Raw genomic sequence first — 57671 nt, 5'->3', positions numbered from 1 at the left:
GCGCGTGCGGCAGGCCCGCGGCCAGTCCGCCACCAACGACGCCGCGGCGATCCCCGAGGTGCTCGCCTCCCCGCTGATCCAGAAGCTGCGCGAAGCGGAGGCGATGCTGGAGCGCCGGCTGGCCGAACTCCAGCAGGTCTACGGCGACAAGCACCAGGACATCGTGAATCTCCGCCGCGGCATCGGCGAGCTGAAGACCCGCATCCGCGACGAGATGGGCAAGATCCAGAAGGGGCTGGACGCCGACCTGGAGGTCGCGCGCATCCGCGAAGCCAGCCTGCTGAAGAGCATCGCCGAGCTTCAGGAGCAGCAGAAGGGCATCGAGGCCACCGGCATCCAGCTCCGCGACCTGGAGCGCGCCGCCGACGCGCACCGCACGCTGTTCCGCAGCCTCGCCGAGCGTTACGAGCAGACGCTGGCGCTGAAGAACACCGGGGCGCTCGACGCGCATCTCAGCGCCCCGGCCCTGCCGCCGATCCGCCCGGCCTTCCCGCAGCTCCGCATGTCGCTGGGCGTCGGGATGGTCGGGTCCACGGCGCTGGCGGTGGCGCTGGTGCTGCTGCTGGAGCGCCTCAGCTCCGGCCTGCGCACGCCGGCACAGGTGGAGCGGGCGACCGGCGTGCCCTGCCTCGGCATGGTGCCGTCGCTTCCCCGCAACGAGCCGGTCCTGAGCCTGACGCCGAATCCCGACAGCCGCCGCGCGCGGGAGGTGGGGGCCTTCCGCGAGGCGATCCAGACCGTGCGGACCATGGCCTGCATGCCGCGCAAGCGGGGGACGCCGCCCAAGGTGCTGCTGGTCACCTCCTCAATCCCCAAGGAGGGCAAATCGGTGCTGGCGGCCAATCTGGCGCGGTCGCTGGCCGGGCTGGGGCTGAACACGCTGCTGATCGACGCGGATTTCCGGCGCCCCTCCATCGCCAAGCTGCTGGGCTACCAGCCGCAGGGCAGCGTCGCCGACCTGCTGGACGGGCGCGTCGGCATCGACGAGCTGATCCACCAGGAAACCGCGAACTTCAGCGTGCTGGGCAACACCACCGGGACCGCCGACGCCCACGACCGCATCAGTTCCCAGGCGATGAGCGACCTGATCGTCTGGGCGCGCCACAACTTCGACGTGGTGGTGATCGACTCCGCCCCCGTGATGCTGTTCTCCGACGCGCTGGCCCTGTCCTTCCTGGCCGACAGCGTGATCTACGTCGTCCGCTGGCAGCACACCCCGCTGGACACCGTGATGGCCGGCTTCAACAAGCTGAAGTCGGTCGACACCGCGGTCGGCGGCGTCGTGCTGTCGCGGGTCGTCGCCTCCAAGCACGTCAAGTACGGCCACAAGGACGACGCCTACTACTACGCCCTGCACGCGCCTGCGCGCCATTCCTAGCCTCTTATCGGCCCGCCCGGAGGGCCGGTGAGGGGGATGCGCTTTTGCCGGATGCCCAGCCACGCGCCCCCTCACCCTGACCCTCTCCCCAGGGGGGAGAGGGGATGTCAGCCAAAAGCGAGGATTCCATGATCAACGCCGAGTTTCCGCGGCTTGCCATCATCGGCTGCGGCAGCATCGTCAGCCATCACCTGTTGCCGGCGCTGCTCCGCCTGGGCTGGCGTCCGAGCGTGCTCGTCGATCCCTCGCCGGACCGGCTGGAGGCGGTGCAGGCCATGCTGGGCCGCAACCGCGCGCCGGTCGCCGTGGCGGATTGGCGGGAGGCCGCGGACCGCTTCGACGCCGCGCTGGTCGCCGCCCCACCGATGGCCCACGCGCCGGTCGGCCAGAGCCTGCTGGAGGCCGGGAAGCACGTCTTCATGGAGAAGCCGCTGGCCGTCACCCTGGCCGACGCCGAACGCATGGTGCAGACGGCGCAGGAGCGCCGGGCGGTGCTCGCGGTCGGGCTGATGCGCCGCTACGTGAACGGCGTGCGCTGGCTGAAGGCGCTGATCGACTCCGGCCAGCTCGGCCGCATCCTGCGCTTCGAGGCGCGGGAGGGCTTCGTCTACAATTGGGGCATCAGTTCGCCCGCGATGCTGCGCCGCGACGGGGCGGGCGGCGGCGTGCTGCTGGACACCGGGTCGCACACGCTGGACCTGCTGCTGTGGTGGTTCGGCGAGGCGGCGGAGGTCGAGTATCGCGACGACAGCCACGGCGGGCTGGAATCCGATTGCCACCTGTCCCTGACCATGGCGTCCGGCGCCACCGGCACGCTGGAGCTGAGCCGCACCCGCGCCCTGCGCAACACCATCCGCGTCTACGGCACCAAGGGCAGCGTGGAGGCCCATCTCTACGAGAACCAGATCGCGTCGGACGTGCCGCAGATCCTGGATTTCGTCCATGACGGCTTCTCGGCCAACCACATCCCGCCGCAAATCTTCGGGGACCTGTTCCAGGCGGAGCTGAAGGACTTTGCCGACGCCATCCGCGAAGGGCGGGAGGCCGCCGTCGCCGGGCGCGACGCCCTGCCCTCCACCGCGCTGATCGAGCGCTGCTACGCCAGCCGCGAACCGCTGGCCCTGCCCTGGGTGGACGGTCCCGCGACCGCCCCCCGGCCCACGGCGCCCCAACCCGCAACGGACGGCCCCACCGTGGTGGTGACGGGGGCCGCCGGCTTCATCGGCGGGCGGCTGGTCGAGCGGCTGTGCCTGGAGCACGGAGCCAAGGTCCGCTGCATCGTGCGCGACATCGCGCAGGCGGTGCGTCTGGCCCGCTTCCCGGTGGAGATCGTCCGCGCCGACCTGCTGGACCGCGAGGCCATCGGCAAGGCGGTGGCGGGCGCCGATTGGGTCTTCCACTGCGCCTACGATGTGCGGTCGCGCCGCCAGAACATGGACGGGATGAGCGCGCTGATCGACGCCAGCCTCGCCCACGGGGTGAAGAGCTTCGTCCATCTCAGCACCTTCTCCGTCTACGAACCGCTGCCCGACGGCCCGCTGTCGGAGGAGACGCGCGACGGCGACCGCGCCTGGAGCTACGTCCAGAACAAGCTGGACCTGGAGGCGATGGTGCTCGGCGCGGCGCGGGAGCGCGGCCTGCCGGGGGTGGTGCTCCAGCCCTCCATCGTCTACGGCCCCTTCTGCAAGCCCTGGACGAACGCCCCCGCCGAAATGCTGCTGAGCGGAACGGTGGTGCTGCCGCAGGAAGGCGGGCTGTGCAACGCCGTCTACATCGACGATCTGGTGGACGCCATGATCGCGGCGACCCGCAGCCCGCAGGCGGCCGGGGAGCGCTTCGTCATCTCCGGCCCCGACGCCCCGCCCTGGGCCGCCGTCTTCGGGCGCTTCCAGGAGGCGCTGGGCGTGGACAGCCTGCGCTTCCAGCCCGCCGAAGCCATCCGCAAGGAGATGAAGAGCCTGCGGCGCGACATCGCCATGGTGCTTCAGGACCCCAAGAAGATCATCCAGATCATCGTGCGCTGGCGCCCGGCACGCCGTCTGCTCCAGGGCGGGTTCGACAGCCTGCCGCCGCGGCTGCGCCACCTCGTGATGGTTCATTACTTCCTGAAGAAGAAGGCCAGCCGCAACCAGCTCTGGCTGCCCGACGCGCAGAAGCTGGCGCTCTATCAGGCCAAGGCCGTCATCGACCTGGGCAAGGCGCGCCACCTGCTCGGCTACGAGCCGCGCTTCGCCTTCGAGGACGGCATGGCGCTGACCGCGGACTATCTGCGCTGGGCCTACCGCGACGTGCCGCGCACCGCCCCGGCCTCCCGGCCCGCCGACGAGGAGGCCCAGCCCAACCCGTTGCCCACCGGGACGACGCGGGTCGGCAACGCATGAGCATGATCCCGGCCTCCCTACCAGCCTCCCTCGTCCGCAGCTTCTGGACCCTCGCCGACCAGGGCGTGGTCAGCCTTGGCATGTTCGCCATCAACATCCAGCTCGCCCGGACCTTCCCGTCGGAGGAATACGGAACCTTCGTCTTCTTCCTGTCGATCCTGCTGGCGCTCCAGGTCGTCAACGTCAGCCTGATCCAATACCCGCTGTCGGTGGAGGGCGCGGTGCTGGACCGCGGCGAACGCCGGGTTCTGGCGGGCCGCGCCGTCCTCATGACCGCCGGATCGATCCTGCCGCTGTCCGGCATCCTGGCGCTGGTCGGGTACGGGCTGGGCATGCCGGAGCTGGTCGGCCCCTCGGTGCTCTACTTCATCGTCTGGCAGGTGCAGGAGATCGGGCGGCGCGGGCTGATGTCCGGGCTGAAGCACGACAAGGCGCTGTGGGGCGACAGCGTCACCTATCTGGGCCAGATCGTGGTTCTGAACCTGATGGCGCTCGGCGGCCACCTGACGCTGGAGCGGGTCTTCGTCGCCATGACGGGGCCGGCGCTGGCCGGGGCGGTCGTTCATTTTGCGATCCTGCGGCCCAGCTTCGCCGGCCTGTCCGAACTGCCCGCGGTCTGCCGCCGCTTCTGGTCGGTCGGGCATTGGGCGCTCGCCAACAACCTGTTCCTGATGCTGCGGGTGCAGAGCCTCGTCTGGCTGATGGCGGCCATCGACGGCATGGCCTCCACCGCGGCGTTCCAGGCGGTGGTCAATCTGGTGAACATCGCCAACCCGATCATCATCGGCATGGGCAACCTCGTCCCCCAGATCGCCGCGCGGGGGCGCAGCACCGTGCCGGAGGGTGCCGGCGCGCTTCATCCGGACGAGCAGGCGTGGCTGGCGATCCGCGGCTACGTCGTCATCGGGGCCGCCCCCCTGCTGGTCTATTACAGCCTGGGCCTGCTGATCCCGCACCAGATGCTGAACATCGTCTACGGCGCCATGTCGCCCTACGCCGACCAGGACTGGCCGCTGCGCCTGCTCTCCATCGGGGCGCTCAGCGGCTATCTGGCGGAGATGGTCTGCTCCTACTTCTACGGCGTGCAGCGCAGCCAGTTCGCGCTGGTGGTGAACGTCACCGGGACGCTGGCCGTGTTCGCGGTGGTCGGCCCGCTGGCGGCGATGTACGGCGTCGCCGGGGTGTGCATGGCGCTGCTGTTCTCCAGCCTGCTGCGCGTCGGCGCCGCCCACTACTACCTCTCCAAGACGAGGACCGCCCATGTCGCCCGCTGACGGCAGCGCCGCATTCGCCGCGGAGGAGTCCCGGCTGCGCCCGCTCGACATCCGCCACGTCGTGATCCAGCCGGCCATCGCCCATCCCTCCTCCGCGAACGGGCTGCACAATGTGGTGCGCAGCCTGATCGCGGAGCAGCGCGCCATGGGCGACGACGCGCGGCTGTGCCTGTTCTCCGACGATCCCGGTGCCCTGACCGGCATCCCGGCGGACTGCCCGGCCCAGCGCTTCCCGCTCGGCGGGCCGCGGCTGTCGGGGCGGTCGCTGACCATCGCGGACTCGGCGCTGGACCGCCTGCTGGACGGCGCCGGGCCGGACACGGTGGTGCACATCCACGGTGCCGTGAAGCCGCTGTTCGCCGCACTCGCCCGCGGGCTCTACCGGCGCGGCGTTCCCTATGGCGTGACGCTGCACGGCCAGTGCTCCCACGTCTACAACATCGCGGGCCGGGTGCGCCGCCGCCTGCCCGCCGCCTGGATGCGCTTCGTCGACGGTCCGGCCCTGGCCCGCGCCCGCTTCGTCCACGCCATCACCGAGGAGGAGGCCGCCATCGTCCGCGCGGCCGCCCCATCCGCCACCGTCCGCCTGCTGCCCAACACCGCCTGGTCGGCCCGCCGCGACGGCCTTCCCGCACCCGTTCCGCGCGCCGCGCCGGACGACGACGGGCCGACCTTCGGCTATTGCGCGCGCTACGAGATCGACCACAAGGGGGTGGATCTTCTGATCGACGGCTTCGCCGCCTACCGCCGGGCCGGCGGGCGCGGGGTGCTGGAAATGGCCGGCTCCGGCCCGGTCCGCGCCGATCTCGAACGGCGCGCCCTGGCCCACGGCCTGGGCTCCGCCATCCGCGTGCACGGCCCGGTCTTCGGCGCGGAAAAGGCGGCGATGATGGCCGGCTGGCATTACTTCGCCCTGACCTCCCGCTACGACGTCATGCCGACCGGCTGCCTGGAGGCCGCCTTGTCCGGTCTGCCGCTGATCGTGACGCGGGAGACCGGGCTCGTCCCCTATGTGGAGGAATGCGGCGCCGGCTTCGGCGTGTCCGCCCTGACGGCGGAGGCGGTGGCCGACGCGCTGGCGCGGGCCGGACGGGCCGGCCCCGGCGACTGGCGGGAGATGGCGGGCAACGCGCACCGCATGGTGGTGGGGATCGGCGACTGGGGACGGATCGCCGCCCGCCTGCGCACCGCCGGCTACGGACGCCCGTCATGAGCGCGGTTCTCGCCACGCCGAGGCGCAGCCGGACCCGTGCGGCGGACCTCTACCTGTCCTTCCTGATGGTCGTCCTGCTGGGCTACGCCCTGGCCGGGCGCGGCTTCGCCTACATCGGGGCGCCGCCGCTGTTCATCGGGGAGGTGCTTCTGCTCTCCGGCCTGCTGGTCATGCTGCGCACCGGCGGGGTCTTCGCCACCCTGTCCAGCCTGCCGGGGACTCTGCTGGCGATCATGATCGTCTGGGTGCTGGCGCGCACGCTGCCCTTCTTCGGCGCCTACAGCTTCGACGCGCTGCGCGACAGCGTGATCGTGATGTACGGGCTGCTCGCCTTCGTCATCATCGCCATCCTGTACGACGAGCCGGAGCGGCTGCGCCGCCTCGTGCTGGCCTATGGAAGCTTCGCGGTGCTGTTCGTCACGGTCATGCCGGTGGTCTACCCGCTGTTCCAGCTTCTGAACGCGCAGATACCAACCTGGCCGCGCTACGGCGTCCCCTTCATCAGCCTGCGCCCCGGCGAGGTCGGCGTGCATTTCGCGGGCGTCGCCCTGTTCGTCCTGCTGGGATTCCGCCGCCTGAACCTGCTGCATCTGGCGATGCTGGTGTTCGGCATGGCGCTGGTCGCCGCGCACAGCCGCGGCGGGATGCTCGCCATCGTCGTGCCGCTGGCCGTCGCGCTGGCCCTGGTGCCGCGCAGCCGGCAGCTCGCCCCGCTGCTGGGCATCGCCGCCGTCACCGTCATCGTGGCGCTGCTGCTGAACCTGGAGATCGAGGTGTCCTCGCGGAAGCTGTCGGTCGATCAGATCGTCACCAACCTGATGAGCATCACGGGCACCGTCGAGACGGCCACCCTGGACGGCACCAAGCAATGGCGCATCATGTGGTGGGACAAGATCATCGGCTACACCGTGCACGGCGACCATTTCTGGGACGGCAAGGGCTTCGGCATCAATCTGGCCGACGACGACGGGTTCCAGGTGGTCGATGCCGAGGACGGGCAGGTGCTGCGCAGCCCGCACAACGCGCACATGACGATCCTCGCCCGCGCCGGGGTTCCCGGCTTCGCCCTGTGGGCGGCGCTGCTGGGAAGCTGGTCGGTCTTCATGATCCGCGCCTTCCTGCTGGCCCGCCGCAACGGCGACCGCGCCTGGGCGCGGCTGTTCGTCTTCCTGTTCTGCTACTGGCTGTCCATCGTCATCAACGCCTCCTTCGACGTGACGCTGGAGGGGCCGATGCTGGGCATCTGGTTCTGGGTCCTGTTCGGGACCGGCATCGCCGCCGGCCTGATCTACCGCTCCGAATGCGAAAACCGGTCCCCACAGCCATCTTGATGAAGGGAGGATTGCCGATGAGCGCACCGTTCACCGACCGGCCCGCCGACGCCGGCACATCCATTCTGCTGGTGGCCTTCGCCTTCGAGCCGGACAGCGGGTCGGAATCCGCCAACGGCTGGAACTGGGGCGAGGGGTTGAAGCGGTCGGGCTGCCGCGTGAAGGTCGTCACCCAGGGCCGCCTGCGCCCGAAGATCCTGCGCAAGATCGACCGCGGCGAAACGGCCTTCGAGCCGGACGACTTCGTGTTCATCGACCGCCCCGACACCATGGCCCACCACGACAGCAAGACGCTGTTCCAACTGTCCTACATCGCGTGGCAGTGGCGCTGCCGGGCGGTGGTGAAGGAGCTGGTGCGCCGGCAGCCCTTCGACGTCATCCACAACGTGACCATCGGCGGCATCCGCTTCCCCGCCTTCTGCGGCGGGCTGGCGCCGCTGTCGGTGATCGGCCCGGTCGGCGGCGGGGAGCGGGCCCCCTGGCCGCTGATCCGCCCGCTGGGCTGGAAGGCCATCGCGACGGAGCTGGTCCGCAACGCCGCCATCGGCATGACGCGCATCGACCCCTTCCTGCGCCTGACCTACCGCCGCTACAACCTGATCTATGTGAAGACCTTCGAGAGCCGCCACGTCCTGCCCGCCGGGGACCGGCACAAGGCGCGCCAGCATTTCGGCTGCTCCATCCTGCCCGACCGCTTCGCGCCCATGAAAGCGGAGAACCGTACAAGCACCGGTGCGCCGCTGAAGCTGCTCTTCTCGGGCCGGTTCCTCTACTGGAAAGGCGGCTACTACGCGCTGACGGCGCTCGCCAAGGCGCTGGAGAAGGGGGCGCGGGCGCGGCTCCAGATGATCGGCAGCGGCCCGCAGTCAGAGGAGTGGAGGAACCTTGCCGACCGGCTGGGCATCGCGGAGCATGTCGATTTCATCGAATGGCTGTCCCAGCCCGACTATCTGGAGACGCTGCGCAGTTCCGACGCCCTGCTGTTCCCCAGCCTGCACGATTCCGCCGCCAACGTCATCATGGAGGCGCTGGCCAACGCGCAGCCGGTGATCTGCCTGGATCTGGGCGGATCGGGGATCATGATCGACTCCTCCTGCGGCTTCGCCGTTCCCTGCCGCGGGCGCGCGGCGGAGGAGGTGATCGGCGGGCTGGCCGACGCCATCGTGACGCTGGACCAGGACCGCGCCCGCCTGCGCGCCATGAGCCGCGCCGCCCACGAGCGCGCCCAGGATTTCGCGAGCTGCCGCATCACGCCCGCCATCTACACGCCGGCCCCGGCATGAAGGAAAAGGGCGGGCTGACAGCGGTCCCAAAAGCGACCTTTCTTCCTTCTCCCTCCTGGGAAGAAGGTCGGGATGAGGGGGCGCCGAAGGCGACCCGCGTTGCGGACCGGGGCTTTTCCGCCCTGCCGGGCGCCCCCCCTCACCCAACCCTCTCCCCAGGGGGGAGAGGGCTTCTTCCAGCGACGCCGCGTTACGCCGCGTGGCTCAGCAACGACGGGTCGAGATGGTCGAACAGCGGATCATAGCCGGCGTCGGCCAGGGTAACGCTGCCCAGGCTGCCCGCCGCGGCCGCCGCATCGGCCGGAGCCGCCGGGGCGGTCGCCGCCTGCTGTGCCGCGACGTGGCTCCACACGCTGTCGGTTCCGGCGTCCAGCGCCAGGGCCGTGGCCTCCCCCACCGGGGTGGCCGAGGGGAAGAAGCTCTTGTCGGCGTCGACCACCAGCGTGCCGTTCCACCACAGGCCGGACTGGCCCTTCACCACGTCCTTGCCGTCGAGCGCGCCCTTGTCGTAGGTGACGATGGAGTCGGTGGACGCGACCGCCTTGCCGTTGATGGTCACCTTGTTGACGATCAGCGAGCGGTCCTGCCCGTTCACCACGGCGTCGTTGTCGTACTGGATCTGCACCTTGTGCGCCTGATCGGCGGTCAGGCTGGTGGTGAAGCTGTAGTCCTTGGCCGTGGTGCCGGCCACGCCCTCGCCGACCTTCTGGCCATCGACCAGCAGGTTGAAGTGGGCGTTCACCCCGCCCGCCGCCGTGCCGGAGGCGTTGACGGTGATCGTCGTGGCGCTCGGACCGGCCTGAGGCAGGGTGCCGCCCGCGGGGAACTCCGCGGCGGGCGCGTTCACCACCAGCGTGCCGCCCCACCACATGGAGGACTGGCCCTTGACCACGTCCTTGCCGTCGAGCGCGCCCTTGTCGTAGCTGACGATGCTGTCGGTCGGGTTGTGGGCGGTGCCGTTGATGGTGATCTTGTTGACGAACAGGTTGCGGTCCTGCCCGTTCACGAAGCCGTCGTTGTCGTATTGGATCTGCACCTTGTGCGGCTGCCCGGCGGTCAGCGAGGTGGTGAAGCTGTAGTCCTTCGCCGTCGTGCCGACCGTCGCGTCGCCGATGGCCTTGCCGTCCACCAGCAGCTTGAAATGCGCGTTCACCCCGCCCGCGGCGGCGCCGGAGGCGTTGACCTTGATCGTCGTGACGCTGGCCGTGGGAGTCGTCGGGACGGTCGGGGTGGCGGTGTCCACGGCGAAGCCGACGGAGCCGGTCTTGCCCGCGTTGCCGGCGAGGTCGGTGTAACTGCCGGCCTTCACCGCCACGTTGGCGTCGGTGATCTTCGTGTTGGCCGAGGGCGTGAAGACGGCGGTGTAGGTCGAGGCGTCCACCGTCTTGAAGCCGCTCAGCGTGCCGCCCTTCACCGTGGTGTCGGCGAGCGCGAAGCCCTTCACGTCCTCGCTGAAGTCGAAGGTGACGAGCGGCGCCTCGCCCTTGGTCACGCTGGCGTCGGCGATGGTCACCTTGACCGTGGGCGCGGTGGTGTCGGTCGGGGTGGGGGCCGGCGGCGTGGTCGGGGTGGTGGGGGTGACGGTCGTCCAGCCGGCGGTGGACGGATAGGCCTGGGACAGGGTGGAGTGCTCGTCCTGCGTGGTCGCGTTCATGTAGGCGGACCAGCTGTCCCCCTCCGGGAAGTCGCCCCAGCGCCAGCGGTCGCCGTCCGGCATGTAGTAGGTGTTGTTGTCCCACACATTGCCGCCGTTCAGCATGCCGGCCTCGTTGTGGTCGGCCACGCCGCCCGACTGGCCGTTGCCGTCCTTGGAGACGATGATGTTGTCGTGAATTTTGTTGTTGGTCGTGGTCCAGGTTCCGAATTCGCCTTCACCGCGGTCCTGCTGGATCATCACGATGCTGTTGGCGCCCTTGACCCCGGTGATGTCGATCTTGTTGCCGTAGGCCTCGACGTTCTGCGAATTCTGGATCTGGATGGACCCGCCCCACAGCCAGCCCTCGGCCTGTGGCTTGGCGCCGTTGCCGACCATCACGTTGTTGCGGATGACGGCGTCGTAGCTGATCTCGTGGGTGATGCCGCCGCCGCTGTTGTTCACGAGGACGTTGTTCTCGTACAGCGTGCCGACGTTGTCGATGTCGGTCCACAGCCCGAAGCCGGTGTTGTCGTGCGAGTAGTTGCCGCGGACCACCAGATCGGTGGTGTAGGCGAACTTGGTGCCGCCGCCTTCCCAGAACACGTCGATGCCCGACCAGGCGCCATTGCGCGCGATCTCGTTGCCTTCGACCAGGATCTTGGCCCCGGCGCCGCCCAGGCCCATCTCGCCGTTGTCGTGGACGTAGTTGCCGATGAACTTGCTGCCGTCCTGCGCCGTGGCGCCGACCGCGTAGTTCAACCGCAGTTCGTTGTTCTGGATGGTCCAGTTGACGTCGCCCTGGATGGCGCCTTCCTGCGCCGGGGGGGTGTACTTCTCGATGACGAGGTTCTTGACCGTCACCCCGTCGGCGGTGCCGCTGAAGGCGTGGGCGGTCGTCCCGGCTTCGACCTTGTGACCCGCCGGGTTGTCCCCGAGATAGATCTTGTCGGCGTTGTAGTCGAAGTAGAAGGTTCCCGCCTTCAGCTTCGACAGCGCGTCCACGGGGGTCAGCGGCTTGTCGTCCACATAGACGGTTTCCGGGTAGCCGGCGCGCATCGCGCCGGGCGTCGCCTCGTCCGTCGCGCGGCGCTCGCCCTGCTGGGTCTGCCCGCCGACCACCCAGCGCCCGGCGCTGTCCTGGGTGAAGCCGGTCAGCAGCTTCGACCCGTTCAGCACGGCGCCCTCGGCCCCGATGAAGGTCTGGTTGTCCTTGGGCGTGATCGATTGAAGGCGGTATTCGCCCGGCTGCAGCCAGAAGGTGGCACCGGTGGGAGCGCTGTTGACGATGGACTGGATGTTGGCGCCCGGTGAAATGACGATCGCCCCAGCGGGAGCCGTCAGCGTCTTCGGTCCGTACAGATCGGCCATGAGTCAATACTCTCTTTGGGTCTTGGCTTCAGGTATGAGCTTTTGGCGTTTTCGCCCTTTGGCATATGACGCTCCTACCAATAAGTGGCGTGGTCCTGGCGGGGCATTTTTGTGAGATCCCGCGCATCTCTTGCGAAGACTCTGGGAAGTCGCTGTTTTTCAAAAGGAATCCTTGCCCTTCTCAAAACGCAGCAAAAAGATCGGGAATTTTTGTTTGCGCTTTCTGTCCTATCCCGTCCGGGGAATGGACAGAAGGAGACGCGTCGCTCTACCATGGTTTTTCATTAGTTTTTTCTGATGATTCCGGCTGCGTCCGGAGGGAGGCACCGCCATGCGGGCCACCGGTCTGCTGTTCTCCATGGCAACACTCGCCCTGTCCGCCCCGCTCGCGGCGCAAACCGCGCCGGATGGGCCGGGCAGCGTCGAATATGGCCGCCAACTGACCGAAGAGATGTGTGGGGAATGCCACCGCGTATCGGCGCGGCAAACGGCCAAGCCGCCGGCGATGGAGGAAGACGCCCAAGCGCCCGACCTGACGGAGCGGCTGGCCGATCCGGGGGTGACGGAGATGGCGCTGCGCAGCTATCTGCGCACCTCGCACCCGGTCATGCCGAACATCCGCCTGACCCGGGAGGAGACCGACGATATCGTCGCCTACCTGATGACGATGAAGACACGGGCGCGGTGACGCCGCGCGCGCCCCTTACTTCGCCGGCAGCTTCACGATCTCGAACCAGTAGTTCTCCAGCCCGCTGATCGCGTTGAAGAAGTCCTGCAGGTCCAGCGGCTTCGTCACGAAGCTGTTGGCGCCGAGCTGGTACATCGCCTCCACATCGCGGTCCACGTCGGACGTGGTGAGGATCACCACGGGAATGTTGCGCAGATCCACGTCCTGCTTGATGGCCGCCAGAACACCGCGCCCGTCCAGCCGCGGCATGTTCAGATCCAGCAGGATCAGGTCCGGGCGCCGTGCGTTGGCGTAACGTTCCCCCTCGCGGCGCAGATAGGCCAGAGCCTCCACCCCATCGACGGCGTGATGCACGTCGCACAGGATGCGCCCTTGCCGGATCGCCCGCTTCGCCAGCCCCGCGTCGGCGGGGTCGTCTTCAACCAGAAGAATGTGGAAGGAGGCGTTGCTCATGTCTCGGATTCCTGTCTTGGCCGCCACAGGGCGGTCCCGAAAGCGCCGTGATGATAGCGGAACCCTTCCGGAATTCCACGATGACGGAATGTCATAGCCGCCATACGCTCACCGGTCGATCCGCCGGCCTCTTCCCTCCCGGCCGCACCCTCATGGGGCGTCCGCCTTGGGAAGCGGCAGCAGCACATGGAAAGTGCTTCCCCGCTCGGGTTCGGAGTCCACCCAGATCCGCCCCTTGTGATGCTCGACGATCTTCTTGCACACCGCCAGCCCGATTCCGGTTCCGTCATATTCGCTGCGCCCGTGCAGGCGCTGGAAGATGCCGAAGATCCGCTCGAAATGTTCGGGGGCGATGCCGATTCCGTTGTCCTGGACCGTGAACCGCCAGCCCTCCGCTTCGGCGGCGGCGGCGACCCGGATTTCCGGCGGGCGGCCCGCCACCCGGTATTTCACGGCGTTGCCGATCAGGTTCTGGAAAAGGCGTTCCAGCTCGTTCTCGTCGCCCCACAGGACCGGCAGCTCCTCCGCGATGGAGAGGGTGGCCGACGCCTCGGCGATGGCCTCGCTCAGATTGTCCCGCACGGTGGCGAAAATGCCGGCGGCGGCGCAGAGGGCGAAAGGCCGGGTCTTGCGCCCCACCCGGCTGTATTCCAACAGGTCCACGATCAGCCGGTCCATGCGCTGCGCGCCGTCGCGGGCGAAGCGGATGTACTCCGCCGTCTCCTCCTCCAGCGTTCCGTCCAAATCCTTCTGGAGCAGCGCCAGATAGCTGTTGATGGTGCGCAACGGCTGTCGCAGGTCGTGCGAGGCGACGTAGGCGAAGGCTTCCAGCTCCGCGTTGGAGCGTTCCAGCTCCACCGTCTTGCCGCGCAGAGCCTCTTCCGACTGGCGGCGCCGGGTGATGTCGGTGTGGGTCCCGACCATGCGCAGCGCCTTGCCGTCCGGCCCGCGCCGGACGACGATTCCGCGGTCGAGAATCCACTTGTAGGCGCCGTCCTTGCAACGGACGCGGTGTTCGTTCGCATAGACCGGGGTGGTGCCGTCCAGGTGGCGGCGGACGTCGGCCTGCGCGGCGGCCCAGTCTTCGGGGTGCACCCGCGTCTCCCATTCCTCCAGCCGGTTGGCCAGCTCATCCTCGCCGTAGCCGAGCATGCTCTTCCAGCCGCGGGAGAAGAAGACCTCGCCGGTCGCGGCGTTCCAGTCCCAGACGCCGTCGCCCACCGCCTCCAGCGCCAGCCGCCAGCGCTCCTCGCTGTCGGCGATCTGCCGCTGGGCCTCCACCAGCCGGCGGTGCTGGGCGATCTGCATCCGGATCAGCCAGGCGATGAGCAGGATCGCCGCCATCCCCGCCCCACCGGCCGCCGCGGTGGCGGTCAGAACGTCCCGGCGGCGCTCCTCATAGGGGGCCATCAGCTCCTCCCACCCCAGGCCGACGATGGCCAGAAGCGGGTAATCCCTCAGCCGCCGGGCGGCGACGATCCGGACCACGTCGTCCACCTCGCTCGCGAGGTAGTGGATGGTGTTGGCCGGCCCGGCGGGATCGAGATAGGGACGGTCCACCAGCGTCCTGCCCACGCCCGCCGCATCCGACGGAATGGCCGACGCACGGGCGAGGACCGCCCGGTTGGCCGTCCCGACCAGCATGACCGATCCCTGCCGGCCCAGCTCCGCGGGGCCGTAGAAGCTGGTCAGGTCCGCGGGATTGACCGACAGCACCATGACTCCGCCGAAGCTCCCGTCCGGCTGCACGATCCGCCGGGTGAACTGGATCGACCATTTGCCGGACATCCGGCCCAGGATGGGGCGGCTGATGAACAGCGCGTCCTCGCCGGAGCGGCGGTGCACGGCGAAATGCTCGCGGTCGTTCAGGTCGATGGGCGACGGCACCACGCCGAGGTTGGAGAAGCGCAGCCGCCCGTCCGGGCCGATCACGCCGACCTGGAAGGCCAGATCGGCGTAGAGGCTCCGCTGCCAGTCCTTCGCCCGCACCAGAAAGGCGTCGGGGGCCGCGGCGTATTCGGCGCGCAGATGGATCAGCGCCTGATCCAGCCGCCGCACCGTCTGCCGAATGCTCTCCTCGAAGGCGCGGGCGAGATTGGCGGCGTCGGCCTCCTTCGCCTGGACGATCTCCGCCCGCTCCCGCTCAAGGCTGTGGACGACGCCCCAGACGCCCGCCCCGACCAGCACGGCGCCGAGCGCCACCACCAGCAGCGGCAGGATCACCAGAGCGTGGAAGGAACGGCACGGGGTCGTCACCGGCGCGGAGACTTCCGGGCCGGCTGCGGCGGCACTCACCATGTCATCCCCCGATCAGTCCGGTTGGACCGGCGGACCGCCGGCCCCGGAATCCGGACCGGCCGTTTCCGTGACGACCCGGTTCCGTCCGCTGTTCTTGGCCCGGTACAGGGCACGGTCGGCCCGCCCCAGCGCCCGGTCGACGGTCGTGTCGTCGTCGGCGCAGGACGCCACGCCGACGCTGACGGTCATCCGCAGCGTGATTCCGCCGGACAGCGCAAACGCGCTGCCCGCAAGGCACCGGCGCAGCCGCTCGGCGACGTCCGCCGCCTCGTCCAGCCCGGTTTCCGGAAGCAGAACGGCGAATTCCTCACCGCCCAGGCGGCCCAGATGGTCGGTCTCCCGCAGTTCCGACCGGCAGAGGCCGGTCAGCAGGCACAGCGCCTCGTCGCCCGCGGCGTGGCCATAGGTGTCGTTGATGGCCTTGAAATGGTCGATGTCGAGCATCAGCACCGACACGGGCCGGCCATAGCGGCGCAGCCGCGACAGCTCGACCTCCGACAGCTCCATGAAGCGGCGGCGGTTCCACAGGCCGGTCAGCGGGTCGGTGGTGGCCATGCGGCGCAGCTCCTGCTCCACCCGCTTGCGTTCGGAGATGTCGCGGACCACCGCGGTGTAGAGCATGCCGTTGGGGTGCTGCAGCTTGGCGATGGAGACCTCCGCCGGAAACTCGCGCCCGTCGAAGGTCAGGCCGGTCACCTCGCCGCGGTCCGACATGGCCCGGGTGGTGACGTTGGATTCGGCGAAGGTCGTCACGAACATCGCGTGGCTGTGCCGCACCCTCTCCGGGATCAGCAGGGTCACCGGACGCCCGACGATCTGGTCCGACGCGTAGCCGAACAGCCGCTCCGCCGCCGGGTTGAACAGGGTGATGTTCAAATTCTCGTCGGTCGTCAGGATGGCGTCCTGGGCCAGCGCGATGATGCCGGCCAGCTTCTCCTCGGACAGGCGGAGCTGCTCCTCCAGCCGCTTGCGGGCGATGGCGTGCTGGATGGCCCGCCAGACCAGCGGCCCGTCGGCCTGCCCCTTCACCAGATAGTCCTGCGTGCCGGCGGCCAGCGCCTGGAGCGCGAAGTCCTCGTCGTCCAGCCCGGTCAGCACGACCAGCGGCAGCGACGGCACATCGCCGCGCATCCGCCGCACCGTGTCGAAGCCGAAGCTGTCCGGAAGCGACAGGTCGAGCAGCACCACGTCGCAGGCGTTGCGCAGCAGGAAGGCCCGCGCCTCCTGGTGCGAGGTGGCGCGGGTGAGGGCGAAGCGGCGGGCATAGGGGCGCAGGGCCCGGATGACCAGCCCGGCGTCCGCGTCGTCGTCCTCGACCAGCAGGATCGTGATGGTTTTCTGGGGGTGGTGATCCATGGGGGTGTCCTTGCCCTCTCTGCCGTCAGCGCGGCGGCCGCAAGGCACGGCGGGCCATGCCCGCGGCCTTGGTGGTGACGATGCCTGCGGGCTGGTTCATGACGTTTCTCTCAGGCGGGCGTGCGGAAGATGAACGGAGAAGGTGGTGCCGACGCCGGGCGCCGATTCGAGCGTGATGCGGCCCCCCATCCGCTCCGCCATCTTGCGCGCGATGGCCAGCCCCATGCCGGTGCCGGGATGCTCCTCGCGCGAATGCAGGCGGCGGAAGACCTCGAAGATCTGTTCGCGGTACTGGGGCTCGATGCCGATTCCGTTGTCGCGGACGTCGATCACGTCCTGCTTGCCGTCGCGCCGCTGCACCACGGCGATCTCGGCGGCCCGGTAGGGGTGGCGGTATTCCACCGCGTTGCCGAGCAGGACGACGAGGATCTCGCGCAGGCGGCGTTCGTCGGCCATCACCGCGCCCAGCCCTTCGGCGGCCACGACGGCCCCGGTCTCGCGGATGCGCCGGTCCAGGATCGCCAGCGCGCTGTCCAGCGCCTCGCCCGCCGCGATCGGGCGGATGCACAGCGGCACGCGGTCCTCCGCCAGGAAGAGCTGGACGTCGCGCAGCAGCATCTTCAGCCGCGACGCGCCGTCCACGATCTGGCGGATGAACTCCGCCCCCTCCTCGTCCAGCCGGCCCTGGAAATGGCGCTCCAGAAGCTGGGTGTAGCTGGCGATGGCGCGCAGCGGTTCCTGGAGGTCGTGGGCGGTGACGTAGGCGAAGCGCTCCAGCTCCCGGTTCAGGCCGTCCAGCTCGCCGGTGCGCCGCTCCACCAGCCGCTCCAGCGTGCGGCGCCGGCTCAGCATCAGATAGGCCAGCGCCTCGGTCATCAGGGCCAGCAGGGCGAAGACCCCCAGGAAGGCGGTGTAGGCCGGCTCCGCGCGGGCGGCGGCCAGCCAGCCGGCGCGCGGGGCCAGGGCGAATTCCCAGGTGCCGTCGGTCAGGGTGATCGTCTCGACGATGGGCGACTGGCGCAGCACCGCCCCCTCCCCCGCCACCACCACGCCGGTCTCGGCGCGCAGCAGGAAGGCCAGGTCCTGCGGCATGGCCTCCAGCCGCGCCTCGTCCAGGATGGGCTTCAGGTCGAAGACCATGCCCACGGCCCCCCAGGGGCGGTCCTTGCCGAACACGATCTGCCGCGCGATCAGCCCGCGCCCGCCCTGCATCAGATCGACCGGGCCATAGACCGTAACGTCGCCGGTCACCAGCGCCCGCTGCACCGTCTCGGCATAGCCCGGACGCGGATCGGACAGCAGCGCGGTGCCGAAGACGCGCTGGTTGCCGTCCAGCGGGTGGATGTGGCGGACGACGAAGCCGGGGGCGGCGGACACGCCGCGCACGCCGGTCACCGACCGGCGCAGCCCCTCCGCGAAGGGCGCGAACTGCGCGTCCAGCGTGCCGGCATGAGCCTCCACCCCGACGAAGGCGGTCAGCCCGCGCACCAGCGCCAGCCGTTCGTTCACCGCGCTGGACAGGGTGCTGGCGGCGCTGACGGCGGTCAGGGCCGCCGCCGCACGCCGTTCGGCGATCAGGTAGCGGGTGTAGAGGCTGTCCACCCAGAGAAAGCCGGCGGCCAGCAGGACCGTCACCAGAAGCTGGCCGGCGGCCAGCCAGCCGTAACGCCGCAGCGGGCCGTCCAGGCGCGCCAGGGCCGCCGGCGCGGGCAGCGCGGTCATTCGGCTCCTCCCACGGGCCGCTCGCTCCGCCGTTCCACGGGCAGGGTGAAGCGGACGTGGCTGCCCTCGCCCTCCGCAGCCTCCACCCAGATGCGCCCGCCATGATGCTCGACGATCTTCTTGCAGACGGCGAGCCCCACCCCGGTTCCTTCATACTCGTCGCGGCGGTGCAGGCGCTGGAAGATGCCGAACACGCGCTCGCGATGCTCCGGCGCGATCCCGATGCCGTTGTCGCGCACGCCGAAGACCCATTGGGCTCCCTCGCGCCGGCAGGTGACGCGGACGACGGGGGCGGTGTCCGCCCTGCGGTATTTCACGGCGTTGCCGATCAGGTTCTGGAACAGCCGCACCAGCTCGTTCTCGTCGCCGGCCACCAGGGGCAGGGCGTCCGCCACCGCCACCGCCGCCGCCGCCTCGCCGATGGCGGCCTGGAGGTTCAGCAGCGCGGTGCTCACCACGCCGCCGAGATCCACCGGGCCGAGACCGTGCGCGCGGCGCCCCACCCGGCTGTATTCCAGCAGGTCCACGATCAGCCGGTCCATGCGCTGTGCGCCGTCGCGGGCGAAGCGCATGTACTCCGCCGTCTCCTCCTCCAGCGTTCCAGCCAGATCGCTCTGGAGCAGCGTCAGGTAGCTGTTGATGGTGCGCAGCGGCTGCCGCAGATCGTGCGAGGCGACGTAGGCGAAGGCCTCCAACTCCGCGTTGGAGCGTTCCAGCTCCTCCGTCTTGCCACGCAGGGCGGCCTCCGCCCGGCAGCGCTCGGTGATGTCGTGGACCAGCGACAGCAGGAGACGGCGCCCGTTGACCCGCACCGGACTGCCGTAGATCTCCACGTCGCGGACCTCGCCCGACGCCAGGCGGTGACGGCTCAGCACGGTCAGGCTGCCCTCGTGCCGGACCCAGCCGGGGCCGGACACCAGCCCCTCCGGCGCCCCCTCCCCCGGCGGGACGCCGATGGCGTCGAGCGGCAGGCCGCGCAGCGCCTCCAGCGCATGGCCGTAGAAGGCCGCCGCCGCCGGGTTGGCGTCCTCGATCACGCCGCTGGCCGGGTCGATCAGCAGCTTCACCGCACGGCTGGAGACGAACATCTGCTCGAACAGGGCGTGGCGCTCCAGCAGTGCCTGCTCGGCGCGCTTGCGCTCGCTGATGTCCACCATCGCGCCGACGATGCCCGCCGGCTTGTCGCCGTTCCGGCAATAGACCGCCTTGGAGACCACCACGTCGCGCAGCGCGCCGTTGGCGCAGCGGACCTGCGTTTCGAAGGTCTGGGTCCGTCCGGTGGACAGCAGCGCCTCGTTGGCGGCGTCGTCCAGATCGGCCAGGTCCTGCGGGGCGAGGTCGGGCACCATCTTGCCGAACAGCGCCTGCCGGTCCAGCCCCAGCCAGTCCTCCAGCGCGGCGTTCGCGTCGGTGTAGAAGCCCGACACGTCCTGGATGAAGATCGGCACCGGCACCGTGTCCAGCAGGACGCGCTGGAAGGCGATGCGGTCGTTGACCGTCTGTTCGGCGCGGCGGCGGACCGTCACGTCCTCGATGATCCACACATAGCCGAGCGCGTGGAGTTCCTTGTGAATCCGGCGCCCGATGATGCGGCACCAGATCTCGCCGCCGTCGCCCCGGCGCATGGGAATGGTGTCGTCGAAGGTCTCGCCCCGCGCCATGACCGGGTAGGCCCGGCGCCCGATGTCCTCGTAGACCGCCTCGTCGCCATAGATGACGCGCGTGGTCGCCCCGGTCATCGCCTCCATCGGACGGTGCACGATGGCCGCCATCGCCTCGTTCAGGCGCAGGATGCGGCGCTCGCCGTCCACGATCAGGATGCCGACCGGCGCGTTGGCCAGAACGGCGTCCAGCCGTGCACGGGAGTCGTCCGGTTCGGCCGGTCCGGCCGGTCCGGCGTCCGCCACCGCAGGCCGTTCTTCGGGCGTCGGGCGCCCTTCCACCAGCAGCCCGGCCCGCCCGCCCTCGTTCCAGCCGGAGCACAGACAATCCACCGCCACCGGCCCGCGGCGGGTTCGGAAGGTCAGCCGTTCCGTCACCGCCTCCCCCCGCGCGAAGGCCGCCCGGTGGAGCGCGAGGCGCGCCCGCGCCTCCTCCGGCAGCACCAGCCGGTCCGCCGCCGGCCCGCACAGGTCGCGCGCGCTGCCGTTGGCCCAGCGCAGGCCGCCGTCCTCCATCCCGAACAGCCAGACCGGCGAACGCAGCGCGTCCAGCCCCACGGGTCCGCAGGGAACGCCCCGCCCCGGCTTCGCAAGCCGTCCGGCAGCCCGGTTCCGATACGATGTCCGGCGTGAAGCCCTCGCCATGTTCATTGCCGCCTGGGTGCCTGTTGAGCCGGTTGCCGTTGCAACACATGGACCGGCGGAACATCAGGAACACGGAGAACCGTGGCCCCGCCAGTTGTTCGGCGGACAGTACCTTGCAACCCAAGTGGGTCCAACGGCAAATTGTCACACTTGATTATTGCGCAAGACTTTGCCTGTGCTTGAAAAACATCAAGCCGGCCGCAGGAACATTCGTGTCGCCGCGGACGCAACATCCCCACACGCCCCCGGACAGGAAACTGCTTCCAGGCGACGGAATCAGCCGCCGCCGAACTGGCCGCCGATCCATTCGTCCACCGCGCCCTGATCGAAGCGGCGGTCAAGGGGGATGGCGGCGATGGCGGCGCGGCAGTGCTCGATGAAGGCGCGCTCCGCCCGGTTCATTTTCGAGGCGGGATTCCACAGCAGATGGATGTCCACCGGCGCCACCCCCTCCTCCGGCGGCAGGGGCCACAGCAGGCCGTCGCGCACGTCCCGCTCCGCCACATGCCGGGGCAGCGGCCCGATTCCCAGCCCGACGGAAATCATCCGCCGCACCTCGTCCAGATTGACCGAGGCGCCGACGATCCGGCTCTCGATTCCCTCCTGCGCGCGGAAGACGGCCAGCGGCGACAGCACCCCGCCGATCTGGTCGGAGGTGAAGGACACGAACCCCTCGCTGCGCAGGTCGTTCAGGGTCAGGCCGGTGCGCCCGAACAGAGGGTGCCGCGGCCCGCAATACAACCGATAGATCTGGCGGGCGAACAGCGCGTGCTCGACCAGCGGCGGCGGCTCCCGCATCAGGCAGAGGCCGAGCGAGCCCGTCTTCTGCTGGATCGCCATGTGGACGTCGGCGCTCGCCATCACGTCCAGCCGGAAGGTCACCTGCGGGTGGGTGGCGTGGAAGCGTTCCAGCAGGGCGTCGAACAGCAGCGATTGGATTCGGCTGGCCAGAAGGATTCGGATGTGGCCGGAAATCTCCTCGCGGATGTCGCGCATCAGCACGGCGAAGCGGGAGATGTTGCCGTAGATCTCCAGCACCTCGGCGTAGATGATCTCGCCCGCCTCGGTCACCCGGAAGCGGCCCTGCCCGCGCTCGATCAGGCAGCGGCCTATCTGCTCCTCCAGCCGCTTCAGGGCCTGGGAGACCGCCGGCTGGGTCAGGCCGAGGCGCAGGGCCGCGCGGGTCACGCCCTGCTCCTGCACGATCACCATGAAGGTGCGCAGCAGGTTCCAGTCAAGCTGGTGGCCGAGCCGCTCCAGATCGCGTGCCGTCATCGGGGGAAATCCCATCGCCATAAATCCTGCTTATGCGGACAATGAGGATTATCGATTTGGCGGAGGATGAGAAGCTGAATTGTAATACGCCGGTAGTCAGCGGTCGATCCCCGGCGCAGCCCAACAGGGCAAAACGGGAGTCATAGTCCAAAAGTCGAAATCACCACAGTTTCTTTCCGGAGATTTGCGGACACACACGGACGACTGCGCGGCGGAGTGGTAAGAACGGAGTCGTCATGCCCGCATCCCACGAGAGTGAGCGGAACATTGCAGCCGTGGACCGGGATGCGATCCTGGGCGCGGTGGCAATGCTGCGCGAGGACGGAGTGCGCCTGCTGTCCGATCTGGTCCGGAGCCCCAGCCTGCTGGGGCGGGAAGGCCCGGCGCAGGATCTCATGGAACGGATCTTCCAGGGCATGGGCCTGGAGGTGGACCGCTTCGCCATCGACGAGGAGGCGCTGAAGGCCCAGCCCGGCTGGTCCCCCTCGCTGATCTCGTACGAAGGCCGCGAGAACGTCGTCGGCGTCCACAAGCCCCGGAAGGCGACCGGCAAATCGCTGATCCTGAACGGCCACATCGACGTGGTGCCGACCGGGCCGGAGGAGCTGTGGTCCGCCCCGCCCTTCGAACCGGTGGTCCGCGGCGGGCGGCTGTACGGGCGCGGGGCCGGCGACATGAAGGCCGGCATCGCCGCCTACGTCATGGCCTTCAAGGCGCTGCAAAGTTTGGGCGTCCAGCCCGCCGCCCCGGTCTACCTCCAGTCGGTGGTCGAGGAGGAATGCACCGGCAACGGCGCGCTCGCCTGCGTCGCCCGCGGCTACAAGGCCGACGCCGCGGTGATCCCGGAACCCTTCAACCACACGCTCCAGATCGCCCAGATCGGCGTGATCCGCTGCGAGCTGGAGGTGACGGGCCGCCCCGCCCATGTGCTGGACACCGGCGCCGGGCTGAACGCCATCGAGGCGGCCTTCCGCCTGCTGAAGCATCTGAAGGCGCTGGAATCGGCCTGGAACCATCCGGACGGGCGGCATCCGGCCTACGCCCACCACCACCATCCCTACAACCTGAACGTCGGGCACATCGACGGCGGCGAATGGGCGTCCTCCGTCCCCACCCGCTGCCGGATGGAGCTGCGCTTCGGCTTCCCGCCGGGCCGCGCCGCCGCCGAGGTCAGCGCCGAGATCGAGCGCGCGGTGGCCGATGCCTGCCGCAGCGACTCCGACCTCAAGGGGATCGACGCCCGCGTGATCTTCCGCGGCTTCCAGGCGGAGGGCTGCACGCTGGCCCCCGATCATCCGATGCTGGAGGCGCTGGACGCCGCGCACCGATCGATCTTCGGGACGCCGGCGCCGAAGCTGGCCCAGACCTGCACCACCGACGTCCGCAACTTCGTGCTCTACGGCGACACGCCGGCCACCTGCTACGGCCCGGAGGCGGAGCGCATCCACGGAATCGACGAGTCCGTCTCGCTCGACAGCATGGCGAAGGTGACCGCCGTGCTGGCGCTGTTCATGGCCGACTGGTGCGGCCTGGAGCCGATCGCGGATTAGAATCAGCAATTTGGAATCAACGATAAGGGGGCTTCAGACATGAGCAATCGTTTGCGCCATTTTCGACAAAGCCTGACCGCCGCGGCGCTGGCCGCCGCGCTGGCGGCGCCGGTGGCGCTGTCCGTTCCCGGCGTGGCCGTCGCGCAGGAGCGCGGCGGCACGATGAACATCATCGTCCAGCCGGAACCGCCGATCCTGGTGCTGGGCCTCAACCAGCAGGCGCCGACGCAGACGGTCGCCGGCAAGATCTACCAGGGCCTGCTGACCTTCGGTTTCGATCTGACCCCGCAGCCGGAACTGGCGGAAAGCTGGGAGGTGTCGCCCGACGGCAAGGTCTACACCTTCAAGCTGGTGAAGAACGCCAAGTGGCACGATGGGAAGCCCTTCACCGCCCACGACGTGGTCTTCTCCACCTCCAAGTTCCTGATCGAGGCGCACCCGCGCGCCCGCGCCACCTTCTCCAAGTGCGAGAAGATCGAGGCGCTGGACGACCACACCGTCCGCTTCACCCTGAAGGAGCCGTTCGGCCCGTTCCTCCAGTCCTTCGAAGTGTCTTCGGCCCCGATGATCCCGAAGCACATCTATGAAGGCACCGACTACAAGACCAACCCGGCCAACGCCACCCCCATCGGCACCGGCCCCTTCAAGTTCAAGGAGTGGGTGAAGGGCTCCTACATCCATCTCGTCCGCAACGACGAATACTGGAAGGCGGGCAAGCCCTATCTGGACGACATCTATTTCCGCGTGATCCCCGACGCCGCCTCGCGCGCCGTCGCCGTGGAGCAGGGCACCGTCCAGCAGACCCAGTTCAACGACATCGAAACCTTCGACGTCCCGCGCCTGAAGGGCCTGCCCAACGTCGAGATGACGACCAAGGGCTACGAGTTCTTCGCGCCGCTGTCCTGGATCGAGATCAACACGCGCAACAAGCCGCTGGACGACAAGCGCTTCCGGCAGGCGATGATGCACGCCATCGACCGCAAGTTCATCCGCGACAAGATCTGGTTCGGCCTGGGCCGCCCGGCGACCGGCCCGGTGAACTCGGTCACCCGCTTCCACGAGCCCAACGTCCGCAAGTACGACTACGACCCGAAGAAGGCCGAGGCGCTGCTTGAGGAGGCCGGTTTCAAGAAGGGGGCCGACGGCACCCGCGCCAAGGTCCGCCTGCTCGTCATGCCCTACGGCGAGACCTGGACCCGGCTGGGCGAGTATGTGAAGCAGGCGATGAAGCGCGTCGGCGTGGACGTGACGCTGGAGACCACCGACGCCGCCGGCTGGGTCAACCGCGTGTCCAACTGGGACTACGACCTGTCCTTCAACTTCGTCTACCAGTACGGCGACCCGGCGCTCGGCGTCACCCGCACCTACGTGTCGGAAAACATCCGCAAGGGCGTGATGTTCTCCAACACCATGGGCTACTCCAACCCTGAGGTGGACAAGCTGTTCGCCCAGGCCGCCCAGACCAACAAGGACGAGGAGCGCCAGCAGCTCTACTCCGCCGCCCAGAAGATCCTGGTCGAGGACGTTCCGGTCGCCTGGCTGCTGGAGATGGAGTTCCCGACCTTCCTCGACAAGCGCTTCAAGAACGCCGTCACGACCGCCATCGGCGTGAACGAGAGCTACGACAGCGTTTACATGGTCAAGAAGTAAGAAAAGGGAGCGGTTGCCCCCTCCCTTCCCCGCTTCGCAGGGGAGGGAAGGGAGGAGGCAACACGCATCCCGGGAGTGACAACATGCCCCGCATCGCCCTATTCATCTCACAGAGGCTGGTGAAGGCGGTGTTCGTCGTTCTGGCGATCGCCGTGTTCAACTTCTTCCTGGTCCACGCCGCACCGGGCGACCCCGCCGCGGTCATGGCGGGCGAGGCCGGGGCCGCCGATGCCCAGTTCGTCGAGCAGCTCCGCCAGCAGTTCGGCCTCGACCGGCCCCTGTACGAGCAGCTCGGCACCTACATGTCCAAGGTGGTGCAGGCCGACCTCGGCTACTCCTACCGCCAGCAGCGTCCCGTCTTCGACCTGCTGATGGACCGCCTGCCCGTCACCCTGTCGCTGACGCTGACCGCCTTCGTGCTGGCCCTGCTGGGCGGCGTGGCGCTGGGCACGCTGGCGGCCATGCGCGCCGGCACCTGGTCGGACACCGCCATCACCGTGGTCGGCCTGACCGCCTACGCGACGCCGATCTTCTGGATCGGCCTGATGCTGATCCTCCTCTTCTCGGTCAATCTCGGCTGGCTGCCCGCCTTCGGCACCGAGACCATCGGCGCCGGCTACACCGGCTGGGACGCCTTCCTCGACAAGGCGAAGCACCTCGTGCTGCCGGTGACCACGCTCGGCCTCTTCTACATGGCCGTCTACACCCGGCTGACCCGCGCCTCGATCCTGGAGGTGCGCGACATGGATTTCGTCAAGACGGCGCGGGCCAAGGGCCTGCCGGAATGGCGCATCGTGTCGGTGCACATCCTGCGCAACGCCATCCTGCCCGTCATCACCGTGGCGGGGTTCCAGGCGGGGCACCTGATCGGCGGCTCCATCCTGATCGAGACCGTCTTCGCGCTCCCCGGCATCGGGCGCCTCGCCTTCGAGGCCGTGCTGCAGCGCGACTATCAGGTCCTGCTCGGCATCTTCCTTCTGACCTCGGTGGTGGTGGTGATCTTCAACCTGCTGACCGACCTGATCTATTCCCTCGTCGATCCGCGCATCGAGGTGGCGCCATGACCGCCGCGGCCATCACCCCCGCCCGCAAGGGCTCCGGCTTCTGGGGCGCCTTCGCCCGCAACAAGGGCGCCGTGATCGGGCTGGTCTTCCTGGCCCTGGTCGTCCTGATGGCGGTCTTCGCCGACCTGCTGTACCCGGCCAGCCCGTGGGACATGACCGCCATGCCCTTCCAGCCGCCGCTGTCGGAGGACGCCCTGCTCGGCTCCGACACGCTGGGCCGCGACATCGCGTCGGGCATCGCCCACGGCGCGCGGGTGTCGCTGCTGATCGGCCTGACCTCCACCGCGGTCGCGGTGCTGATCGGGGTGTTCCTGGGGGCCGTCTCCGGCTTCTACGGCGGGCGCGTGGACGATCTGGTGATGCGCTTCACCGAGCTGTTCCAGACCATCCCGAACTTCGTCCTGGCCGTGGTTCTGGTGGCGATCTTCACGCCGTCGCTGACCTCCATCGTGCTGGCCATCGCCATCGTGTCCTGGCCGCCGCTGGCGCGTCTGGCCCGCGGCGAGTTCATGAGCCTGCGGAGCCGCGAGTTCGTGCACGCCGCGGTGACCACCGGCCAGTCGAACCTGACGATCATCTGGCGCCAGATCCTGCCGAACAGCCTGTCCCCGATCATCGTGTCGGCCTCGCTGATGGTGGCGACGGCGATCCTTCTGGAAAGCTCCCTCTCCTTCCTCGGGCTCGGCGATCCGAACCTGATGAGCTGGGGCTACATGGTGGGCGCCGCCCGCACCGTGATCCGTCAGGCCTGGTGGATGAGCTTCTTCCCCGGCATCGCGATCCTGTTGACCGTGCTCGCCCTCAACCTCGTGGGTGAAGGGCTGAACGACGCGCTGAACCCGAAGCTGGCGCGGAAGGGCCGCTCCTGATGACCGAGACGACTCTCCTCGACGTCCGCAACCTGACCATCGACCTGCCGCGCGGCGCCGACCGCCCGCACGCCGTGGAGGACCTGACCTTCACGCTGGAGCGCGGGGAGATCCTCTGCGTGGTCGGCGAATCCGGCTCCGGCAAGTCGATGACCGCGCACGCCGTGATGGGGCTGCTGCCCAAGGCGGTGAAGGTGTCGTCCGGCGGCATCCGCCACCAGGGCACCGACGTGCTGAGCCTGCCGGAGCGCGACCAGCGGGCACTTCGCGGCGGGCGCATCGCCATGATCTTCCAGGAGCCGATGACGGCGCTGAACCCGCTGATGCGGGTCGGCGACCAGATCGACGAGGTGCTGCGCTACCACACCGCGCTCGACCGCGCCGCCCGCCGGGCGCGCGTGGTGGAGCTGCTGGCCTCCGTCGGCCTGCCGGAGCCGGACCATCTGCGCCGCAGCTACCCGTTCCGCCTGTCGGGCGGCCAGCGCCAGCGCGTGATGATCGCCATGGCGCTGGCGGTGGAGCCGGACGTCCTGATCGCCGACGAGCCGACCACCGCGCTCGACGTCACCACCCAGAAGCAGATCCTGGAGCTGATCCGCGACATCCAGGCCAAGCGCCACATGGGCGTGATGTTCATCACCCACGACTTCGGCGTGGTGGCGGAAATCGCCCACCGCGTGGCGGTGATGCAGAAGGGCCGGCTGGTGGAGATCGGCGCCGCCGAGGAGGTCCTGAACCGTCCGAAGCACCCCTACACCCGGCAGCTCATCGCCGCCGTGCCGCACCTGATCGAGCATCGCGAGGACTTCACCCGCGACCGCCAGCCGGTGCTGACGGCGCAGAAGGTGTGCAAGACCTTCCACATCGGCGGCGGCTTCTTCACGCCGGGGCGCAAGGTGGTGGCGGGCGACGACCTGTCGCTGACCATCCACCAGGGCGAGACGGTCGGGCTGGTCGGCGAGTCCGGGTCCGGCAAGTCCACGCTGGGCCGCTCCATCGTCGGGCTGATCAAGCCGGATTCCGGCAAGATCCTGTTCGAGGGCGTGGATCTGCTGTCGCTGTCGCGCCCGGCCTTCCGGCCCTACCGGCGGCATGTGCAGATGGTCTTCCAGGACCCCTACGCCTCGCTGAACCCGCGCCACACCGTGGGCGACATCATCACCCAGGGGCCGGTGGCCTTCGGCGAGGACCGCCACCGGGCGCTGGACAAGGCGAAGGAGCTGCTGACGCTCGTCGGGCTCGACGCCTCGGCGGCGGAGCGCTTCCCGCACGAGTTCTCCGGCGGGCAGCGGCAGCGCATCTCCATCGCCCGCGCCCTGGCGCTGGAGCCGAAGCTGCTGATCGCGGACGAACCGGTCTCGGCGCTCGACGTGTCGGTGCAGGCGCAGGTGCTGGATCTGCTGGAGGATCTGCGGCACCGGCTGAACCTGTCGATGCTGTTCATCACCCACGACCTGCGCATCGCCGCCCAGATCTGCGACACCATCGCGGTCATGCAGAAGGGCCGCATCGTGGAGATCGGCCCGGCGAAGGAGGTGTTCGGCAACCCGCAGCACGGCTACACCCGCACCCTGCTGGACGCCATCCCCGGCAAGGGCTGGACCGTGCCGGAGGACGTGGTTCCGGTGACGCGGCGGTCGGCCGCCCTGCGCAACAGCGCCTGACGGGGACCGGATGAAGGTCGCCGTCATCGGGGCCGGGGCGGTCGGCGGGCTGATCGCCGCGCGGCTGACCGCCGCCGGGCTGCCCGCCGCGCTGGTCGCCCGGCGGCGGACGCTGGACACGCTGCGGCGGGAAGGGCTGACGGTCGAAGGCCCCTCGGGCCGTCCGGTGACGGTGCGGCCCCTGGTGACCGACGACACCCTGTCGCTCGGCCCGCAGGACGTGGTGGTGCTGGCGGTGCCGGCGCCGCTGCTGACGGGGGTGCTGGACCTTCTGCTGCCGCTGCTGGGGCCGCAGACGCGGCTGGTGCCGGTGGTCGGCGGCATCCCCTGGTGGTACCCGGCGGGGGAAGCCATCGGCGGACCGTTGTCGGCCATCGATCCGAAGGGCCTTCTGACGGACGCCATCCCGGCGGACCGCATCGTCGGCGCGGTCGCCCGCGTGGCGGTGGAGCGGCGGTCCCCCGGCTATCTGCGGCATCTGGGCGGGCTGCGGCTCGCCCTCGGCCCGGTGGCGGATGGGCAGGACGCCGGCGATCTGGCGGCCCTGTTCGGAGCGGGCGGCTTCAACGCGCTGGCCGTGGCGGACATCCGGGCCGAGGTCTGGACGGCGCTTCTGGCGCCCTTCGTCTTCGGCCTGCTGGGCCTCGCCACCGGGAAACCGGCGCAGGAGATCGCCCACGACGCGGACCTCCAGCCCGCTTTCGCCGCGGTGGTGGAGGAACTGCTCGCCCTGGCGGCGGCGCTCGGCCATCCGGCGGCGGCGAAGCTGGAGGACGTATGGACCATGGCCCAGCATCCGGGCCGCATCCGCCCGGCGCTGCGCGCCGACGTGGCGGCGGGCCGGCGGGCGGAGATCGAGGCGGTGCTGGACGCGCCGCTGGAACTGGCGGAACGGGCGGGCCTGAGCCTGCCCACGGTGAACGCTCTGCGGACAACGCTCCGCGACGGGACACAACATTAATTCGGAATTGGGATCGGGATAGGGACATGTCTGAGCTGCGAATCGACGGCGACCGCCTGTGGCGGACCCTGATGGACCTCGCGAAGATCGGCGCGACGCCGAAGGGCGGCCTGTGCCGGCTGGCGCTGAGCGACCTCGACAAGGAAGGCCGCGACCTGTTCGTGCGCTGGTGCGAGGAGGCCGGCTGCACCGTGACGGTGGACGAGGTGGGCAACATCTTCGCCCGCCGTCCGGGCCGCAACCCGGACCGCCCCGCCGTCTGCATGGGCAGCCATCTGGACACCCAGCCGACCGGCGGGCGGTTCGACGGCATCTATGGCGTGCTGGCCGGGCTGGAGGTCGTCCGCAGCTTCAACGACCAGGGCATCGAGACGGACGCCCCCATCGAGCTGATCGTCTGGACGAACGAGGAGGGCGCACGCTTTTCCCCGCCGATGCTGGGGTCCGGCGTGGCGATGGGCGTCTTCACGCTCGACCATGTGCTGGACATCCGCGACAACGACGGCATCCGGCTGGGCGACGAGCTGGCGCGCATCGGCTACAAGGGCAGCGTCCCGGTCACCGGCCACGCCATGGGCGCCTATTTCGAGGCGCACATCGAGCAGGGTCCGGTGCTGGAGAGCGAAAATATCGAGATCGGCGTCGTCACCGGAGCCCAGGGCCAGCGCTGGTACGAGGCAACCGTGACGGGCCGCGAATCCCACGCCGGACCGACGCCGATGCGCCTGCGCCGCGACGCGCTGGCCGGCGCCGCCGTGATGATGGAGGCGGTCGAGGCCATCGCGCTGGAGGTCGGCGGCGACGCCTGCTCCACCATCGGGCGCGTGCAGGTGCATCCGGACTCCCGCAACGTCATTCCGGGCCGCATCTGGTTCACCATCGACCTGCGCAATCCGGACTCCGACGCGCTCGCCCGCATGGACGCGATGCTGCGCGAGCGGCTGGCCGCCATCGCGGACAAGCGCGGCCTGACCCTGGAACTGACCGACTTCTGGGCCTTCCCCACGACGCTCTTCGCGCCGGAACTGGTCGGCCATGTCCGCCGGTCGGCGGAGCAGCGCGGCCTGAGCCACCGCGACATCGTGTCCGGGGCGGGCCATGACGCGGTCTATGTCGCCCGCAAGGTGCCGACCGCCATGATCTTCATTCCCTGCGAGGGCGGCCTCAGCCACAACGAGGCGGAGAACATCAAGCCCGAACACGCGGCGTCCGGCTGCGCGGTTCTGGCCGACGCGGTTCTGGCCGCGGCGGGGTAAACGTCATCTGCCCCCTCTCCCCCCTGGGGAGAGGGGACCGGTTCATTCATGGGAGCCCTTGCATGCGCTATGTCTTTGCCGAGGCCCAGTTGCGCCATCGTCCGCCCACCTTCCTGGTGCGCGGCCAGCCGAAGCCCTCGCCGGAGAAGGCGGAACGGGCGGAGGCGCTCGTCGGCTCCCTGCGGGCACGCGGCGTGACGGTGGAGGAGCCGCCGTCCTACGGCGCCGGCCCCCGCGCGGCGGTCCATTCCGCCGACTATCTGCGCTTCCTGGAAACCGCCTACGCCCGCTGGTCGGCCCTGCCCGACGCGTCGGAGGTCATCGTTCCCAACATCCACCGCAACACCGACATGGCCGAGTATCCCACGGGCATCGTCGGTCAGGCGGGCTGGCACATGTCGGACACCGCCTGCCCGATCGGCGCCGGCACCTGGGAGGCCGTCTGCGGCGGCGCCGACACCGCAGCCCACGCCGCCCTGACGGTTGCCGGCGGGCAGGAGCGCGCGGCCTACGCCCTGTGCCGCCCGCCGGGGCATCACGCGTCGCGCGACATGGCCGGGGGCTTCTGCTACATCAACAACGCCGCCGTCGCCGCCCAGGCGATGCTGCCGGTTCTGGCCCAGCGGGGCCGCGCGCCGCGCGTCGCCGTGTTCGACGTGGACGTCCATCACGGCAACGGCACCCAGGCGATCTTCTACGAGCGCGACGACGTGCTGTTCGTGTCGATCCACGGCGACCCCAACAACTTCTACCCCTGGTTCGCCGGCTACGCGCACGAGCGCGGCAAGGGCCGCGGGCTGGGCTGCAACCTGAACATCCCCCTGCCCATGGGCACGGAGGAGGCCACCTTCCTGACAGCGGTGGACGAGGCGCTGGCCCACATCGCCGCCTTCGGGCCGGAGGCGCTGGTGCTGTCGCTGGGCTTCGACACCTACGCGGGCGACCCGCTGGCCTTCTTCAAGGTGACGACGCCGGGCTTCGCCACGCTGGGCCGCAAGATCGCCGGCGCCGGCCTGCCGACCGTGCTGGTGCAGGAGGGCGGCTACGACTGCGGCGCGCTGGCGGTGAATCTCGCCAGCTTCCTAGATGGTTTCGAAGGCGGACTTGCGGAGGCGGCACGATGATCGGCGCGGAAATCCTGGTTCGCACGCTGGTGGCGAACGGCGTCGACACCTGCTTCGCCAACCCCGGCACGTCGGAGCTGCACGCGCTCGCCGCCTTCGACAGCATGCCCGGCGCGCGTTGCGTCCCGACGCTGTTCGAAGGGGTGGCGACGGGGGCGGCGGACGGCTACGCCCGCATGACCGACCGCCCGGCGGCCACGCTGCTGCATCTCGGGCCGGGGCTGGCGAACGGGCTGGCCAACCTGCACAACGCCCGGCGCGCCCGCGTGCCGATGGTCAACATCGTCGGCGACCACGCGACCTGGCACCGCGGCGTCGACGCGCCGCTGACCGCCGATGTGGAGGGCCTGGCGAGGCCCATGTCGGCCTGGGTGCGCACGGTGCCGGACGCGGCCTCCGTCGCCGCGGACACGGCGGAGGCGATCCGTGCCGCCCTGACCCCGCCGCGCGGCGTGGCGACGCTGATCCTGCCGTCCGATTCCTCCTGGGACGACACGGCGGCGGCGGAGCCGATCATCGTGGAGCCGCCCGCCCCGACCGCCCCGGACGCCGCCGCCCTGCGCGCCGCCGCCGACGCCCTGCGCAGCGGGGAGCGGGTGGTGATCATGCTGAACGGCCTCGCCACGCGGACCGAAGGGCTGGCGCTGGCCGGGCGCATCGCCGCGGCCACCGGTGCGAAGCTCTACGCCCACACCGGCGCCACCCGCATCGAGCGCGGGGCGGGCCGCGTGACGGTGGAGCGCTTCCCCTACCCCATCGACCTCGGCATCACGGCGCTGGCCGGCGCGAAGCACATCGTGCTGATCGGCGCCACGGAACCGGTGGGCTTCTTCGGCTATCCCGGCAAGCCCAGCCGTCTGGCGCCGGAGGGCTGCCGGATCCACGACGCCGCCCCGCCGGACGCCGACGCTCTGGCCGCCCTGCGCTGGCTGGCCGAGGCGGTGGGCGCCGCCGGCCTGCCCGTTCCGGCGCAGCCGCTCGCCCAGCCCGCCCTTGCCACCGGCGCGCTGACCGCCGACAGCGCCGGGCAATCGCTGGCGGCCCTGCTGCCGGAGGGCGCCATCGTGGTGGACGAGGCCATCTCCTCCAGCCCCATGCTCTACACGCCCTGTGCAGGGGCGCGCCCGCACGACTGGCTGACCATCACCGGCGGGTCCATCGGCATCGGCATGCCGCTGGCCCTCGGCGCCGCGATCGCCTGCCCGGACCGCAAGGTGGTGAACGTCCAGGCGGACGGCAGCGGCATGTACACGTTGCAGGCCCTGTGGAGCCAGGCGCGCGAGAAGGCCGACGTGGTGACCATCGTCCTCGCCAACCGCCGCTACGGCATCCTGCAATGGGAGCTGGGCAACCTGGGCTTCCAGGACATGGGGCCGAACGCCCGCAACTGCACCGAGCTTGGTCGCCCGGACCTCGACTGGGTGGCGCTGGCCCGCGGCATGGGGGTGGAGGGCGGACAAGCCACCGACGCGGACAGCTTCAACCGCCTTCTGAAGACCGCCTTCGCCCGCAAGGGCCCCTTCCTGATCGAAGCGGTGATCTGAAAAGGCGGCCCTCTCCCGCTCCGGGAGAGGGGATCGTGGCGAGGGAAACGACAAAGGGAGGAAAAACCATGACCACGCCCAGGAAGACCGCGCGCAAGGTGATCGTCACCTGCGCGGTCACCGGCTCCATCCACACGCCGAGCATGTCGCCGCACCTGCCGGTGACCCCGGACCAGATCGCGGCGGAGGCCATCGCCGCGGTGGAGGCCGGGGCCGCCATCGTCCATCTGCACGCCCGCGATCCGGACACCGGACGCCCGACCCAGGACCCGGAGCTGTTCGCGCGCTTCCTGCCGCGCATCAAGCAGGCGACGAAGGCCGTGGTGAACATCACCACCGGGGGCAGCGCCACCATGACGGTGGAGGACCGGCTGCGTCCCGCCGCCCATTTCCAGCCGGAAGTGGCGTCGCTGAACATGGGCACGATGAACTTCGGCCTGTTCCCCATGCTGAACCGCTTCACAGAGTTCCAGCACGATTGGGAGCGCCCCTATCTGGAGGGCAGCCGCGACCTCGTCTTCAAGAACACCTTCAAGGACATCGAGCACATCCTGAAGACCTGCTCCGGCAACGGGACGCGCTTCGAGTTCGAGTGCTACGACATCTCGCACCTCTACACGCTGGCCCATTTCCTGGACCGCAAGCTGGTGACGCCGCCGCTGTTCGTGCAGTCGGTGTTCGGCATCCTGGGCGGCATCGGCCCGCACCCGGAGGACGTGATGCACATGAGGCGGACCGCCGACCGGCTGTTCGGCGACCAGTATGTGTGGTCGGTGCTGGGCGCCGGACGCAACCAGATGCCCATCGCCACGCAGGCGCTGGCGCTGGGCGGCAACGTGCGCGTCGGGCTGGAGGACAATCTGTGGGCCGGTCCGGGGCGCCTCGCCACCTCCAACGCCGAGCAGGTCGCCATGGTCCGCAAGCTGATCGAGGGGCTGGCCCTGGAGGTCGCCACCCCGGACGAGGCCCGCGCCATGCTGTCCCTGAAGGGCGGCGACGCGGTGAAGTTCTGAGAAAATATGAAATCCCCTCTTCCCCTGGGGAGAGGGTCAGGGTGAGGGGACAGCACAGGCGCAGCCTGTGCCAGGGGATTGCCAAGGGTCAGCATGCCCCTTGGCGGTGCGCCCCAGGCGCACCGGCCCCCTCACCCTCCCCACCGCTCTCGCGGCGGGTCCCCTCCTTCTCCCCGGAGGGCAGAGGGAAGTGAACGTGCGATCCCCCCGACCACCCCACACCCGGAATCCCATGCCATGATAAGCCGCGCTCGGGCGCTGGATCTGTCGCTGGTGGGCCTCATCAGCGTCTGCTGGGGCCTGAACTGGCCCGCCGTCAAGATCATCCTCACCCAGATCCAGCCCTGGACGCTGCGCAGCCTGGGATTCGCCGTGGGAGCGGCGGTGCTGTTCGCCTACGCGCGGTCCCGCGGGGAATCGCTCGCCGTGCCGCGCGGGCAGCGCTGGCCGCTGTTCGCCGTCGCCCTGCTGAACATGGCGGGATTCAACATCTGCTCCGCCTTCGGGCAGATGAACATGGCGACCTCCGGGGCGGCCATCATCGCCTACACCATGCCGGCCTGGGCGATGCTGCTGGCGATCCCGATCCTGGGCGAGCGCCCGGGGCCGCGCCAGTGGATGGGGCTGGCCTGCGGGCTGGCCGGGCTGGCCGTTCTGCTCGGTCCCGATCTGGCGCGGATGGGCGCCCTGCCGCTCGGCCCGGCCTTCATGCTGACCGGCGCGCTGTGCTGGGCGCTGGGCAACGTCCTGATCAAGCGGACGGCCTGGACCATGGGTCCGAACGCCATCACCGGCTGGCAGTTCGCCATCTCCCTGCCGGTGGTGCTGCCCTTCGCCCTGGCGCTGGACCCCGCCCCGACGCTGGCGCTGGAGCCGCGGGTGGCGGTCGCTCTGGTCTTCCATCTGCTGGTGGCGATGGTCGGCGGTTATCTGCTGTGGTTCGCCATCGTGCGGCGGCTGAGCGTCGCGCAGGCGTCGGTCAGTTCGCTGATCGTGCCGGTGATCGGCGTCACCGGGGCCATCGTCGTGCTGGGCGAGACGCCGCCGCTGCGCACCTTCGCCGCGCTGGCGCTGATCCTCTGCGCCGTCCTGCTGGTCGTGATGGTCCGCGACCGGCGCCCCGCACCCTCGTCCGCACCGGCCACGGCGGAGCCGCGCGAAGCCAACTCCACCGGACGGTGACTCCGATGCGCGGCGCTCCGGCGCCGCGCATCGCCTTCCGTCACGAGGCCGGCATCGCGCCGGTCACCCAATAGTCCACCCGCTGCCTGTTGTTGGTGATGTAGCTGTCGATCGCCTTCTCATAGGAAGTGACGTCGGCCTCCAGCATGATCTTCTCCAGATCCTCCAGCGGCAGATACATGCGGGTCAGGAACTCGGCGACCTCCGGGTGGTCCTGGTAGAAATTCTTGCGGGCCATGACGTGGACGCGCTCCAGCCCGCCCAGCGAGCCCTTCGGGTCCTCCAGGTAGCGCAGCTTCCACTTGGCGAACTTCCAGTGCGGGCTCCAGGCGGTGACGGCGATCCAGTCCTCGCGCCGCTCGGCGCGGCCGAGCGCGGCGGTCATCGCGGCGCCGCTGGCGGACACCAGCTCGTAATCCGTCAGGCCATAGCCCTTCAGCGCCTTCTCCGACACCTGCATCAGGCCCGAACCGGGGTCGATGCCCTGAATCTTGCCTTTCAGCTTCTCCCGGACCTCGGGCTTCGCCAGATCGGCGATGGTCTTCACCTGATCTTCCGGCACATAGTCCGGCACGGCCCAGCCCAGGCGGGCGCGGGTGTAGAGCATGCCCAGCGGCACGATGTCCTTGCCCACCTTGCCCAGGTAGGAGGCGTGGGTGGTCGGCAGCCAGGACATCATCATGAAATCCAGGTCGCCCTTGGCAAGCCCCTGATACTGAAGGCCGATGTCGGCAAGCACCAGCTCCACCGGCTGGTTCAGCCGTTCCTGGATGAGGCGTTGGGCGAGCTTGGTCACCGCCTCGGCGTCGGACCAGGCGGTCCAGCCGATGCGGACCGGCTTCCGGTCCTCGGCGGCGGCCCCGGCGGAGGACAGGGCGGTGCCGCCGATCACGGCGGCGACACCGAGGGCCATCATCTTCAGAAACGTGCGTCTCATGCAAAAATCCTTTGTCCTGTATGGCTTTGGGGATGGCGGTTCATCCCGCTTCCGTGACTCCGTGCGTGGGAGACAGGTGCGCGCCGTCCTTCGGCTGGGCCGCAAGGCGGCGGCTCAGCAGGGCGCGCAGGACGGACCGGGGGCTGCGGCCCGCCGTGTCCGTGGTTCCGAAGCTCTGGGTGATGCGGTCGAGCAGGATCGCCAGGATCACCACGGCCAGCCCGCCTTCGACGCCGAGGCCGATGTCCAGCCGCTGGATGCCGCGCAGCACCTCGTTGCCGACGCCGCCCGCCCCGATCATCGAGGCGATCACGACCATCGACAGCGACAGCATGATGGTCTGGTTGATGCCCGCCATGATCGACGGCAGCGCCGTCGGCATCTGCACCTTGAACAGAAGCTGGCGCGGCGTGCAGCCGAAGGCGAGGCCGGCCTCCACCAGCTCGTGCGGGACCTGCCGGATGCCCAGGCTGGTCAGGCGGACGACCGGCGGCATGGCGAAGATGATCGTGGCGATGATCCCCGGCACCCGGCCCAGCCCGAACAGCATGGCCGCCGGGATCAGGTAGACGAAGGCCGGCATGGTCTGCATCAGGTCGAGCGCCGGGCGGACCACCGTCTCCACCCGGTCGTTGCGCGCCGCGACGATGCCCAGCGGAACGCCGACCACCAGGGCGATGGCGGTCGCCGTCAGCACCAGCGCCAGCGTGTCCACCGTCTGGTGCCACATGCCCAGCCCGGCGACGACCAGAAGCGCGGCCGCGGCGAACAGCGCGAAGCGCCAGCCGTTCCGCCACAGCCCGATCAGCACCACGATGGCGGCCAGCGCCACCCCGGGCAGCGCGGTCAGGGCGGTCTGAACGCCGTCCGCGACCGCCCCGACCGCGAGGTCGATGCCGTCGAACAGCCATTGCGCATGGTCCAGAAGGAACAGCACGGCGGTGTCGGCCCAATCGCCGATGGGAAGCTTGAATTCCATGGTCAGCGCGTCCGTCCGAGGGTTTCCAGGTAGGCGGTCTTGGAGATCGCCCCGACATAGGCGCCCTGCCCGTCCACCACCGGCAGCGGGCACGGGGCCGAGGCGATGCGCGGCAGCACCTCGTCCATCGGCAGGTCGGCGGGCACCGGCTCGATGCCCGGCAGCAGCGCCTCGTCCAGCGTGGCGGAGCCGTTGTGCCGCTCGATGGCGGTGACCAGCGTCTCCACCGACACGACGCCGTGGAAGCGGCGGCGCCCGTCCTGGACATAGCCGAACTCGCGGTCGCGCTCGCGCAGCTGGCGGACGGCGGCGCGCGGGCCTTCGCCGGTGTGACGGATCAGCGTCACCTGATCGCGCCGCGCGATGTCGCCCGCGGTCAGGATCTTGGTGACGTCGATGTTGCGGAAGAAGGAGCGCACGTAGTCGTTGGCCGGCTGCTTCAGGATCTCGTCGGGGCGCCCGACCTGGATGATCCGCCCGCCCTCCATGATGGCCAGCCGGTCGCCGATGCGGATCGCCTCGTCCAGATCGTGGCTGATGAAGACGATGGTGCGCTGCCGCTCGGCCTGGAGGCGCAGCAGTTCGTCCTGCATCTCCGTCCGGATCAGCGGGTCGAGCGCCGAGAAGGCTTCGTCCATCAGAAGCACGGACGGCTCGTTGGCGAGCGCGCGGGCGAGGCCGACGCGCTGCTGCATGCCGCCCGACAGCTCCCGCGGGAAGCTCTCCGCGTAGGCGCCGAGACCGACCGCGTCCAACGCCTGCTGCGCCTTGTCGCGCCGGGCCTTCAGGCTTTCCCCGGCGATCTCCAGCCCGAAGGCCGCGTTCTCCCACACCCGCAGGTGCGGCAGCAGGGCGAAGGACTGGAACACCATGCCCAGGTCGCGCCGCCGCAGCTCGGTCAGGTCGGCGCGCGACAGTTTGGTGATGTCCCGCCCGTCGATGAGAATCTCGCCCGCGGTCGGATCGATCAGCCGGTTGAGCATCCGGACGAGGGTCGATTTGCCGGAGCCCGACAGGCCCATGATGACGAAGATCTCGCCGGCCTCGACCTCGAAGCTGGCGTCCTGGACACCGACGGTCTGGCCGGTCCGTTTGAAGATCTCGTCCTTGGAGTGTCCTGCCTTCAGCAGGTCGAGCGCCTGACGGGGGTGGCGCCCGAAAATCCGGGTGACGCCGTTCACGGCGATTTTCGCGGTCATCCGCTGGTGCCTCCGCTCTTGGCAAAATGCGTGTGGTTCCAGCCCCCGAAAGGGACCGGTCCGTTTTGCAGCCTTCGTTGGAAGCAGGGGCGTGCCGGGGTGGTGGGGCACGCAAGGCAAGGACTTTCGTCCGCACGCCAACAAAACTGACAGCCGCCGCGCGACTGCCTCCCGCCAACCACAGGAGATGTAAAATCACATGAGAAACCGCAAAATCTGCGAAGACTCATGAAATTGAAGGCCATCGAAGCAAACAAAAAACACTATCTATACATCCATGCCGACTTCACCTCTGAAGTATTCTGCTGTTGTAGGGATTTGCACAAGGCGAATTGCGCTATTGAAGCACGCTCAAGAGAGCGATTGCTGTCCGTCACTGGATGGAGGCTAACAAACTTTAGGAGAGATTTGAAGCCTTTTTGTGTCTCGGTTGGATATGGCACCGGATCAATGTCGTTCAAGCGTCGGTTTACAGGCATAATATCCTATATTACTCTGCCTTTTCCTGCTGTTTCAGCGCGTTCGGAGTACCCTGCGGCCACCGGCATGTTGTGGCGGAGGACCGGTTGCGGCACCATGTCCGCCTGTCTCCCGTCACCGGTCAGCAAGGGGCCTTGATGAGCAACCCGTTCTTCGAAACCTGGACCACGCCCTTCGGCCTGCCGCCCTTCGACCGCATCCAGGCCGAGCATTTCCCGCCCGCCTTCGACCATGGCATGGCGGAAAGCATCGCGGAGATCGAGGCGATCACCGGCAACCCCGACGCCCCGACCTTCGCCAACACCATCGAGGCGATGGAGCGCGGCGGGCGGTTCCTGAACCGGGTCGGCGGCGTGTTCTGGAACCTGAACTCCAGCAACACCACCGACGCGCTGGAGACCATCGCCCGCGACTACGCCCCGAAATTCGCCCAGCATTCCATGCGCATCGCGCTGGACCCGGCGCTGTTCGCCCGCGTCGCCGATCTCTATGAGCGGCGCGCGGCGCTGGACCTCGCCCCCGACCAGTTGCGCCTGCTGGAGCGCCAGCACCTGGGCTTCGTGCGCAGCGGCGCGCTGCTGCCGCCCGACGCCAAGGCGCGGATGACCGCGATCACGGAACGGCTGGCGACCCTGCACACGCTGTTCGGCCAGAACGTGCTGCACGACGAGAAGGACTGGCAGCTCGTCCTGGAGGAGAGCGACCTCGCCGGGCTGCCGGACTTCGCGCGCACCGCCGCCGCCCAGGCCGCGAAGGAGCGCGGGCAGGAGGGCAAATACGTCATCACGCTGGCCCGTTCCTCGGTGGAGCCGTTCCTGACCTTCTCGGCCCGCCGCGACCTGCGCCGGGTGGCCTACGACGCCTGGATCCGCCGCGGCGAGCATGAGGGCGAGCACGACAACCGCCCGCTGATCCGGGAAATCGTCGCGCTCCGCACCGAGCAGGCGAAGCTGCTGGGCTACGCCACCTACGCCGATTTCAAGCTGGACGACAGCATGGCGAAGGACACCTCCGCCGTCGAACGGCTTCTGCTCCAGGTCTGGGGGCCGGCCAAGGAAAAGGCCGCCGCCGAGCGCGCGGAGCTTCAGGACTGCGCCCGGGCGGAAGGCATGAACGAGCCGATCGCCCCCTGGGACTGGCGCTACTATGCGGAGAAGGTGCGGCAGGCCAAGTACGACATCGACGAAGCGGAGGTGAAGCCCTACTTCGTGCTGGAGAACATGGTGCGCGCGGCCTTCGACACCGCCGGGCGCCTGTTCGGGCTGACCTTCACCGAGCGCCCCGACCTGCCGGTCTACCATCCCGATGTCCGCGTCTACGAGGTGACGGAGACGGACGGGCGGCATGTCGGCATCTTCCTGCACGACAATTTCGCCCGGCCGTCCAAGCGCTCCGGCGCCTGGATGAGCAGCTACCGCGACCAGGAGACGTTCGACGGCGCGGTGTCGCCGATCATCGTCAACAACAACAACTTCTCGAAGGGCGAGCCGACCCTCCTCAGCTTCGACGACGCGGAGACGCTGTTCCACGAGTTCGGCCATTTCCTGCATGGCTGCCTCAGCAACGTCCGCTACCCGAGCCAGTCCGGCACCTCGGTCCGCCGCGACTTCGTGGAGCTGCCGTCGCAGATCTACGAACACTGGCTGGCGGTTCCGGAAACGCTGTCCACCTACGCCCGCCATTACAGGACCGGGGAGCCGATCCCGCAGGATCTGCTGCGCCGCCTGCTGGCCGCCCGCAACTTCAACCAGGGATTCGGCACGGTGGAGTACACCGCGGCGGCGCTTCTGGATCTGGAGTTCCACACCCGGGCCGACGCCGCGGACACGGACGTGGCCGCCTTCGAACGGTCGGTGCTGGACAGGATCGGGATGCCGGCGGAGATCGCCGTGCGCCACCGCCCGACCCATTTCCAGCATCTGTTCGCCGGCAGCGGCTACGCCGCGGGCTATTACGCCTATCTCTGGGCAGAGGTGCTCGACGCCGACGGGTTCGAGGCGTTCCTGGAAACCGGCAACCCCTTCGATCCGGATCTTGCGGCGAAGCTGAAGACCATCTATTCGTCGGGCGACACCCGCGACCCGATGGAGCTGTACACCGCCTTCCGCGGACGCGAACCGCGCATCGAGGCCCTGCTGAAGCACCGGGGCCTGACCCAATCGCTCGGGGATGCCTGACGCACGGCCCATCGGCGCCGCAGACACATTCACGAGGATAAGGGACGGGGAAAGGGCCGGACGCCCTCCCCCGCCCCGCAAGGATTACCATGCCTGTTTCCCTTCTCGACCCCGCCCGCTACCGCCGCATGCCCTGGAAGAACGGCGGCGGGACGACCACCGAAATCGCCCTTCAGGCGTTGCCCGGCGACGCGGGCCGCTTCCTGTGGCGGGTCAGCATCGCCGACGTGGCGAAGCCCGGCCCCTTCTCCGCCTTCACCGGCTATGAGCGGCTGATCGCCGTGGTCGAGGGGGCCGGCATGCGGCTGACCGTGGACGGTGTCCCGGCCACCGTGGCCAACCGCGCCGATCCCTTCCGCTTTTCCGGCGACGCCGTGGTGGATTGCGCGTTGCTGGACGGGCCGATCCGCGATTTCAACCTGATCTTCGACCGCGAGCGGGCCGACGCGCGGCTCGACATCCTGCCGGCGGACAAGGCCGTGGACCTGTCCGCCGGGGGCGTGGCGCTGGTCCACGCGCTCGCCGGAGAGGTGACCTTGCGGACCGGCGACAGCGTGGCGCGGGTGTCCCAGGGCTGGACCGCCCGGCTGGACGACACCGCCGCGACGCTGGAAACCGGGCCGGGCGCCTGCGCCGTCCTCGCCCGCATCGCGGCCCGCGGGTAGCGGAGACCCGACGAGGGGTTACGGCGCCTTGCGGCAGGTCATCTCCGGAGCGCCGTAGCCCCAGGTCACCCGAGCTTCGCCCTGATGCTCCCAGAAGCTCTCGTTGCGGCCCTGGTAACGGGCACCGGACGCCGCCGGCTGCCCATACATCAACGACGCCTCGTCACCGCGCTCGGCGATCAGCGTGGGCGGCTCGGTCTCGAAGAAGGTGGCGACCAGCTCGTTGCCGGGAGCGCCGCCGCAAGCGAAGCGGACGGGGCCGGTCGAGGGCACCAGACGGTACCGCGCCTGCAGTTCGGCGATGCGCAGCACATACTGCTCCTCCACGCAGGCACGGCGGTCGCCGGCCTTCCAGCAGTCGTTCCGGCCCTTGATCCAGCCGCGCTGCTCCGCCTTCAGCACCGGAGGATGCTCGTTCGCCGCCTTGCCCGCCGCCTCGCCGTAGACCCGGGCCAGCTTGCGGTCGAGGGCCGACAGGCCGGCGTCGGCGCAGACGGCCTGCTCGATGCTGCCCTTCCCGACCCCGGCGCAGGAGAAGGACGGACCCGCGGCCTCGGCGCCGAAGGCGGAGCCTCCCCAAGCCGAAACCGCCGCCGCCAGGGCGATCCGCAGGGCGATAGGATGCGCGTGCATGGGGTCTCTCCCGTCCGTTCCTCCGGCGGCACCAGCATGCCGCGTTCCGCCCCGCCAGGAAAAGGTGGTTTCTAATCCCCCGCCGGCTCCGGCCTGGGCGGCCCCAGCGGGTCGAGCGGGGTGACGGTCGGTGTCGTCTGGGGCAGCGGACGGAAGCTGGCCTGCGCCTCGGCGGGCGGCGGCGGGCGCATGCGCGTGCGCCACAGCCCGTAGAGCGTCGCCGAACCGGCCCCCGCGGCGATGAAGCCGAACAGGGACTCCGGCCCCGCCACGCCCATGGCGGCCGACGCCAGCGGCGGCCCGATGATCGCCCCCACCGAATTGGCGAGGATCAGGCCACCGCTGACCGACACCACGTTCGCCGGCCCGGCGTGGTCGTTGGTGTGGGCGGCGCAGACCGGGTAGAGCGTGAAGGCAAGCCCGCCGAACAGCGGCGCCACCAGCAGCAGCGTGTCCTGCCGCCCGCTGCCCTCGGCCAGGATCATGCCCACGCTGACGAGCGCCAGCGCCGCCGACAGGCCGATGATGACGGCGCGCCGGTCGAACCGGTCCGACAGCCGGCCCAGCGGCCATTGCAGCGCCACCCCGCCCAGGATCAGGATCGTCATGAACAGCGCCGTCCCCGACACCCCGAAGCCGGAGGCCGCGCCGAACACCGGGGCCAGGCCGTAGATGGAGCCGGTCACCGCCCCGCTGATGAAGACGCCCACGACGCCCAGCGGCGACGCCTCGTACAGCCGCCGCAGGCCATAGGACTCCACGTTCGGCAACGTCGGCGGCGTGGTCCGGGTCAGCGCCACCGGCACCAGGGCAAGCGTCAGCAGGATGGCGATGAGCATGAAGATGCGCACGCCCGCCTCGTCGTCCAGTTGCAGCAACTGCTGCCCCACCGCCGACGCGGCGTAGAGCGTGACCATGTAGAGCGACAGGATCTGGCCGCGCGTCTCGTTGCTGGCGGTGCCGTTCAGCCAGCTTTCGATGCAGATGTAGAGGCCGGCCATGCAGAAGCCCTCGGCCAGCCGCAGCGCCGCCCACGGCGGCACGGCGACGAACAGGGCGTGCGACAGCGCCGCCGCCGACAGGACGGAGGCGAAGGCGGCGAAGGCGCGGATGTGCCCCACCCGCGTGATGACCCGGTGGGCGAACAGCGAGCCGCCGGTCAGCCCCGCGTAGAAGGCGGCGGTGATCAGGCCCACCCCCATCGCACCGGACTCCGTGCCGGCCAGCCGCAGGCCGATGAGCGTGCTGAGCGCCCCGTTGCCCAGCATCAGCAAAGCCACCCCGAGCAGGAGCGAGAGGACCGACCGTGCAACCTGCGGCATCTGTCCGACCACCTGTTCCATCCACGAAAACCGGCGCCGCAGCCCGGTGGCCACGGCGCCGGCCCTTGGATGGCACCCGCCGGATGGCGAATCAACCCTTGTAATTCACGGATTCGGAGGCGTCCCAGCCATTCCACGGAAACGCAGAAGAGGTACCGCTGGGGGAGCAGCGATACCTCTTCCGGTTGAGAGGCCGATGGCCTCGGGCGAACCGCCCGGCGCCGGGCTATTCCGCCGGCGTGGCGATCAGCGTCTCAGGCAGGTTGGTCTTGCGGATGCGCAGGAGTTCCTTCCACTTCTTCAGGGCGGCGATCAGGATCACGAAGCCCAGCGTCAGCATGATGATCGAGATGCCCGCGTTGAAGAGGCTGTAGCCCTTGACCGCCGGGTTCAGATAGACGTTGGCGATCATCCAGTAACCGGCGTAGTTCACCGTCACGAACAGGTAGGCCAGCGGGACGAGGCAGGTCAGCATGTAGGACCGCTTCTGCGACAGGCGCAGGATGATCGTGGCGCCGATGATCAGGCCGACCGAGGCCATGAGCTGGTTCGACACCCCGAACAGCGCCCACACCGAGTTGATGTCGCCCGACGTCAGCAGGTAGCCCCAGGCGACGCAGGCCAGCACGCTCGCGGCGATCGAACCGGGCACCCAGTCGAGACGCTTCAGCGGGGCATAGAGGTCGCCGCCCAGGTCCTGGATCAGATAGCGGGCCACGCGGGTGCCGCTGTCCACGGCGGTCAGGATGAACACCGCCTCGAACATCACGACGAACTGGAAGAAGTAGGAGGCGAGGTTGCTGAACCACGGAACGCGGGTGAAGATCTCCGTCATGCCGACCGCCAGGGTCACCGCGCCGCCCGTCCGGCCGTAGAGGTCGAGGCCGATTTCCTGGCTGAGCCGCGGCAGATCGACAACCTGCATGTTCAGGGCCTGGAAGGCGGCGGGGGCGGAGTTGATGGCGAAATAGTCGGCGGGGTGCAGGGAGGTGGCGGCGATCAGCGCCATGACGCCGACCACGCATTCCGCCAGCATGCCGCCGAAGGCCACCGTGCGGATGTCGCTCCACTTGTCGATCAGCTTGGGCGTGGTGCCCGACCCGATGAAGGCGTGGAAGCCGGAGATGGCGCCGCAGGCGATGGTGATCGAGATGAACGGCCACACCGGACCCTTCAGCACCGGGCCGCCGCCATGGATGAACTCGGTCAGGGCCGGAAAGCGGATTTCCGGGTTGATGAAGACGACGCCGACGACCAGCGCGCCGAACACGCCGACCTTCATGAAGCTGGACAGGTAGCCGCGCGGGGTCAGCAGCAGCCAGACCGGCAGCGCCGTGGCGAAGAAGGCGTAGACCGGCAGGATCAGCGCGACCGTCTCGGCGTGCAGCGTCAGCCAGGTGCCCAGGACCGTGCCCTGGATGTAGGGGCCGGCGAAGACCGAGGCGGCGATGGCGGCGATGCCGACCTGCGTGGCGCCCTTGGACGAGCCGGTGACCTTCTCGTAGAGGCCGAGCGCCACGGCGATCGGGATCGTCATGAAGACCGCGAAGGCGCCCCAGGCGTTGCGTTCCAGCGCGTGGACGACGACCATCGACAGGCCGGCCATGGTGATGGTGATGATGAACAGCATCGCCAGACCGGTGCACCAGCCGGCGACCGGGCCGAGTTCGGCCTTCGCAACCTCCGACAGGGACTGGCCCTTGTGCTTCATCGAGGCGAACAGCACCACCGTATCGTGCACGGCGCCGCCGATGACGCAGCCGATCAGCAACCACAGGAAGCTCGGCAGATAGCCGAACTGCGCGGCCAGCACGGGGCCGACCAGCGGGCCGGCGGCGGCAATGGCCGCGAAATGCTGGCCGGCGTTCACCCACTTCTTGGTGGGAACATAGTTTCGCCCGTCGGCCAGAACGTGGGACGGCGTCACCTCGGAATCATCGGCACGGAGCACCTTGCGCACAAAGAACACGCCGTAAAAGCGGTAGCAGAGGGCGAGGATGCAGAGTGTCGCGATCACAAATGTAAGGGCGTGATCCATGACAGCTCTCCTTGGAAGGAACTGCCGTCACGGTAGGCCCGGTTTCACCCTCTGTGTGGCGCTCTCCCCGGAGCGGCGCCATGGCGTGCCGAGCGGTCGCAAAGCGGGGGCGAGCGGCGGGGTGGGTTCTCTCCCTCTCCCGCCCCCCTCTCCCGCCCCGGGAAAGGGTGCCCGCGAAGCGGGCGGGTGAGGGTGGAACCGAGGATCGAGGCACTGATCCTGGCCGGACCCTCACCCTTCCCGCGCGTTGCGCGGGCCCCTTCCCTCTCCCGGGGCGGGAGAGGGTCATTCCATTCACCCGATGCCCAGCCGCTCCTTCAGCGGGCCGAGGAAGCGGCGGCTGACCGGGATGCTCTGGCCGCCCAGCGTCTGGATCTCCGCCAGCCCGTTGTCGATCAGGCGGATTTCCCGGATGCGGTCCGGGTTGACCAGATATTGCCGGTGGCAGCGCACCAGCGGCGTCCGCTCCTGCAAGGTCAGCAGGGTCAGTTCGGTGAAGCGCTCCTCCCCGTCGGCGCCGACGACGAAGACGCCGCTGGCCTTGGAGGCCACGCATTCCACCTCCTCCAGCTTCAGCAGGGAGATGCGGTTGTGCCCGGCGCAGGGGATCTGCCGCAGCGGGGCGGCGTCCTTCAGAACGGCGAGATCCTGCGGCGCCCGCTCGCGGCGCAGCCGTTGCAGCGTCTTCGCCAGCCGCGCCGGGTCCGCCGGCTTCAGCAGATAGTCGAAGGCGTGCTCCTCGAACGCCTGGACGGCGTATTCGTCGTGGGCGGTCAGGAAGACGATGCGGGGCATCCGCTCGGGGTCGAGCATGCTCAGCATCTCCAGCCCGCTGACGCGCGGCATCTGGATGTCCAGGAACACCACGTCGGGCGGCTGGCGGTTGATGGCGCCGATGGCCTCGATGGCGTTGGCGCATTCCCCGGCGACCTGCAGGTCGGGAGCCTCCTCCAGAAGGCGCCGCAACTCCTCGCGGGCCAGCGGCTCGTCATCCACGATCAGCACGGTCATCATGGCGCGGTCTCCGCGGCGACAGGAGTTTCCAGGGGAATGTCCAGGGGAAGGCGCAGGGTGATGCGGGTGAAGACGTCGGCCTCGCAGGCCACGTCCACGCCAAAGCCGTCGCCGTAGCGGTTGCGGACGCGGCGGTCCACGATGGACATGCCCAGCCCGTCGCCGCCCGGACGCTCCTCGTAGAGGCCGGCGTTGTCCTCAACGGACAGCAGCAGGCCGCCGTCCTCCCGCCGGGCCGCGATGCGGACATGGCCGGGGCCGAGAAGCTGCGAGGTGCCGTGCTTGATGGCGTTCTCCACCAAGGGCTGGAGCAGGAAGGCGGGAAGCCGGGCGTGGCGCAACTCGTCCGGCACGTCGATCTCCACCGACAGGCGCCCGGTGAAGCGCGCCAGCTCGATCTGGAGATAGGCGCTGACATGCTCCACCTCGTCGGCCACGGTGGCTTCCTGGCTGGGGCGCTTCAGGTTCTTGCGGAAGAAGACCGACAGGCTCTGCACGAGCTGGCGCGCCCGCTCCGGGTCGTTGCGGATGACCGCGGAGATGGTGTTCAGCGCGTTGAACAGGAAATGCGGGTTCACCTGCGCGTGCAGCAGCTTGATCTCCGACTGGGCGAGCAGCGCCTTCTGCCGTTCGTAGCGCCCGGCGAGGATCTGGCTGGACAGCAGCCGGGCGATGCCCTCCCCCAGCGTGCGGTTGATCGTTGAGAACAGCCTGGTCTTCGGCTCGTACAGCTTCACGGTGCCGATCACCCGGTCGTCCTCGCCGACCAGCGGGATCACCAGCGAGGCACCCAGCCGGCAATGCGGGTGGATCGAGCATCGGTAGGACACCAGATTGCCGTCGGCATAGAGCACCTGGTTGTTGGCGATGGCCTGATAGGTCTGGGGCGAGGTGATCGGCGTGCCCGGCAGGTGATGGTCGTCGCCGACGCCGATGAAGGCCAGCAGCTTGTCCCGGTCGGTGATGGCGACCGCACCGACGCCCGTCTCCTCGTAAATGATGCGGGCGACCCGCATGCTGTTCTCTTCGTTGAAGCCTTGACGCAGCACGCCGTCGGCCCGTGCGGCGATCTTCAGCGCCTTGGCGGAGAAGGCGCTGGACTGCTTGTCGATCAGGGCGCGGCGGTCCATCAGGATGCGCATGAACAGCCCCGCCCCCAGGGTGTTGGCGACGATCATCGGCAGCGCCACCACCTCCACCAGATGGACCGCCGCCGGGAAGGGCTTCGCCACCAGCAGGATGATGAGCATCTGCGCAATCTCCGCCACGAAGGTGACGGCGCCGACGCGCAGCGGGTCGAACAGCGGCTCGATCCGGCCCTGGCGGACGAAGTGCCGGTGGACCAGACCGCCGATCAGCCCCTCCGTCACCGTGGAGACGGCGCAGGCCACCGCCGACATGCCGCCCAGCGAATAGCGGTGCAGCCCGCCCGTGAAGCCGACCGCCAGCCCCACCGACGGCCCGCCCAGGATGCCGCTCAGCACGGCCCCGATGGCGCGGGTGTTGGCGATGGAATCGTCGATCTGCAACCCGAAATAGGTCCCCATGACGCAAAACATGGAGAAGATGACGTAGCAGGCCAGCTTGTGCGGCCAGCGCACGGTGAGGTGCATCACCGGCAGGAACAGCGGCGTCCGGCTCAGCATGTACGCGATGACCAGATACACGCACATCTGCTGGAGCAGCAGGAAGACGAGGCTGAGATGCTCGACGGTCATGGAGGCGGGCGGCGGTGGCGGGCGGCGGGATTGCCGGCCCGCAGGCTACCCCCGCCCGTTCCGCCGCGGTATGATTCCAATCAATGGATGCAGCCGGGGATGCAGCCGGGGATAGGGCTGGGAGCCTCCGCGCCGCGCCGGGGCCGCTATGCGGCCAGCGCGGGAGCCTGCACCGCCGCCGCCGGGAAGGCGCCGCCGTTGGCGGGCGGCAGGCGCAGGCGTCCGGCCAGCCCTTCCAGGGAATCGTGCAGGCGCCGGCAGGGGGTGCCGTCCTCGCCGGGCTCATAGATGCCGACGAAGGGCGCGCCCGGTTGGTTGGGGTCCAGATGCACCTCGACGATGTGGGTGCGCGACGCGCAGCCGCGGACCAGCGGGTCGGCGGGCGTCACCGTCCAGCCGCGGCGCAGGCAGCGTTCGGCCAGCCCTTCGAGATAGAGCGACGCGGACGGAACGCGCTTCAGCGCCTTCAACTCAGCGATCAACTGGCGGACGTTATCCACCTGCTCCAGGAATAGGCCGGCGGCGTGATGCGTGTCGCGGATCACGAGCTTCAGCATGGGTCGAAATCTCCTCTGTGGGCACGGCTCCGCCATCCACAGCGGGTGCATCGGCGGCCTTCGCGGCGCCGTGCCCACCGGGCGGAAGCGTGCGTGTGTCGTGCGTTCGGACGGCGGGCGGGACCCGCTACTCGGCGGCGCCCAGTTCGGCGGCGCCCAGCTCGGAACCGCCCAAATCCGGATCGGGCCGTTCGGCGACCGTGACGGGCCGCTCCGGCGCGGAGTCGCGGTTGGGATAGAGGGAGGCGACCATGCGTTCCAGCCGTTGGCGCAGGGAGCGGCTCGGCTGGTCGGAGGGCCGGGCTTCGACGCGGACATCGACCACGCCGTCCTCGATCATGCCCAGTTCGCGGGCCGCCTTCCGGGACAGGTCGATCACCCGCCCTTTCACGTAGGGACCGCGGTCGTTGATGACAACCTCCACGCTGCGCCCGTTGTCGGCGTTGGTCACCGTCACCCGGCTGCCCAGGGGAAGCCGGCGGGACGCGGCGGTCAGCCGGTTCTGGCTGAAGCGCTCCCCCGACGCCGTGGTCCGGCCATGGAAGAAATCCGCGTAGTAGGACGCCTTCCCCTTGTGAACATAAACCGGTTCGATTTCCGGAACGATCGGCGGCGACATCTCCTCGACGTCGATGTCCTGCGGCACTGGCGGGACGGAGGCAATCCGTGCATTGGTCGAGCATGCGCCAACAGAAACGGCACAGATGGCAAGCGCAACACAGCCATACCGCACTCTTTTTCTCCCCCGTTGTTGTTCTGCGGCAACGGTTGCGGAATCTCTCCATCGTGTCAATCCGCGAATCCCGGTTTATCCTGTGACAGGATTGCGCCTTAATATTCTTTAACGATTTTATTTTGCCTTTATCATGGACGCCGCCAAGAGCGCCGCCGTCTTTATTGATGCCGACTGTCCTCAGGACTCCCCTGAAAATTCTCCCACCCATTCCCGGCACAGAACCCGAAGTCACCGCCGGGCCGCGAAGGCACAGCGGGAATTTCTCGGGCCGGACACAAAGCGCTGAAAATACGTGGCAAAACTTCCCTCTTTCGAGTTTGCGGGCACCGTCCGATCCATTGAAGGCTGCCGCGCCAATCGTCATAAATATTGACCGATGGAAAGACGAGCACTCATCGCTTCCGCCAAGCATCATCGTAATTCCGAACGAATTTAGCGGAACACCGGTCCACCCAGACGGAGTGCGCAGGAATGAGCGGGTTTCGGAGTCCTGATCCCGGCGGGAACGCGGACGGAATAGACGGCGACGATTCAATCTTAAATAGTGATTCGACGGCCCCGTCGATGGAGACGGCGTTCTGGACGACCGGTGGCGCCGGCGATCCGCTGTTCGTCCGCGCCTTCGACAGCGGGCGCCGCTGGGGGACGCCGCCGGACGGCGCACCGGCGGCACCCTACAGCCTCACCTACGGCTGGGTGGTGGACGCCGGCGTCCGCTACGTGCCCGGCTTCCGGCCCCTCAACGACAGCCAGAAGGCGATGGCGCTGCAGGCCATGGGGGAATGGGGCGCGGTCGCCAACCTCGCCTTCGTGGAAACGGCGTCGCCCATGACCGCCAATCTCCAGTTCCACATGAGCCAACTGGACGCCTTCGGCGCCTCCGGCATGGCCTACTACCCCAACCCGGAGGGGTCCTACATCTATCTCGACCCGGAATCCGCCAGTTACCGCACCTACGTGCACGAGATCGGCCATGCGCTGGGCCTGAAGCATCCCGGCGACTACAACGGCACCGGCAGCGGCACGCCCCCCTTCCTTCCCCCGTCCGAGGACAACCGGACCAACACCGTCATGTCCTATTACGGCGTCTGGCCCGGCGGGCTGGGCGTCTACGACGTCGCCGCGATCCAGCGCCTCTACGGCCCCAACCCCGCCGTGCGGGCGGGCGACGACCTGTACCCGCTGACGCCGGGGGCGGCGGGGCGCTACATCTGGGACGGCGGGGGCAACGACACCCTGTCCGCGGCGGATGCGGAGAATCCCCTCACCGTCGACCTGACGGGCGGCTGGGGGTGGTTCTCGGCGCAGGCCGCCTCGATCCTGGCGCCCGATCAGTTCTTCGTCGGCTACGGCACCCGCATCGAGACCGTCATCGGGGGACGGGCGGGCGACCGGCTGACCGGCTCCGCCTTCGCCGACACGCTGGAGGGCGGCGCGGGCGACGATACCCTGGACGGCGGGGCGGGCGACGACCTTCTGGACGGCGGCACCGGCAGCGACACGGCCGTCTACGGCTTCCCCTCCTCCAACGCCTTCGTGACCGGCAACGCCTTCGTGACCGGCAACGCCTTCGTGACCGGCGGGGCGGACATGACCGTCACCGGGGCCGGCGGCACCGACCGGCTGCGCGGCATCGAACGGCTGGTCTTCACGGACCGCATCGTCACCCGGCAGGAGGCCGCCGCCGCCCTGCCCCGCGCGGAGCCGGACCAGCGCGCCCTCGTCAGTGACGGCACCCAAAGTTACGAGGCGCGGATGACGCCCTATGCCGGCCCGGTCCCCGGCCTGCGGAACCAGTTTCTGGGAACCGCGTCCGGGGAGGCGGTGGTCGACAACGCCCAGAGCGATTTCATGAACCTTCTCGGCGGCGACGACGCCGCGCAGGGCGCGGGCGGGGACGACGTGCTGGACGGCGGCACCGGGTCCAACTTCCTGACCGGCGGGGCCGGCACGGACACCTTCTACATCGACGGGCGGGGCGGGGGCGTCACATGGTCCACCGTCACCGACCTGCAACCGGAGGAATGGGCCGTCGCCTGGGGGTGGCAGGACGCCACGTCCCGCCTGAGCTGGGAGGACATGGCCGGAACGGCGGATTTTCAGGGGGCGACCGCGCGGATCGACCTGAACGGCGACGGCGGCACCGATCTCAGCCTCACCTTCAGCGGACGGACGCCCGGCGGGCTGCTCGCCATGCCGGGACAGGCGGGGGCCGACGGCTACCTCGCCTTCCGGATCGGCTGAGCGCTTTCCGCCCGGAAGGGAATTTCACAAGCCGGAAAAGCGGCGGACCGGGGGCTGCGGGGCGGCGATCCTCCCGCATTCTGTGCGGACTCGCCAATCCCCGGACAAGGATGGAACCACGACCATGAAACAGGTGATGTTCGTCGAACTCGGCATGGGCGCCGATCTGCACGGGCAGGACGTGACCAAGGCCGCCGTGCGCGCCGTGCGCAACGCCATCGAGCGCAACTCCATGCCCGGCATGCGCGCGCTGGTGGACGGCGACACCAGCCGGATGCAGGTCCGCGTCCATCTCGCCGTTCCGGCGGACGCCGACCGGCTGGACCTGGAGGCGGTGCGGGCCGTCTTCCCCTACGGGCAGGTGTCCTTCACCGTGGTGTCCGGCGGGATGCTGGCGCCCAGCGGCATCTTCCTGGCCGACAAGGACGACCGCGACGAGACCATCTACGTCGTCAACGCCGCGGTGGAGGTCGGGATCTGAAACCGGCGCGGTTGCCCCCGCTTCGGTTTCATGCCAGCGTCGGGGCATGAAACGCGCGCTCCGAACCGCCCTGATCGCCGTCGGCATCCTGTCCGGCGGCCTCGTCACCCTGGCCGTGGGGGCGGTGGCCGCCCTGCCGGTGATCGCCGACCACATCCCGCTGGAGCTGTCGCGAGTCGTGATGAGCGACGGGCGGCGGCAGGTGGAAATGCAGGGCATGGTGCATGTCGCCAAGCCGGACTTCTACAGCGGCATCGCCCGCCACATCGCCCAGCGGCGGCAGGAAGGCTGGCTGGTCTTCTACGAGGAGGTCCGCCCCGACGACGCCTCCTCCCCCGCCGGGATCGCCGACGTGCTGCGCCGGCTGGGGGCCGACTGGAACCCCGACAGCCGGCAGCATCCCTACGAGATGATGGCCAACCTCCTCGGCGACGGGCTGGTGCTTCAGGACAACCGCGCGCTGATCGGCCCGCCGGGGCCGGATGCCCGCAACGTCGACGTCACCCTGTCGGAGCTGCTGGCCGCCCTGCCGCCCGGCAATCCGGACGACGCGGACGGGGAGACCGTCGATCTCGCGCAGTTGCGCGACGAATACGGCAAGTTGCCGGGCTGGGTGCAGCGGCGGGTCCAGGCCGCCATCCGGATCATGCTGGCGACCACCGCGTCGGGCGCCATGGTGCGTGAGGCCCTGCCCCCCGCGCTGACCACCCTGCGCGAGGAGAAGGTGGTGAAGGCCATCCGTGCCGAGCCGGACCGCAACATCCTGATCCTCTACGGTCAGGTGCACATCGGCCACATCCGCAGCATGCTGAAGGACGGCGGCGCCCAATGGCGGACGGTGTCGTCGAAGGCGATCCGGGCCTTCTGATCCCGCGCTCTGCAATTTCTGTTTGCACGCCACCTCGCCCTCCGAGAATCATCCGACGCGGCGCTCCGTTGTCGCAATGCAGCATCCTAGCACTTTATGGGTGCAAATGAGAGTCGTTCGCACTATACAGGAAGGAAGTCAGCCGCAAAGAAGTTCGAACCGCCAATGTTCACAGCGCTTCACACCCGATCCATCGCTGCAATGGCCGCCGCCGGCACGTTCCTGTCGACCGGACTTGGCTGGGCGCAGGGCATTCCCGCAACCAATGGCGGCGCTCCCGCGGCTGCGGCACCGGTCCCGGCCCCAGCCCCCGTGCCCGCCGACACGCTGGCGGCTTCGGGGGCATCTCCGGGGGTGGCTCCGCTGGCCGCGCCGGACGCGGCGGCGGCCGGGCTGGACCATCTGGCCGCCGCGACGGCCACGCTGCCGCACGACCTGTCCCCCTGGGGCATGTTCATGGCGGCGAGCCCGGTGGTGCAGGCGGTGATGATCGGGCTGGCGCTGGCCTCGGTGGCGACCTGGACCATCTTCCTCGCCAAATCGCTGGAACTGTCGAAGGCCAAGCGCAAGGCGCGGGCGTCCCTGGCGGCGCTGGAGCAGGCCCGCTCCCTGACTCAGGCGGCGGAGAGCATCGGCTTCGAGAAGACCCCGGCCACCGCCTTCCTGCGCGCCGTGATCGCCGAGGCCCACCAGTCCGCCGACGCCCCCTCGCAGGAGGGTCTGAAGGAGCGCGCGGCCTCACGCCTGGAGCGGATCGAGGCGGCGGAAGGGCGGCGCATGATGCGCGGCACCGGCATCCTCGCCAGCATCGGCTCCACGGCCCCCTTCGTCGGCCTGTTCGGCACGGTGTGGGGCATCATGGTCAGCTTCATCGGCATCGCGAAGTCGCAGACGACCAACCTCGCCGTGGTGGCGCCGGGCATCGCCGAAGCGCTGCTGGCGACCGCCATCGGCCTGGTCGCGGCCATCCCGGCGGTGGTGATCTACAACGGCTTCGCCCGCTCCATCGGCGGCTACCGCGCCCAGCTCGGTGACAGCTCGGCGGCGGTGCTGCGGCTGCTGAGCCGCGACATGGACCGCCGCGCCCTGCCGCGCACCGTCTCCAAGGCGGCGGAGTAAGGCGATGGCGGCGCGTCTTGACGACGGTGACGATCTCACCGAGTCGCACGACATCAACGTCACGCCCTTCATCGACGTGATGCTCGTTCTGCTGATCATCTTCATGGTGGCGGCCCCGCTGGCGACGGTGGACGTGCCGGTGGACCTGCCGGCCTCCACCGCCCAGCCGCAGCCGCGGCCCGACAAGCCTCTGTTCCTGACCATCCAGGCCGACCAGAGCCTGTCCGTCGGCGACACGCCGGTGGCGCGGGAGTCGCTGGCGGCGGCGCTGGACGGCGTGACCAACGGCGACAAGGGCGCGCGCGTCTTCCTGCGCGCCGACCGCAGCGTGGATTACGGCGCGCTGACCGAGGTGATGAACGCGCTGCGCGCCGCCGGCTATCTGAAGATCGCTCTGGTCGGGCTGGAAGGCGCGGCGGCGAAATGAGCGTGGCGACCTTCGGCCCCAACGACCTTCCGGACGGCCTTCCGGATGGCGGGGAGCGCACCGCTCCCGCCGTGGCGCGCTGGGGCGGCAGCCTGCTGGTGGTGCTGGGCGCCCACGCGCTCGTCGCGGTCGCCGCGCTGTCCTGGCACGTCGCGATGGAGGAGACCCCGGCCACGCCGCCCGCGGTGATGATCGATCTGGCGCCGCTGCCGGAAACCCCGCCCGCCGAGCCGCCGCCGACGGTGGAATCGATGCTTCCGCAGCCGGAGATGCCGCCCGAGCCGATCATCGAGCCGGAACCGGAGCCCGAACCGCTGCCCGAGATCGTCCCGGAACCGCCGCCGCCCGTGCCGGCGGAGGTCGCCCTGCCGGAGCCGCCGCCCAAGCCGAAGCCGAAACCCAAGGAAGAACCCAAGCCGAAGCCCAAGGCCGAGCCGCCGAAGCCGCGCCCGGAACCGCGGGTGACCCCGAAGCCGGTGACCGAGGCCCCCACCAGCGCCGCTCCGTCCGCCGCCCCGCCCGCGGGCGCGCCGACCCAGGCGGCCCCGGTGGTGCGCAACAGCAACGCGGTGCCGACCTGGCACGGCGCCGTGGTCGGCCATCTGGAGCGCTACAAGCGTTACCCCCGCGTCGCCCAGATGCGGCGCCAGCAGGGCGTTCCACAGGTCCACATCACGCTCGACCGGCAAGGCCGGGTCCTGGCGGTGCGGCTGCACAAGGGGTCCGGCTTCGAGGCCCTGGACGAGGAGACGCTGGCCCTGGTCGAACGCGCGTCCCCTCTGCCCGCCCCGCCTCCGGAGGCCGCGCAGGACCGCATGGAACTGGTGGTGCCGGTGCAGTACTTCCTGCGCTGAGCCGGCCCGCCCCGCCGCCTGTCAAGCGGCGAGCGTCGCGTACTCGATCCGGCCCCCCGGATACATGTAGACGGTCACGAACCAGATCTTTCCGTCGAGATCGGCCGGCGCCTCCGGCACGACGACCTCATTGGCCATGGCGCCGGCCTCCTCGAAGTATTCGGGCGGCGTCGTGCCCTGGATGAGGGCGATGGACAGGTCGGTGCCGTCCTTCACCGGACCGAAGGACTTGACGCAGTAAGCCACCGCCTTGCGGGCATCGCTGTGCTCGTTGACATCGGCGGGGTTCTTCTTGCCGGTGTCCGTGTCGGCGTGGCAGAGCAGGAACTGGTCCACCCCGTCCGGCGTCGTGCCGTAGATGGCGATGGCGAAGCAGGTCGAAAGACCGCCGGTCCACAGGAAATCCTTCGATATCAGAAAGCCGTTCTGCGGAACGTCCTGGGCGTCGTGCCCCGCCGGCAAATCCTCGTCATATTTGAAATCCACCTGGGTGATGGTGATGTTCATGGCCGCGCCCTTTCCGGATGCCGTGCGAAATCGGGGCGGAATCCGCCCTTCCCATCGGACGCGACACAGCAGCTTTTCGTGAATCCCCTCCCCTGCGCCATGCGGTCCGGCCGGTGCGGTCTTCATTTGCAAATGCGAATGATTCGCACTATTAATGGGGTGCGTTCCTCCCACCGCCTCCGCTTGCGGCGCGGGGGCGGAACCGAGACCGAACAGCCGAAGCCAATCGGGGGGCGAGAAGACGATGTGTGAGCGTTGTCGGAAGACCGTGCCGTCCTGCGTACTCGGGCAGGGCAAGCGCCGGAAGCTGTGGACGATCCCCACGGAGTATCACTGCTCGCTCGTGGGCACCTGCCTGTCGTCGGAGGACGTGGCATGGCTGTGCCGGCGGCTGAAGCTGGTCCCCACGGCGGACGCCCGCCCCTACGACATCCACCGCTACTTCGTGGAGAAGGCTGCGGAGGACGGGCCGGAAGCCCGGCTGATGCACAAGCGCCTGGACGAGACCTTCGCCGCGGCGGTGAAGCGATTCGCTCGCGAGACGACGGAAGAGGGCTGGATGGCGCTGTGGACCGCCGCCGTGGCCTCGGGCGACGTGGCCGCCGCCTATTGGGGGGTGCTGAGCCACGGCGCCATGCCCGACGCGGTGCGGGTGCGCGCCTTCGCCGACGTGCACATGCTCTCCCACCTGATGGGCGGCGAGAACCGGCGGCAGTTGCGGGAGAACCGGGACCTCGTCCGGCGCTGCGACGAACTGACGGCCCGGCTGGCGAAGCAGGAGCGCGCCGCCGCCGAACGGATCGCCGAAAAGGACGCCCGCATCCGGGAGCTGGAGGCGCAACTGGCCGCCCAGCGCGCCGCGCCGCCGGTGCCGGAC

Annotated in this window: 44 protein-coding genes and 1 pseudogene (1 of these 45 running past the window's edge); 27 read left to right on the top strand and 18 right to left on the bottom strand. The window is 69.4% G+C overall.

Annotated elements, in window-relative coordinates; translation table 11 throughout:
- The 6 genes from QSG27_RS03310 to QSG27_RS03285 all read left to right on the top strand — a co-directional run.
- A protein-coding gene (locus QSG27_RS03310) for a GumC family protein (protein WP_306703726.1) crosses the window boundary here: on the top strand, positions 1-1378 show its 3' portion. It extends 998 nt beyond the left edge of the window; 1378 of the gene's 2376 nt are visible here — the last part of the coding sequence; the start codon falls outside the window, past its left edge; the stop codon is at positions 1376-1378.
- Between the two features lie 104 nt (positions 1379-1482).
- Positions 1483-3759, top strand: coding sequence for an NAD-dependent epimerase/dehydratase family protein (locus QSG27_RS03305; protein WP_306703725.1), 2277 nt, complete (start codon positions 1483-1485; stop codon positions 3757-3759).
- Positions 3756-5033 carry a lipopolysaccharide biosynthesis protein gene (locus QSG27_RS03300; protein WP_306703724.1) on the top strand — a complete coding sequence of 426 codons (1278 nt, stop codon included), beginning with the start codon at positions 3756-3758 and terminating at the stop codon, positions 5031-5033. Before QSG27_RS03305 ends, QSG27_RS03300 begins: the two co-directional genes overlap by 4 nt.
- Positions 5020-6246 (top strand): glycosyltransferase family 4 protein, encoded by a 1227-nt coding sequence (locus QSG27_RS03295; protein ID WP_306703723.1) that lies wholly within the window; start codon positions 5020-5022, stop codon positions 6244-6246. The genes QSG27_RS03300 and QSG27_RS03295 overlap by 14 nt, the downstream gene beginning before the upstream one ends.
- Positions 6243-7577, top strand: a complete 1335-nt coding sequence (locus QSG27_RS03290) for an O-antigen ligase family protein (protein WP_306703722.1) — start codon at positions 6243-6245, stop codon at positions 7575-7577. Before QSG27_RS03295 ends, QSG27_RS03290 begins: the two co-directional genes overlap by 4 nt.
- A gap of 17 nt (positions 7578-7594) precedes the next feature.
- Positions 7595-8860 (top strand): glycosyltransferase family 4 protein, encoded by a 1266-nt coding sequence (locus QSG27_RS03285; protein WP_306703721.1) that lies wholly within the window; start codon positions 7595-7597, stop codon positions 8858-8860.
- Between the two features lie 190 nt (positions 8861-9050).
- Here QSG27_RS03285 and QSG27_RS03280 read toward each other — a convergent pair whose 3' ends face one another.
- Entirely contained in the window at positions 9051-11864 is a 2814-nt protein-coding gene (locus QSG27_RS03280; protein WP_306703720.1) for a carbohydrate-binding domain-containing protein, read from the bottom strand.
- Between the two features lie 331 nt (positions 11865-12195).
- On the opposite strand from QSG27_RS03280, the gene QSG27_RS03275 reads away from it, so the two are divergent.
- On the top strand, positions 12196-12552 hold the full coding sequence (locus tag QSG27_RS03275; protein ID WP_306703719.1) for a c-type cytochrome: 357 nt from the start codon (positions 12196-12198) through the stop codon (positions 12550-12552).
- A gap of 15 nt (positions 12553-12567) precedes the next feature.
- On the opposite strand, the gene QSG27_RS03270 is transcribed toward QSG27_RS03275, so the two are convergent.
- The 6 genes from QSG27_RS03270 to QSG27_RS03245 form a co-directional block, all read right to left on the bottom strand.
- A complete protein-coding gene (locus QSG27_RS03270; protein WP_306703718.1) occupies positions 12568-13005 on the bottom strand; it encodes a response regulator in 438 nt (145 codons plus the stop codon).
- Positions 13006-13155: 150 nt separating this feature from the next.
- A complete protein-coding gene (locus QSG27_RS03265; RefSeq protein WP_306703717.1) occupies positions 13156-15300 on the bottom strand; it encodes an ATP-binding protein in 2145 nt (714 codons plus the stop codon).
- Between the two features lie 15 nt (positions 15301-15315).
- Positions 15316-16659 carry a GGDEF domain-containing response regulator gene (locus QSG27_RS03260; RefSeq protein ID WP_306703716.1) on the bottom strand — a complete coding sequence of 448 codons (1344 nt, stop codon included), beginning with the start codon at positions 16657-16659 and terminating at the stop codon, positions 15316-15318.
- A gap of 96 nt (positions 16660-16755) precedes the next feature.
- Positions 16756-18381, bottom strand: a complete 1626-nt coding sequence (locus QSG27_RS03255; RefSeq protein WP_306703715.1) for a sensor histidine kinase — start codon at positions 18379-18381, stop codon at positions 16756-16758.
- On the bottom strand, positions 18378-20600 hold the full coding sequence (locus tag QSG27_RS03250) for a PAS domain S-box protein (protein ID WP_306703714.1): 2223 nt from the start codon (positions 20598-20600) through the stop codon (positions 18378-18380). The genes QSG27_RS03255 and QSG27_RS03250 overlap by 4 nt, the downstream gene beginning before the upstream one ends.
- Positions 20601-20963: 363 nt before the next feature.
- Complete coding sequence (locus QSG27_RS03245) at positions 20964-21962, bottom strand: LysR family transcriptional regulator (RefSeq protein ID WP_306703713.1); 999 nt, start codon at positions 21960-21962, stop codon at positions 20964-20966.
- Positions 21963-22237: 275 nt separating this feature from the next.
- Between QSG27_RS03245 and QSG27_RS03240 the strand changes: the two genes are divergently transcribed.
- From QSG27_RS03240 to QSG27_RS03190, 11 genes are all read left to right on the top strand, one after another.
- Positions 22238-23512, top strand: a complete 1275-nt coding sequence (locus QSG27_RS03240) for a M20 family metallopeptidase (protein WP_306703712.1) — start codon at positions 22238-22240, stop codon at positions 23510-23512.
- A gap of 39 nt (positions 23513-23551) precedes the next feature.
- Positions 23552-25162: an ABC transporter substrate-binding protein gene (locus tag QSG27_RS03235; RefSeq protein WP_306703711.1), complete on the top strand. Its 1611-nt coding sequence runs from the start codon at positions 23552-23554 to the stop codon at positions 25160-25162.
- A gap of 83 nt (positions 25163-25245) precedes the next feature.
- On the top strand, positions 25246-26226 hold the full coding sequence (locus tag QSG27_RS03230) for an ABC transporter permease (protein ID WP_306703710.1): 981 nt from the start codon (positions 25246-25248) through the stop codon (positions 26224-26226).
- Positions 26223-27095, top strand: coding sequence for an ABC transporter permease (locus QSG27_RS03225; RefSeq protein ID WP_306703709.1), 873 nt, complete (start codon positions 26223-26225; stop codon positions 27093-27095). The genes QSG27_RS03230 and QSG27_RS03225 overlap by 4 nt, the downstream gene beginning before the upstream one ends.
- Complete coding sequence (locus tag QSG27_RS03220) at positions 27095-28759, top strand: ABC transporter ATP-binding protein (protein WP_306703708.1); 1665 nt, start codon at positions 27095-27097, stop codon at positions 28757-28759. The genes QSG27_RS03225 and QSG27_RS03220 overlap by 1 nt, the downstream gene beginning before the upstream one ends.
- A 10-nt stretch (positions 28760-28769) precedes the next feature.
- Positions 28770-29720 carry a ketopantoate reductase family protein gene (locus tag QSG27_RS03215; protein ID WP_306703707.1) on the top strand — a complete coding sequence of 317 codons (951 nt, stop codon included), beginning with the start codon at positions 28770-28772 and terminating at the stop codon, positions 29718-29720.
- Between the two features lie 26 nt (positions 29721-29746).
- Entirely contained in the window at positions 29747-30976 is a 1230-nt protein-coding gene (locus tag QSG27_RS03210) for a Zn-dependent hydrolase (protein ID WP_306703706.1), read from the top strand.
- A gap of 62 nt (positions 30977-31038) precedes the next feature.
- On the top strand, positions 31039-32100 hold the full coding sequence (locus QSG27_RS03205; RefSeq protein ID WP_306703705.1) for a histone deacetylase family protein: 1062 nt from the start codon (positions 31039-31041) through the stop codon (positions 32098-32100).
- Complete coding sequence (locus QSG27_RS03200) at positions 32097-33644, top strand: acetolactate synthase large subunit (RefSeq protein WP_306703704.1); 1548 nt, start codon at positions 32097-32099, stop codon at positions 33642-33644. The genes QSG27_RS03205 and QSG27_RS03200 overlap by 4 nt, the downstream gene beginning before the upstream one ends.
- A gap of 68 nt (positions 33645-33712) precedes the next feature.
- Positions 33713-34657 carry a BKACE family enzyme gene (locus QSG27_RS03195; RefSeq protein ID WP_306703703.1) on the top strand — a complete coding sequence of 315 codons (945 nt, stop codon included), beginning with the start codon at positions 33713-33715 and terminating at the stop codon, positions 34655-34657.
- A gap of 237 nt (positions 34658-34894) precedes the next feature.
- Positions 34895-35839 (top strand): DMT family transporter, encoded by a 945-nt coding sequence (locus QSG27_RS03190; protein WP_306703702.1) that lies wholly within the window; start codon positions 34895-34897, stop codon positions 35837-35839.
- A gap of 40 nt (positions 35840-35879) precedes the next feature.
- Here QSG27_RS03190 and QSG27_RS03185 read toward each other — a convergent pair whose 3' ends face one another.
- From QSG27_RS03185 to proV, 3 genes are read right to left on the bottom strand one after another with little or no spacing between them, the layout of a single operon-like run.
- Positions 35880-36776 carry a glycine betaine ABC transporter substrate-binding protein gene (locus QSG27_RS03185; protein ID WP_306703701.1) on the bottom strand — a complete coding sequence of 299 codons (897 nt, stop codon included), beginning with the start codon at positions 36774-36776 and terminating at the stop codon, positions 35880-35882.
- A 40-nt stretch (positions 36777-36816) separates the two neighbouring features.
- Positions 36817-37755 (bottom strand): ABC transporter permease, encoded by a 939-nt coding sequence (locus tag QSG27_RS03180; protein ID WP_306703700.1) that lies wholly within the window; start codon positions 37753-37755, stop codon positions 36817-36819.
- Between the two features lie 2 nt (positions 37756-37757).
- Entirely contained in the window at positions 37758-38954 is a 1197-nt protein-coding gene (proV, locus tag QSG27_RS03175) for a glycine betaine/L-proline ABC transporter ATP-binding protein ProV (RefSeq protein ID WP_306703699.1), read from the bottom strand.
- A 617-nt stretch (positions 38955-39571) separates the two neighbouring features.
- Here proV and QSG27_RS03170 point away from each other — a divergent pair.
- The gene (locus QSG27_RS03170) at positions 39572-41611 is read left to right on the top strand and encodes a M3 family metallopeptidase (protein WP_306703698.1); all 2040 of its coding nucleotides are present in this window, start codon (positions 39572-39574) and stop codon (positions 41609-41611) included.
- Positions 41612-41700: 89 nt separating this feature from the next.
- A complete protein-coding gene (locus QSG27_RS03165; protein ID WP_306703697.1) occupies positions 41701-42276 on the top strand; it encodes a HutD/Ves family protein in 576 nt (191 codons plus the stop codon).
- 18 nt (positions 42277-42294) lie between these two features.
- Here the strand turns inward: QSG27_RS03165 and QSG27_RS03160 are convergent, their stop codons facing one another.
- The 7 genes from QSG27_RS03160 to QSG27_RS03130 all read right to left on the bottom strand — a co-directional run bounded on the left by QSG27_RS03160 (position 42295) and on the right by QSG27_RS03130 (position 50204).
- Positions 42295-42909, bottom strand: a complete 615-nt coding sequence (locus QSG27_RS03160) for an MliC family protein (protein WP_306703696.1) — start codon at positions 42907-42909, stop codon at positions 42295-42297.
- A 71-nt stretch (positions 42910-42980) separates the two neighbouring features.
- Positions 42981-44231, bottom strand: coding sequence for an MFS transporter (locus QSG27_RS03155; RefSeq protein ID WP_306703695.1), 1251 nt, complete (start codon positions 44229-44231; stop codon positions 42981-42983).
- Positions 44232-44457: 226 nt separating this feature from the next.
- Complete coding sequence (locus QSG27_RS03150; protein WP_306703694.1) at positions 44458-46269, bottom strand: carbon starvation CstA family protein; 1812 nt, start codon at positions 46267-46269, stop codon at positions 44458-44460.
- Positions 46270-46563: 294 nt separating this feature from the next.
- On the bottom strand, positions 46564-47283 hold the full coding sequence (gene btsR / locus QSG27_RS03145) for a two-component system response regulator BtsR (protein ID WP_306703693.1): 720 nt from the start codon (positions 47281-47283) through the stop codon (positions 46564-46566).
- Positions 47280-49001 (bottom strand): sensor histidine kinase, encoded by a 1722-nt coding sequence (locus QSG27_RS03140; RefSeq protein WP_306703692.1) that lies wholly within the window; start codon positions 48999-49001, stop codon positions 47280-47282. Before QSG27_RS03140 ends, btsR begins: the two co-directional genes overlap by 4 nt.
- 146 nt (positions 49002-49147) lie before the next feature.
- On the bottom strand, positions 49148-49558 hold the full coding sequence (locus QSG27_RS03135; protein ID WP_306703691.1) for a hypothetical protein: 411 nt from the start codon (positions 49556-49558) through the stop codon (positions 49148-49150).
- A gap of 127 nt (positions 49559-49685) precedes the next feature.
- Positions 49686-50204: a septal ring lytic transglycosylase RlpA family protein gene (locus QSG27_RS03130; protein ID WP_306703690.1), complete on the bottom strand. Its 519-nt coding sequence runs from the start codon at positions 50202-50204 to the stop codon at positions 49686-49688.
- Positions 50205-50858: 654 nt separating this feature from the next.
- On the opposite strand from QSG27_RS03130, the gene QSG27_RS03125 reads away from it, so the two are divergent.
- The 6 genes from QSG27_RS03125 (at position 50859) to QSG27_RS03100 (ending at position 56287) form a co-directional block, all read left to right on the top strand.
- A complete protein-coding gene (locus tag QSG27_RS03125; RefSeq protein ID WP_306703689.1) occupies positions 50859-52538 on the top strand; it encodes a reprolysin-like metallopeptidase in 1680 nt (559 codons plus the stop codon).
- A gap of 124 nt (positions 52539-52662) precedes the next feature.
- Positions 52663-53019 carry a Lin0512 family protein gene (locus QSG27_RS03120; RefSeq protein ID WP_306703688.1) on the top strand — a complete coding sequence of 119 codons (357 nt, stop codon included), beginning with the start codon at positions 52663-52665 and terminating at the stop codon, positions 53017-53019.
- A gap of 46 nt (positions 53020-53065) precedes the next feature.
- Positions 53066-53887 carry a hypothetical protein gene (locus QSG27_RS03115; protein ID WP_306703687.1) on the top strand — a complete coding sequence of 274 codons (822 nt, stop codon included), beginning with the start codon at positions 53066-53068 and terminating at the stop codon, positions 53885-53887.
- A gap of 165 nt (positions 53888-54052) precedes the next feature.
- Positions 54053-55006, top strand: coding sequence for a tonB-system energizer ExbB (exbB, locus tag QSG27_RS03110; protein ID WP_306703686.1), 954 nt, complete (start codon positions 54053-54055; stop codon positions 55004-55006).
- A 4-nt stretch (positions 55007-55010) separates the two neighbouring features.
- A complete protein-coding gene (exbD, locus tag QSG27_RS03105) occupies positions 55011-55433 on the top strand; it encodes a TonB system transport protein ExbD (RefSeq protein ID WP_306703685.1) in 423 nt (140 codons plus the stop codon).
- Positions 55430-56287, top strand: a complete 858-nt coding sequence (locus QSG27_RS03100) for an energy transducer TonB (protein ID WP_306703684.1) — start codon at positions 55430-55432, stop codon at positions 56285-56287. The genes exbD and QSG27_RS03100 overlap by 4 nt, the downstream gene beginning before the upstream one ends.
- 21 nt (positions 56288-56308) lie before the next feature.
- On the opposite strand, the gene QSG27_RS03095 is transcribed toward QSG27_RS03100, so the two are convergent.
- Positions 56309-56794, bottom strand: a complete 486-nt coding sequence (locus QSG27_RS03095) for a hypothetical protein (RefSeq protein WP_306703683.1) — start codon at positions 56792-56794, stop codon at positions 56309-56311.
- A 268-nt stretch (positions 56795-57062) separates the two neighbouring features.
- Here QSG27_RS03095 and QSG27_RS03090 point away from each other — a divergent pair.
- Positions 57063-57671, top strand: a pseudogene (locus QSG27_RS03090) (hypothetical protein); the annotation flags it as partial.

This window comes from Azospirillum isscasi (genome assembly GCF_030849505.1).
GTDB classification, from domain to species: Bacteria; Pseudomonadota; Alphaproteobacteria; order Azospirillales; family Azospirillaceae; genus Azospirillum; species Azospirillum isscasi.
The sequence above is the reverse complement of the archived record's forward strand: the minus strand, read 5'-3'. Positions and strand labels throughout refer to the sequence as shown.

What these genes read in the sequence shown, in the direction of transcription:
- QSG27_RS03305 (WP_306703725.1), top strand. Translation starts at nt 1,483, where the DNA reads ATGTCAGCCAAAAGCGAGGATTCCATGATCAACGCCGAGTTTCCGCGG.
- QSG27_RS03300 (WP_306703724.1), top strand. Translation starts at nt 3,756, where the DNA reads ATGAGCATGATCCCGGCCTCCCTACCAGCCTCCCTCGTCCGCAGCTTC.
- QSG27_RS03295 (WP_306703723.1), top strand. Translation starts at nt 5,020, where the DNA reads ATGTCGCCCGCTGACGGCAGCGCCGCATTCGCCGCGGAGGAGTCCCGG.
- QSG27_RS03290 (WP_306703722.1), top strand. Translation starts at nt 6,243, where the DNA reads ATGAGCGCGGTTCTCGCCACGCCGAGGCGCAGCCGGACCCGTGCGGCG.
- QSG27_RS03285 (WP_306703721.1), top strand. Translation starts at nt 7,595, where the DNA reads ATGAGCGCACCGTTCACCGACCGGCCCGCCGACGCCGGCACATCCATT.
- QSG27_RS03280 (WP_306703720.1), bottom strand. Translation starts at nt 11,864, where the DNA reads ATGGCCGATCTGTACGGACCGAAGACGCTGACGGCTCCCGCTGGGGCG.
- QSG27_RS03275 (WP_306703719.1), top strand. Translation starts at nt 12,196, where the DNA reads ATGCGGGCCACCGGTCTGCTGTTCTCCATGGCAACACTCGCCCTGTCC.
- QSG27_RS03270 (WP_306703718.1), bottom strand. Translation starts at nt 13,005, where the DNA reads ATGAGCAACGCCTCCTTCCACATTCTTCTGGTTGAAGACGACCCCGCC.
- QSG27_RS03260 (WP_306703716.1), bottom strand. Translation starts at nt 16,659, where the DNA reads ATGGATCACCACCCCCAGAAAACCATCACGATCCTGCTGGTCGAGGAC.
- QSG27_RS03255 (WP_306703715.1), bottom strand. Translation starts at nt 18,381, where the DNA reads ATGACCGCGCTGCCCGCGCCGGCGGCCCTGGCGCGCCTGGACGGCCCG.
- QSG27_RS03245 (WP_306703713.1), bottom strand. Translation starts at nt 21,962, where the DNA reads ATGACGGCACGCGATCTGGAGCGGCTCGGCCACCAGCTTGACTGGAAC.
- QSG27_RS03235 (WP_306703711.1), top strand. Translation starts at nt 23,552, where the DNA reads ATGAGCAATCGTTTGCGCCATTTTCGACAAAGCCTGACCGCCGCGGCG.
- QSG27_RS03230 (WP_306703710.1), top strand. Translation starts at nt 25,246, where the DNA reads ATGCCCCGCATCGCCCTATTCATCTCACAGAGGCTGGTGAAGGCGGTG.
- QSG27_RS03225 (WP_306703709.1), top strand. Translation starts at nt 26,223, where the DNA reads ATGACCGCCGCGGCCATCACCCCCGCCCGCAAGGGCTCCGGCTTCTGG.
- QSG27_RS03220 (WP_306703708.1), top strand. Translation starts at nt 27,095, where the DNA reads ATGACCGAGACGACTCTCCTCGACGTCCGCAACCTGACCATCGACCTG.
- QSG27_RS03215 (WP_306703707.1), top strand. Translation starts at nt 28,770, where the DNA reads ATGAAGGTCGCCGTCATCGGGGCCGGGGCGGTCGGCGGGCTGATCGCC.
- QSG27_RS03210 (WP_306703706.1), top strand. Translation starts at nt 29,747, where the DNA reads ATGTCTGAGCTGCGAATCGACGGCGACCGCCTGTGGCGGACCCTGATG.
- QSG27_RS03205 (WP_306703705.1), top strand. Translation starts at nt 31,039, where the DNA reads ATGCGCTATGTCTTTGCCGAGGCCCAGTTGCGCCATCGTCCGCCCACC.
- QSG27_RS03200 (WP_306703704.1), top strand. Translation starts at nt 32,097, where the DNA reads ATGATCGGCGCGGAAATCCTGGTTCGCACGCTGGTGGCGAACGGCGTC.
- QSG27_RS03195 (WP_306703703.1), top strand. Translation starts at nt 33,713, where the DNA reads ATGACCACGCCCAGGAAGACCGCGCGCAAGGTGATCGTCACCTGCGCG.
- QSG27_RS03190 (WP_306703702.1), top strand. Translation starts at nt 34,895, where the DNA reads ATGATAAGCCGCGCTCGGGCGCTGGATCTGTCGCTGGTGGGCCTCATC.
- QSG27_RS03185 (WP_306703701.1), bottom strand. Translation starts at nt 36,776, where the DNA reads ATGAGACGCACGTTTCTGAAGATGATGGCCCTCGGTGTCGCCGCCGTG.
- QSG27_RS03180 (WP_306703700.1), bottom strand. Translation starts at nt 37,755, where the DNA reads ATGGAATTCAAGCTTCCCATCGGCGATTGGGCCGACACCGCCGTGCTG.
- proV (WP_306703699.1), bottom strand. Translation starts at nt 38,954, where the DNA reads ATGACCGCGAAAATCGCCGTGAACGGCGTCACCCGGATTTTCGGGCGC.
- QSG27_RS03170 (WP_306703698.1), top strand. Translation starts at nt 39,572, where the DNA reads ATGAGCAACCCGTTCTTCGAAACCTGGACCACGCCCTTCGGCCTGCCG.
- QSG27_RS03165 (WP_306703697.1), top strand. Translation starts at nt 41,701, where the DNA reads ATGCCTGTTTCCCTTCTCGACCCCGCCCGCTACCGCCGCATGCCCTGG.
- QSG27_RS03160 (WP_306703696.1), bottom strand. Translation starts at nt 42,909, where the DNA reads ATGCACGCGCATCCTATCGCCCTGCGGATCGCCCTGGCGGCGGCGGTT.
- QSG27_RS03155 (WP_306703695.1), bottom strand. Translation starts at nt 44,231, where the DNA reads ATGCCGCAGGTTGCACGGTCGGTCCTCTCGCTCCTGCTCGGGGTGGCT.
- QSG27_RS03150 (WP_306703694.1), bottom strand. Translation starts at nt 46,269, where the DNA reads ATGGATCACGCCCTTACATTTGTGATCGCGACACTCTGCATCCTCGCC.
- btsR (WP_306703693.1), bottom strand. Translation starts at nt 47,283, where the DNA reads ATGATGACCGTGCTGATCGTGGATGACGAGCCGCTGGCCCGCGAGGAG.
- QSG27_RS03140 (WP_306703692.1), bottom strand. Translation starts at nt 49,001, where the DNA reads ATGACCGTCGAGCATCTCAGCCTCGTCTTCCTGCTGCTCCAGCAGATG.
- QSG27_RS03135 (WP_306703691.1), bottom strand. Translation starts at nt 49,558, where the DNA reads ATGCTGAAGCTCGTGATCCGCGACACGCATCACGCCGCCGGCCTATTC.
- QSG27_RS03125 (WP_306703689.1), top strand. Translation starts at nt 50,859, where the DNA reads ATGGAGACGGCGTTCTGGACGACCGGTGGCGCCGGCGATCCGCTGTTC.
- QSG27_RS03120 (WP_306703688.1), top strand. Translation starts at nt 52,663, where the DNA reads ATGAAACAGGTGATGTTCGTCGAACTCGGCATGGGCGCCGATCTGCAC.
- QSG27_RS03115 (WP_306703687.1), top strand. Translation starts at nt 53,066, where the DNA reads ATGAAACGCGCGCTCCGAACCGCCCTGATCGCCGTCGGCATCCTGTCC.
- exbB (WP_306703686.1), top strand. Translation starts at nt 54,053, where the DNA reads ATGTTCACAGCGCTTCACACCCGATCCATCGCTGCAATGGCCGCCGCC.
- exbD (WP_306703685.1), top strand. Translation starts at nt 55,011, where the DNA reads ATGGCGGCGCGTCTTGACGACGGTGACGATCTCACCGAGTCGCACGAC.
- QSG27_RS03100 (WP_306703684.1), top strand. Translation starts at nt 55,430, where the DNA reads ATGAGCGTGGCGACCTTCGGCCCCAACGACCTTCCGGACGGCCTTCCG.
- QSG27_RS03095 (WP_306703683.1), bottom strand. Translation starts at nt 56,794, where the DNA reads ATGAACATCACCATCACCCAGGTGGATTTCAAATATGACGAGGATTTG.